Source organism: Agromyces laixinhei (assembly GCF_006337065.1).
In the GTDB taxonomy this organism is placed as follows: domain Bacteria; phylum Actinomycetota; class Actinomycetes; order Actinomycetales; family Microbacteriaceae; genus Agromyces; species Agromyces laixinhei.
Window position 1 is genome coordinate 2,666,680 of the sequence record NZ_CP040872.1, and the last position, 55,928, is coordinate 2,722,607.

A 55,928-nucleotide genomic window follows, 5' to 3' on the forward strand; every position below is an offset into this window, starting at 1 on the left:
GACCTCGCCTCGCTGCAGCATCTGGTGCAGCTCGAACGCGGTGTGATCATGCAGCGACGTCATGACTTCGAGCCTACGGCGGCGCGTGTTCCGACGCCGCTATCGTTGGGCCATGCTGCTCGGAACATCCATCACGAGGCATCCGCTCGCCTGGGGCGGCGCCTGGGCGGCGCTCTTCGGCGCCGGCATCGTCGTCGCGGCCTTCCTCGACTGGCCCACCTGGGCGTGGTCGCTGCTCGTCGCGGCCCTCGTCGGGCCGAGCCTCGTCGCGACGATCGTCGTGTTGCGAGCGACGCCGCGCGACCACCTCGCGCACCGCACCTCGGTGTTCGGTCACTTCTTCTCGCGGTACCTCGCGCTCGTCGCGGCGTTCATCGCGTGGTCGGGATCGGTCGTGCTGGGCGCTGCGATCTCCACGTCGATCCAGCTCGCTGCCGAGGGCAACGAAGAGGAACTGACCGGCATCGGCTTCGAGGTGCTCGCTGCCCTCACCCCCGTCGCCGTGACGGTGCTCTGGGCCGCGCTCATCGTGCGTTGCTCATGGTTCCTCGCACGATTGCGCGGCTGGAGCGAAGCCCCCGCCACGAGCGAGGTGCCCGATGCGATGTTCTCGGCCCGCCCGCGGCTGCGACGGATCGTGATCGGCCTCGCGCACCCCGGCCTCCTCCTCGCCACGGGGCTCGCCTCCGCGCTGCTCGCAGTGCTGGCCGCAGAGGTCGAGCTCGCCGTCGTCTGAGCCCGAGGCATCCGCTCGCCTACTTCAGCGACCGCTGCATGAGCACGGTGCCGAGCCAGCGATCGAACTTGAAGCCGACCCTGCCCATGCGTCCGATCTCGACGAAACCGAACTTCTCATGCAGCGCGATCGAGGCCTCGGCCCCCTGATCGGCGATGACCGCGATCATCTCCTTGAGGCCCGCCGCCTTCGACCGCTCGATGAGTTCGGTGAGCAGCACGCGGCCGAGCCCCTTGCCGGAGGCCGCGGGCCCGAGGTAGATCGAGTTCTCGACCGTGAACCGGTAGGCGCGCTTCTGCTTCCACGGCGACACGAGCGCGTAGCCGAGCAGCTGACCTCTCGGTGACTCGGCGACGATGAACGGCATGCCGAGGCGGTCGAGGTAGGCGAACTTCGTCCTCCACTCGCGAAGCGTCATGGCGTCTTCGTCGAAGGTGACGGTGGAGTTGGCCACGTAGTGGTTGTAGATCTCGCGCACCGCCGGCAGATCGGTCGCGCGGGCGTCTCGAATCGCGTACTCGAACGGGGTCTCGGCCGGCACGGCCTTCCGCAGGTGCCGGGGCAGCACACGGCGCTCCTGGTATTCCTCTTCGAGCATGCGGCCAAGGGTACCCGCGGCATGTTGCCGCCCGGTTACGCGGGCGGCGCCGGGCCGGTCACGCCGGCAGATCCCACTCGACCGGCGCCGCGCCCTGTGACTCGAGCAGGGCGTTCGCGCGGCTGAAGGGCCTCGACCCGAAGAACCCCCGCGACGCGGAGAGCGGGCTCGGGTGCGCCGATTCGATGACCGGCACGTCGCCGAACAGCGGCCGCAGACGCTGCGCGTCGCGCCCCCAGAGTATCGCCACGAGGGGTGTGTCGCGCGCGACGAGCGTGCGGATCGCGTGGTCGGTGACCTGTTCCCAGCCCCGGCCGCGGTGCGAGCCCGATGCACCGGGCCCGACCGTCAGCACACGGTTCAGCAGCATGACCCCGTTCCTGCTCCACGGCGTGAGGTCGCCGTGGGGCAGGGCAGGCGCGCCGAGGTCGTCGACGAGCTCGCGCGAGATGTTGGCGAGGCTCCGCGGCAGCGGGCGCACATGCCGGTCGACCGCGAACGCGAGGCCGATCGGATGCCCCGGCGTGGGGTACGGGTCCTGACCGACGACGAGCACGCGCACCTCGGCGAGCGGCGCCCGGAACGCGCGCAGCACGTGCTCGCGGGCCGGAAGGTACCCCCGCCCGGCGGCGATCTCGGCCTGAAGGAATCCGTCGAGCTCGGCGAGGTCGGAGGTGACCGCGGCGAGCGACCCGGCCCAGCCGGCATCGAGGCGCCCGGCTGCCACGAGCTCGTCGAGCTCGTGGAGCGGGATCGGCCGCGGCACTCAGACGCCGATCGTGGAGACCAGCACGCCGCCCTCGGTCGGCAGGACTCGCCAGACGCTGCCCGTGCCCACGGCGCTGAGACGGCCGTCGCCGACGATCAACGCCGTGCGTTCGTCGATGCCGAGACCGCCGCTGATGAGCCCGGATTCGACGGCGGCGACCAGTCGGGAGAGCATGCCGCGCTGAGCGACGTGCACCTCGATGGCGACGTCGACCAAGCCGATCCCGGACTCGATCTCGAGCTCCTGCCCCGGCTCCGCCGATCCGTCGGCCGCCGGCTCCTCCGGTGCCACGAGCACGCCGCCGATGCGCGAACCGCTCCCGAGCGAGCCCTCCGCCGCGACCATCGCGCCGGCCGAGACGCCGAGGTAGGGCACCCCATCGGCGACCTGTCGGCGCAGCTCGCCGAACAGCGGTTCGAGTCCGGCACGCACCTCTTCGACGAAGCCGCCACCGACGGCGATGCCGTCGACGTCGGCGATCGCGCTGAGCGCGACCGGCTGACCGGGCCGCCCTGCGGTCGCGTGCACGTCGATCCCATCGCCGTCGACCGCCGTCAGGAGGCCTGCGAGTTCCGCGGCCTTCTCGTGCGCCTCGGGGTGCAACGAGATCACGGCGATGCGCGGCCGGGCTCGGCCGGCTGCGTTGCCCCGAGCGGCGGCCTCGGCGACGAACGGCGCGTACAACGCGAGGTCCTCTGCGGTGGCCGCCCGGCCGCCCAAGAGGTGCACGCTCATGCTGCGCCCTCTGCGACCTCGACGGGCGGCAGCGCCGACCAGGGGAAGACGATCCAGTCATCGGTGCGGCGGTAGTCGAAGTCGGGCGCGAGCACGGTGTGCGATTTCGTGTAGAGCGTCGCGGTGCGCACCTCGGCGCCTTCGTCGGTGAGCAGGGCGAGCACCTTCGCGAGGGTGCGTCCCGAGTCGGAGACGTCGTCGACGAGCAGCACTCGCTTGCCGGCGAGCGCGGGCGCATCGAGCATCGGCGGATGCAGCACGGGCTCGGGCAGCCGCTCGTCGATGCCCGTATAGAACTCGACGTTGATCGAGCCGCACGCCTTGGTGCCGAGGGCGTACGCGATCGCGCCGGCGATCAGCAGTCCGCCACGGGCGATGGCGATCACGACGTCGGGCTGGAAGCCAGACCGGAGCACGTCGCTCGCGAGCGAGCGCGCCGCCTCACCGAACTCATCCCAGGTGAGGATCTCGCGGCGGATCCCGTCGGCGCCTCCCGCGGCGTCGTTCGCATCGAAGGTCATGCTCCGAGGGTAGCGCCGTGCGCCGTAGCCGTGCAGGCCGGGGCAACCCGACTCACACCGTGCCGTCGGCGGGCGGGCCCTCATCATGACCGCGTCGCGCCGAGCCGATGCGCTCGTTGATGAGCGAGATGATCGTCGCCGAGGCGGTGCCGACGATCGCGATGCCGCCGGCCATGAGCAGCACGGCGTAGATCCGCCCGGGAATCGTGATCGGGTAGGTATCGCCGTACCCGACGGTCGCGATGGTCACGATCGCCCACCAGATGGCCTCGCCGAAGCTCGTGATGGTGGCGCCGGGAGCGTCGCGCTCGGCCGCGAGCGTCGCGAGCGCGACGAAGTAGACGAACACGATCGAGTAGCTGAGCGCGAAGACGATGATGTTCGTGCGCACCGCAGCGCCCGTGCGGCGGCGCAGGTAGGGCACCTGCCGGAGGAGCTCGAGCACACGCAGCGCCCGGAACAGCGGAATCAGCGCCGAGAGCACATCCACCGGGTGGTGCCAGACGAACGACCATCGCCCGCCGGTCGGTGTCAGCACGATGCGCACGAGCACGTCGACGATGAAGACCGCCCACGCGGCCACGAGCGTCACGACGAGCGTCGACCACAGCGGCCCCGACGTTGCCGGCATGAGAATCACCACGGAGTACGCGACGATGAAGAGCACGCCGAGCACCACGAGCGGTGTCGCGGTGACGCGTTCCCAGCGTGTTCGCGCCGGCGACGCCGCCACGTCGGCCACGGTCATTCCCCGCCTTCGCGCACCGAGAGCGTGCCCTTGGCGAGTCGGTACGGGGCGGCCTGCGCGACGGGCTTCACGACGATCAGGTCGAGGTCGACGTGCCGCGGCTTCAACACGGCGTCGGCGATGACCCCCGCGATGTCGTCGGCGACGAGCGGTTCGGGCACGTCATCGTAGACGGCGTCGGCCCTCGCTCGGTCGCCGCCGAAGCGCACGAGCGCGAACTCGTCGGTCTTCACGAGGCCCGGCGCGACCTCGATGACCCGCAGCGGTTCGCCGTTGAGCTCGAGCCGCAACACCTCGGTGAGCGCGTGCGCGGCGAACTTGGCGGCGTTGTATCCGCCGCCGCCGACATAGGCGGTGTGCCCCGCGATCGACGTGACGTTCACGATGTCGGCGACGCCGCGATCGACCGCGCCGCGGCGCAGGAGCGGCAGCAGCGCGCTCGTCACGCGCTTGAGGGCGAGCACGTTGACCTCGAACATCCATGCCCAGTCGTCGATGTCGGACGCCTCGACCGAGTCGAGCCCCTTCGCGCCGCCGGCGTTGTTCACGAGCGCGTGCACGGGGCCGGTCGCCTCGAGGTGGTCGCGGAGCCGATCGATGTCGGCCTGCTTCGTGAGGTCGGCGACGACGACGGATGCCCCGGTCTCCGCGGCGAGCGCCCGAAGCCGCTCCTCGCGGCGGGCGACACCGACGACGCTCCATCCGGCCGCGCGGAATGCTCGTACCGTCGCCTCGCCGATGCCGGAACTCGCTCCTGTCACGACCACACGCAACTCGCTCATGCGCCCATTCTGCCGTGATCGGCGCCGGTCGTGCGGTTGAATGGAGTGATGCATTCGCAGCCTCCGCCGACTCAGGCCAAGCGCAGGCGAGTCCCCATGTGGGACAACGCCCGGTGGATCGCGATCACCCTCGTCGTCGTCGGCCACGGCATCCTCCCGCTCATCGGCGAAGACAACGTGGCCTACAGCGTCTACCTGTTCATCTACTCGTTCCACGTGGCCGTCTTCGTGACGGTCAGCGGGTACTTCGCGAAGTCCGGTCCGCCCAACGCCCGTGCGCTCCGGCAGATCCTCACCGACATCGTCTTCCCCTTCTTCATCTTCGAGACGATCTGGACGATCATCCGCTGGGTGCTCGGTGCCGAGTTCGCACTCGACTTCACGACGGCATCGTGGACCCTCTGGTTCCTCATCGCCCTCGCGGTCTGGCGCATCGTGCTGCCCTACCTCGTGCTCCTGCGCTACCCGCTGCTCATCTCGATCGCGATCTCGATCGGCGCCGGTTACACCGAGACGATCGACTCGACGCTCGCCCTGACGCGCACGCTCGGCATGCTCCCGTTCTTCGTGTTCGGGTGGAAGCTGCGGCAGTTGCAGTTGACCGGCCGCTGGCTCGAGCTCGGCACGGCGGCGACCTGGCGCTGGCGAGCCGGCGCGATCGTGCTGTTCTGCGCGGCGCTCGTGATCATGCCCGCCGCGATCGAGACCTGGCGCGATCTGAAGCTCCGCCGCTTCATGCTCTACGACGAGTCGTATCAGGCGATCGGCTACGACGAGCCGTGGTCGGGTGTCATCCGGCTGGGGCTCATGCTCATCGCGATGGCCCTCACCGTCGCCTTCCTCGTCGTCATGCCGCGCGGCGCCCACTGGTTCACACCGTTCGGCACCGCGACGATGTACATCTACCTGCTGCACACCTTCGTGCTCTTCCCGTTCCGCGAGAGCGGTCTGCTCGCCGGCTACCAGCCGTTCTGGGTGCTTCCCGCGATGATCGTCTTCTGCATCGCGATCTCGATCGTGCTCTCGCTGAAGTCCGTACGACGGGTGTTCCGGCCCCTCGTCCAGCCCCGGGCGCGGTGGCTGTTCCGGCCCGAACCGTCGACGGCGACCGGCACGCTCGTGCTGCCGCCCGACGGCGAACTGAAGTAGCCCGCGAGCGGATGCCTCGCGCGTGACGCCGTGTTGCGGCATCCGTTGCCCGGCCCCGCCTGCCCGCCTAGCCTTGCTCGAAAGCTGCGGCGAACCCGCCCGAGCCGTTCCTGAGGAGACATCCATGACCGAGACCGCCGACTGGCGCTTCGAGACCAAGCAGGTGCACTCGGGGGCCGCCCCCGACCCGGTGACCAACGCCCGCGCCACGCCGATCTACCAGACCACGTCGTATGTGTTCAACAGCTCCGAACACGCGCAGAACCTGTTCGCGCTCGCGGAGTTCGGCAACATCTACACCCGCATCCAGAACCCGACGCAGGCCGTCGTCGAAGAGCGGGTCGCCGCGCTCGAGGGCGGCACCGGTGCGCTGCTCGTGGCCTCCGGCCAGTCCGCGTCGACCTTCGCGGTGCTGAACATCGCACAGGCCGGCGATCACATCGTCTCGTCGTCATCGATCTACGGCGGCACGTACAACCTCTTCAAGTACACGCTCGCCAAGCTCGGCATCGAGGCGACCTTCGTCGAGAATCAGGACGACGCCGAGGAATGGCGTCGAGCCGTGCGCCCGAACACGAAGCTCTTCTTCGCCGAGACGATCGGCAACCCGAAGATCAACGTGCTCGACATCGGCCTCGTCTCGGGCCTCGCCCACGACGCGGGCGTGCCGCTCATCGTCGACAACACGATCGCGACCCCGTACCTGATCCGGCCGTTCGAGCACGGCGCCGACATCGTGCTGCACTCGGCGACGAAGTTCCTCGGCGGGCACGGCACGACCATCGGCGGCGTCATCGTCGACGGCGGCACGTTCGAGTGGTCGAAGAACGTCGAGAAGTTCCCGGGCCTGACCGAGCCCGACCCGTCGTACCACGGCGCGAGCTACACGGCCGCGGTCGGCGACGGCCTCGCCTACATCATCAAGGCACGTGTGCAACTGCTGCGCGACCTCGGCGCGGCGATCGCACCGAACAGCGCCTGGCTGCTGCTGCAGGGCATCGAGACGCTGTCGCTCCGCATCGAGCGACACGTGGCGAACGCCCAGGAGATCGCGGAGTGGCTCGACAACCACCCCGACGTCGCGAGCGTCAACTACTCGGGCCTCCCGTCGAGCCCGTGGTACGCGGCGGCCAACACCTACGCGCCCAATGGCGTCGGCGCCGTGCTCTCCTTCGAGCTGAAGGGCGGCGTCGACGCCGGCCGTGCGCTCGTCGACAACCTCTCGCTGTTCAGCCACCTCGCCAACATCGGCGACGTGCGCTCGCTCGTCATCCACCCGGCCTCGACGACCCATTCGCAACTGACCCCTGAGCAGCAACTCACGAGCGGCGTCACGCCTGGCCTCGTGCGCCTGTCGGTCGGCATCGAGAGCGTCGACGACCTGAAGGCCGACCTCGAGGCGGGCTTCGCCGCCGCACGTGTCGCCACCGAGGCCGCGCGCGTCTGAACCCACGCTGAACACCCGAATTGCCCGATTCTCCGCAGAGTCGGGCAATTCGGCGTTTCGCCTCATCCGTTGACGCTCCGGCCTCGCCACGCACCTGCGTAACAAACGACGGCGGACTCCGAGACTCCGGGAGAATCGAAGCATGGACTGGCAGACGACGGCCGACGCGGTGCCCGCGAGCATCGTCACCGAGGCGCGCGTCGCGTCGCTGGCCGGCCGCGCCCCCGCGACGGGCGCCTGGCGCGACGGCGATGCGGTCGGCGACCGCCGATTCGCAGACATCGGCGAGGTGCCCCTCGAATCGGGCCGGGTGCTTCCCGCCGCACGCATCGCCTACGAGCAGTGGGGCACGCTCTCCCCCGCGCGCGACAACGCGATCCTCGTGCTGCACGCACTCACCGGCGACAGCCACGTGACCGGTCCGGCGGGCAGGGCCCATCCGAGCTCGGGCTGGTGGCCAGGCATCGTCGGCCCCGGACTCGCGATCGACACCGATCGTTGGTTCGTCGTCGCCCCGAACGTGCTCGGCGGGTGCCAGGGCTCCACCGGGCCCGCTTCGCTCGCGCCAGACCGTGCGGAGTGGGGCATCCGGTTCCCCTTCCTCACCATCCGCGATCAGGTGCGCGCGCAGATCGCCTTCGCGCGCGAACTCGGCATCGAGCGCTTCGCCGCGGTCGTCGGCGGCTCGATGGGTGCCATGCACGTGCTCGAGTGGGCGATCATGGCCCCCGGCGCGGTGGAGCGCATCGCAGTGCTCGCAGCCCCTGCGACGACATCCGCAGATCAGATCGCCCTGAACTCGGTGCAGATCGAGGCGATCCGCACCGACCCGGCATTCCGCGGCGGCGAATACTACGACGCGCCCGACGGCGACGGTCCGACGCGCGGTCTCGCCCTCGCGCGGCGCATGGCGATGCTGAACTATCGCACTGCCGACGAGCTCAACCAGCGATTCGCCCGCAGTTGGCAATCCGACCTCGACCCGCTCGGCGGCGATGGTCGTTTCGCCGTCGAGTCCTATCTCGACTTCCACGGCAACAAGTTCACGCGCCGCTTCGACGCGAACAGCTACATCGTGCTCACGCAGGCGATGAACTCGCACGACATCGGCCGGGGTCGCGGCGGCACCGCGGCGGCGCTCGCGCTCGTCGAGGCTCGCAGCCTCGTGCTCGGCATCGACAGCGATCGCTACTTCCCGCTCGGCGGGCAGGAGATGATCGCGGCCGGTCTTCGCGGCAGCGTGCACGGCTCCTCCCCCGTCGTCGTCTCCTCCGAGTACGGCCACGACGCCTTCCTCATCGAAGACGAGGCGATCGCCGCCGCGATCGGCGAACTGCTCACCGCATGACGCGTCGCAGTTCTCCCGCGAAACGGCCCGATTCCGCTACCCTTCGAGAGTGACGGCGCGGGAATCCGCAGGCGCCGATCACGCCGAGGCGGTGTCATGAAGCGCATCCAGAAGGAACGCGACCGGTTGCTCCGGAAGCTCACGAGGGTCTCAGGGCTCAGCGGCGCGATCGGCGCATTCGTCTGCCTCCTCGTGCCCGGTGCCTCGACGGGCGTCGAACTCGCACTCGCCGCAGTGCTGAGCGCGGGTGCCGGCGTCTGCATCATGCTGCACACGGCGCGGGGTGCACTCCTGCCGGCTCTGGGTGCCGTCGCATGCGCGATCGCCCTCGTGAGCGTGCTGGGCGCGGCTCCGGTGCTCGACCCGGTCGCTGTGGCCGCGATGGCCGTCACCGCGGCGATGACGGCATCTTCGGTCGCGATCACGCTCATCGTGCGGGCCGACGGACCGTACCTCGTGCTCGCCCTGGCCGCGGCGACGCTCATCGCCGTGGGAGTCGTCGCGGCGACCGGGCACTCGATGGAGGCCGTGGCCGTCGGCACGCTCATGGGCTGGGCGGCGAATGCCTCGATCGGCATCTGGCTCGACCGATCGATCGCGACGGCTTCCGAGCGCATCGGCGAGGTCGGCCGCGCGCACGAGGCGGAGCGATTGGCGAGCGAACTCGAATCGCAGCAACGTCAGGACGCACGAGTACTGCACGACACCGTGCTCGCCACGCTCAGTCTTCTCGCACACTCGGGCGTCGGCGTCGGCGCCAGCGCGCTTCGCCAGCAGGCGGGCGACGATGCGCGCCTCCTCAGGCAGCTCCGGTTGGGCGCGCCGCTCGACCGCGGGTCGACCACCGTGTTCTCTCCCGAGTCCGATGACGAAAGCCTGAGCATGACCTTCGAGTCGGTGCGTCAGCGGTTCGCGCGCATGGGCCTCGACGTGAACTGGCATGGCACCGGCCGGCTCGCGCTCCCGCGCGACACCCTCGACGCGCTCCTCGGCGCCGTCGGCGAATGCCTCGAGAACGTGCGCCGGCATGCCGGCGTCACCGAGGCCGACGTCACCGTGAGCGACGACGACCGAACGGTACGCGCGATGGTCACCGACGCCGGCACGGGCTTCGAACCCGGCACCGTCGACGGCGCCCGCCTCGGATATGCGGAGTCGGTCGTCGGCCGGCTGCAGATGGTCGGCGGCCGCGCCAGGATCTTCTCCTCGCCCGGCTCGGGCACGACCGTGATGCTCGAGGTGCCGAAACCGTGAGCGAACCGCAGATCGCGACGACGACCGTCGGACGGGCGTTCCGCCGGCCGTCCCGCTCGGCACGAGCTGCGGGCGATGTGCGCGACAGCCACGGCGGTCGGCGCCTGGCCACCGGCATCACGATCGCCGCCGCACTCGTCATCATCGGGCACCTCGCGCATGCGGTGATGATCGCGCCGGTCTTCCCTCCCGGCCCGGGACCATGGCCGGCGTGGCTCGCGATCGTCGGCGTCGTCGGCGTCGGGGTGATCTCCCGGTTGGTGTCACGCCTCACCCCGCTGCCCGACGTGCTGTACGTGGTGCTCCTCTGCGCGCTCATCGTGCCCGTGTGGCTCGACATCTCCGCGACGATGGGGCTGCTGCACCTCGGCGTCACGCCGACCGCTGCGGCCGCGACCGGCGCGGTGCTGATGCCGGTGGCGGCGATCCGGGGCACTCGCGTTCCGCTGGTGGTCTCGTGCGCGATCGGCGCCGTGATCGCCGTCTCGGCGCTGTTCCAGATCTCGACGGCAGGGCACTACACCGTGACGGGGCTCGCGGTCGCGGCATCCGCCGTTCTGCCGACGGTCGTCGCCGTGATCGCGATCAACGGGTTCCGGCGACTCGTCCGGCGCGAACTCGACCTCTCACTCGTGCAGAGCACCGTCACGACGCCGCGCACTGCGGTGGGGATGCGCGCCTCCGAGGAGCTCGCGCAACTCGACTTCGACGCTGAGTCGCTGCTCGACGACGTCGGTTCGGGGCGCGTCGCACTGCCGCTGCCCCCTGAGACCGCCGAACGGGCCGGCGGGCTCGCCGCCCGGCTCCGGGTGCGTCTCATCGAGGGGCGCAACGACACCTGGCTCCGGCACGCGGTGACCGAGTCGGCCTATCTCAGCAATCGGGTCACCGTCGACGACCCGGGAGGCCTCGCGGGGCTGCTCGATCATGACCAGCGCGACGGGCTGCTGCTGGCGCTGTGGTTTCTCATCGGCGAGCCGTCGAAGGGCGCCGCGGTGCTCGCCGCCCAGGTCACCTGCCGCGAACCCGAGGATACCGCCGACCCGAAATCGCCCGATGTACTGCTCTCGATCGACGTCTCAGGTGTCGTTCGACGACGCGTCGCGGCGGCAACGTGGGATGCAGTCGATACAGTCGGTACGTACACTGTCGTTGCGGGAGCCGAATCCTTCCGGATCGACATCGAATGTCGAGCCGACCCGAGCGTCTCGACAGGCGCCACGGCCGTCCGAAGGGCGACTCGACCGAGGGGGACCCGATGACTGAGACTGCTCCGCCGATCCGTCTGGCGATCGTCGACGATCATCGCATGCTCCTCGGTGCGCTCTCGGAGTGGATCCGCACGGCCGCGCCCGACATCGACCTGCTCGCGGCGGTGCCCTCCTGGTCCGAGCTCCTCGCCCACCCCGAGTTCCCCGTCGACGTCGTGCTCCTCGACCTCGACCTCCGCGACAACATCCCCATCTCGCTGAAGCTGTCGATGCTGAAGTCGGCCGGTGTGCAGACCATGCTCATGAGCACGTACTCCGAGCCCGCGGTCGTGCGCGAAGCGCTCGGTTCGGGTGCGCTCGGCTACCTCGTGAAGTCCGAACCGGTCGAGACGATCATCGAGGCGATCCGCGCCGCTCGCCTCGGCGAGTCCTACCTCACGCCCGAACTCGAGCTCGCGCTGACCGACGAGGGCACGGCCCCGAAGCTCTCGGCGCAGGAGCGCCGGGTGATGGCGCTCTACGGTGCCGGCCAGCCGGTCAAGGCCGTGGCCTTCCAGCTCGGCATCTCCGAAGAGACGGCGAAGAGCTACCTCAAGCGCATCCGCGAGAAGTACCGCACGTCGGGCTACGACGTCGGCACGAAGGTCGCACTGCGCAAACGCGCGATCCTCGACGGCATCCTGCTCCAGTCCGACTGAGTCGGAGTGCCGCGCTCGTCAACGCGCACGAGCGCCCGTCACGACTCGACGGCGGCGAATGCGCCGGTCTTGTGCGGCACCGGTATCCCGCGGCGAACGCGCGAGCGGTCGAGGGCGAACGACCCCACGGCGAGCATCGCTCCGGCGACCGTCAGCATGAGCCCGATCCAGACGGGCGCGATGTAGCCGAGGCCGCCCGCGATCGCGAGGCCGCCGAGCAGGGCGCCGAGGCTGTTGCCGATGTTCAGTGCCGAGTGGTTCAGCGCCGCGGCGATCGACTGGCTGTCTCGTGCGACATCCATGAGGCGAGCCTGAATCGTCGGTGAGAGGGCGGAGGATGCCCCGCCGACGAGCATGACACCGACGAACAGGCCGACCGGGTGCGTCGCGGTGAACCCGAGCAGCACGAGGGCGCCGGCGAGCACGGCGAAGAAGAGGTACATCGAACGGCGCACGCTCCAGTCGGCGAGGCGCCCGCCCACGAAATTGCCGATGGTCATGCCCACGCCGATGGCGATGAGCACGACCGGCACGAGTACCTCGGGAAGCCCGGTCACGTCGGTTGCGAGCGGAGCGACGTAGCTGTAGACCGCGAAGAGCCCGCCGAAGCCGATCGCGCCGATGCCGAGGGCGAACCAGACCTGGGCTCGGGTGAACGCCTGCAGTTCGCGCCGCATCGTCGCACCCGGGTCGCCGGCCTGCCAGGGCACGGCGGTGAGCACGGCGACGAAGGTGAGGGCGAAGATCGCCGCAACGGCGAGGTAGGCGATGCGCCACCCGGCGAGCTGGCCCAGCCACGTGATCGCCGGTACGCCGACGACGTTCGCGATCGTGAGACCCGAGAGCACGAGCGCCACTCCTCGTGCGCGCTTGCCCGGTCCCATGAGGCTCGCCGCGACGAGGGACGCGATGCCGAAGTACGCGCCGTGCGGCAGCGCCGAGACGAAGCGCGCGATGAGCACGAGTTCGAACGTCGGCAGCACGGCGGAGGCGATCGTGCCGAGCGTGAACGCGGTCACCAGGGCGAGCAGCAGTCGCTTCCGCGGCCAGCGGGCCGCAGCAGCTGCGATCGTGGGCGCGCCCACGACGACGCCGAGGGCGTAGGCCGAGATGATCCACCCCGCACTCGCGTTCGCTGCGGCCGTCGACTCCGCGGCGAGTTCGGGCAGCAGGTCGAGAGCGATGTCGGGCAGCAGCCCCATCGCAACGAACTCGGTCGCGCCGATGCCGAAGCCGCCGAGGGCGAGCGCGAGCAGCGCGAAACGGATGCGGGCCGGCGACAGTGTCGTCGGCCCGTCGACGGGGTGGGTCATCCGTTGATTCTGCCACAGAATCGAAACGATTCGATCCTGCGCGCGTTCGCGACTCAGGCGTCGGGGCCGGCGCCCGCGTCCGCGTTCGCGTTCGCGTTCGCGTTCGCGTCGAGCCTGTCGATCGCACTCCCGAGTCGCTCGAGCTTGCCGTCGAGCTCACCCGAATACCCCGGGCGGATGTCGGCCTTCAGCACGAGCGACACCCTCGAGCCGTACTCGCCGACGGCCTCGGTGGCGCGGCGCACGACGTCGAAGACCTCGTTCCACTCACCCTCGATCGTCGTGAACATCGCGTCGGTGCGGTTCGGCAGGCCCGACTCTCGCACGATGCGCACCGCCGCGGCGACCGCGTCGTGCACCGACCCGTCGCTTCTGCCCGTGCCGCTCGGCGCGACTGAGAATGCCACCAGCATGTTCGGTCTCCTTCAGCTCTCGTCAGAGACCATTGTGTCGCGCGCCACTTCCCCGCGCACACCGCCGACGCGGGCCGGGGCATCGCGAGGTGCCGACCCGCGTCGTGCGCCGGCCCGCCACAGCGCGCCGACACCCCAGACGAGGAGCGCCGCGAGCAGCAGCGACTTGACCGTGAGCAGCAGGACGAAGGCCGGATCGGCGATCAGGAGCCATCCGTACCAGTAGGGGTAGATGACGTGCGTGAAGAGCGCGACCGCCGCGGCCATGAACGCCGGAACCATGAAGCGGGCGGGGCGGAAGACGAGCCCGAGCACGATCGGGGCGGCGAGCCACGTGACGAACTGCGGCGAACCGACCTTGTTCGCGAGCATGAGCACGACGACGAGGCTCACCGCGAGCGGCGGCAGCAGCAGTCCGAAGGCGGCACCGCGACGCGCGGCACGGATGCCGATGAGCACGACGGCGAGCACCCCGAGCGCCATGAACGGCGTGGTCAGTGCCGCCGCGGCATCCGCCCCCGGGCCGTCGATCTGGAACGTCAGGATCTGGCGGTCGTAGACGATCTCGACCGACTCGGAACCGGCCACGATCTGCCAGAGCCAGGCGACCGCGAGCGGCGCCTCGATCTGCAGCCCCCGCCCGGCCTGCTCGGCGATGAAGCCGACGGCGTTCGACCCGGCGCCGGCGATGAGGCTCACGCCGACGATGCCGGCGCTGAGCGACAGCGCCACGGTGAGCACCTCGAGCCGCCGGCGCGCCGCGATCACGAGCGCGGCGACGAGGGCGGCGGGCCAGACCTTGATCCAGGCACCGACCGTGAGCAGCACCGTGGCCACCCGCGGCCGGCCGGCCGCCCAGAGCAGTCCCGTGATCGCGAACGGCACCGTGATCGCGTCGATGCGGCCGAAGGCGATCGGGCCCAGCACGGCGAGGAAGCCGAGCCACCACCAGGCCGCGATCCGTCGCGGGCGCGAGAGCCTCGCGCGGCCGATGAGCACGCTGAACGCGATGCCGTTCAGCACCGTGACGATCGCGAGCCAGGTCTGCGCGTAGAACGCCGCCCCGAATGCGAGCGCCGCCGTCATCGGGGCGAACGCGAGGATCGGATAGACCCAGGGCGCATCGATGCCCATGCGCACCCAGCCGCTGGAGGCGTTCTCGGCCCACACCCGGTACACTGCCGTCACGTCGCCGAGCGGGTAGCCGGGGCCGGCGAGGTTCAGCCAGATGATCACGGCGTGCACGAGGGCGAAGCCCGCCCAGAGTGCGGCGCGCGAGCCGAGCAGTGAGCGGATGCCGCGCGCGGATGCCTCGCGCCCGACCCCGTCCGTCATGGCGAAGAGCCTAGCCGAGCGTGACGTGCCGCCACGCGCCCGATCAGCGCGACAGCAGCGCTCCGACCACCCGCGGCACCTGCTCGGCGACGTCGAGCGCCGTGACCGGGCCGCCGCCGACCGCGGCGGTCGCGAGTCGTGCTGCCTCGCCGTGCATCCACGCCGCGGTCGCCGCGAGCGAGGTGAGCACCTCGGCGTTGGCCCCGATCTGCTGGTGATGGGTGGCGACGAGCGCCCCGAGGATGCCGCCGAGCACGTCACCGGTGCCGGCGGAGGCCAGCCAGTGCGTCGGTGCGGTGATCGTGTACCGGTCGCCGTCGGGGTCGCAGACGTGTGTGACGGCACCCTTCAGGAGTACGGCGACCCCGAGTTCCCTGGCAGCCCTGAACGCCCACTCCGCGGGAGCATCGCGCACCTGCGCGATGCTCGTCTCGATCTCGCGTGAGGCGAGCAGCACGGCCAGCTCCCTCGCGTGCGGGGTGATCACGGTCGGCGCCGTGTGCGTACCGACGAGATCGAGCGCCCCGGCGTCGAGCACGACCGGAAGCCGGGAGGCGAGCGCCCCCTGCAGGTCGCCGAGCAGCATGAACGAGCGCCGCCCGGTGTCGATGCCGGAGCCGATGAACCACGCCTGCACTCGGCCCGGCGAGGTCACGGTTTCGGGGCGGCGCGCGAGCACGGCGGTGCGCACCGCGCGCGGCCCCGTGTAGCGCACCATGCCGAGGCCGGCCCGGTGCGCGGCCTCGACCGCGAGCACCGCGGCACCCGGGTAGTCGGGCGAGCCCGCGACGATGCCGAGCACGCCGCGGGAGTACTTGTCGTCGTCCGAGGCCGGGGCCGCGATCCACTCGGCCGCATCGGCGGCGGTCCATTCCTGCCACGGCGTCGTCATGCTCCAACGATAGGTTGAGGAGGATGACTTCGACATCTCCCGCACCGATCAGTCTCGCTCCCCGCGTCGTCGTGTTCGACTACGGGGAAGTCATCTCACGCGAACCGAGTGGCGCCGACCGTGCCGCGCTCGTCGAGCGGGCGGGTGCGTCTTCGAACCCCGAGCCGTTCTGGGCGGCGTACTGGGTCCACCGCCAGGGCCTCGATCGCGGAACGACCTCGATCGCGGAGTACTGGGCGGCCGTCGCCGACGACCTCGGCGCGAAATGGACGCCGATCGACGTGCACGAGCTCTGGGCGATCGATCACCGCGGATGGCTCTCGGTCGACCCCGGAACCCTCGGCGTGCCGCACGCCCTTGTCGCGGGCGGCACCCGGCTCGCACTCCTCTCGAACGCCGGCGCGGACTTCTCGGGCTGGCTGCGACACGGCTCGTTCGCACCGCTCTTCGACCGCGTGTTCGTGAGCGGTGAGCTCGAACTGGTCAAGCCCGACGCCGCGATCTACGAGCACGTCATCGATGAGCTCGGCATCGCGGCATCCGACTTCGTCTTCGTCGACAACAGGGCCGAGAATGTCGAGGGCGCGCTGGCAGTCGGCGGCGAGGGGCATGTGTTCACGGATGCCGCGGCGCTCGAGTCCTGGCTTCGCGATCTCGCCTGAGCCTGGTGTTCGAGCCGGAGCCGGGCCTCGGCGCCGGGCCCGAGTCAGGCCCCTGAACAGGCGCCCGGCGACCGGGATCAGCTGCGCTGCCCGAGCGCGATGATGTTGCCCTCGCTGTCGTCGAACCAGGCGGTGCGCATGCCTCCTTCGTCGATGACGCCGTTCTCGGTCTTCACCCCGGGCAGGTCGTACTCGTTGAATGTGACGCCCCGATCACGCAGCGTCGCCATGTCGCGATCGAGGTCGTCGGTGTCGATGCCGAGCGCCGTGTTCTGCGCCGTGCCCGCGAACTGCGTCTCGTAGACGAGCACCGGGGTCGGGCCGAGGCGGAGCATCACGCCGCCGGGCGAGTCATCGACCGGGTCGATGTCGAAGACGGTCTTCCACCAGCGCTTGGCGCGCTCGAGGTCTGAGGCCGGCAGCACGGCATAGACTTGAGCAGACTCGAACATGATAGAACCTCATCTCTCGGGTCGTGCCGAGTCTACGCCCGGCTCAGCCCCGCCGCGTCGCGTCCTGCACCTCGCCGACGAGTTCCTCGATGATGTCCTCGAGGAAGATGACCCCGGTCGTGGCACCCTGCTCGTCGAACGCCCGTGCGACGTGGGTGCCGAGCCGTCGCATCGTCGACAGCGCATCCTCGAGATCGGTGCCGGCGTAGATCGACACGAGCCGCCGAATCCGCTTCGCGGGGATCGGATCGTCGAACTCGTCCTCATCGAGGTCGATGACGTCTTTCAGGTGCACGTAGCCGTCGGGCTCGCCCGCCTGATCGAGGATCGGATACCGCGAGAACCCGCGACGGGCGACGGCTCGCTCGACATCGGCCGGCGTCACCTCGGCCGGCAGGCTCACGAGCGCGTCGAGCGGCACCGCGACATCCTGCACCCGCTTCGTGGTGAACTCGAACGCCGCAGTGAGCGTGCCGCTCGCGTCGGCGAGCACGCCCTCACGACGCGACTGGTCGACGATCGTCTGCACCTCTTCGAGCGTGAAGGTGGAGGCCGCCTCGTTCTTCGGCTCGACGCCGAAGAGTCGGAGCACCCCGTTCGCCGTCGCGTTCAGCGCGACGATGATCGGCCGGAAGATGCGGGCGACGATCACGAGCGGCGGCGCGAGCAGCAGCACCGCCCGGTCGGGCACCGAGAACGAGAGGTTCTTCGGCACCATCTCACCGAACACGACGTGCAGGTACGACACGAGCACGAGGGTGATGATGAACGCGACCGTCGACACCGCCTCGGCCGACCAACCGGTGAAGTGCAGCGGCACCTCCAGCAGATGGTGGATCGCCGGTTCGGAGACGTTCAGGATCAGCAGCGAGCAGACCGTGATGCCGAGTTGGCTCGTCGCCAGCATCAGGGTCGCGTGCTCCATCGCCCAGAGTGCCGTCTTCGCGCTTCGCCTGCCCTGCTCGGCGAGCGGCTCGATCTGCGAGCGCCGCGCCGAGATGACCGCGAACTCCGCGCCGACGAAGAAGGCATTGACGACGAGCAGCACGATCAGCCATGCGATGCCGGCCCAGTCGCTCATCGCGCTCCCCCATCCGATTCGTCGGGGCTCGGCAACGGGTTCGGCACGAACCGCACGCGGTCGATGCGCCGCCCGTCGAGCCGTTGCACGACGAGCGTGCCGTCGTCGATGAGCACTTCGTCGCCGACGAGGGGCAGTCGCCCGAGCTCGGCCATGACGAATCCGGCCACGGTCTCGTAGTCTCCGTTCTCGGGTACGCGGATGCCGGTGCGCTCGAGCAGCTCGTCGGGTCGCAGTATTCCGGGGAAGCTCACGTGGTCGCCGCGGCGCACGATGCCCGCACGACTGCGGTCGTGCTCGTCGGAGACCTCGCCGACGAGTTCCTCCACGAGGTCCTCGAGCGTCGTGACGCCGGCCGTGCCGCCGTACTCGTCGACGACGACGGCCATCTGGTACCCGCGCCCGCGCAGTTCGCCGAGCAGGGTGTCGAGCTTCATGGTCTCGGGCACCCGCAGCGCGGCGGACTGCAGCGCAGACGCGGGCACCTCGCCGCGCTTCTCGCGCGGAACGGCCACCGCTTGCTTGACGTGCACGAGGCCCACGACGTCGTCGAGATTGTCGTCGTACACGGGGAACCTGGAGTACCCGGTGGTGCGGGCGAGTTCGAGCACTGCCTCTGCGGGCTCCTGCCGCTGCACCGCGGCGACCGCGGGGCGGGGGGTCATGACGTCGGACGCATCGTGGTCGGCGAACCGCAGTGTGCGACCGAGCAGCGTCGCGGTGTCCTTCTCGAGCAGGCCGGCACTCGCGGAGCGGCGCACGAGCGACGAGAGTTCTTCGGCCGAGCGCGCCCCCGACAGCTCTTCTTTCGGCTCGATGCCGAATGCGCGCAGCATGCCGTTCGCGCTGCCGTTCAGCAACGAGATCGCGGGCCGGAACACCCAGGTGAACGCCGTCTGGAACGGGATGACGAGCACGGCGGTCTGCCGCGGCAGAGCGAGCGCGAAGTTCTTCGGCACGAGTTCGCCGATCACCATCGACAGCAACGTGGCGACCACGATCGCGGTGATCGTGCCGACGGGCGACACGAACGATTCGGGCACCCCGACGGCGGTCAGGGGGCCCGCCAGGAGCGAGGAGATCGCCGGCTCCATCGTGTATCCGGTGAGCAGCGTGGTCAGCGTGATGCCGAGCTGCGCGCTCGACAGGTGCGTCGAGGTGATCTTCAGCGCCGAGATCGTGAGGCCCAGCCTCGTCTCGCCGCGCGCACGCCGAGCTTCGAGGTCGGCTCGATCGAGATTGACGAGCGCGAACTCGCTGGCGACGAACAAGCCCGTGCCGATCGTGAGGAGGAGTCCGATGCCGAGGAGTATCCACTCAGACATCTCCGCCTCCGCGAGCAGTCACGAGCGGGGGTCTATGACCGGGGGAAGCGGCAGAGGGGGGTTCATCCATTGTCGCTTCATCATATCCGCACGATCCGCACGAACCCGCGTGATCACGCGAACTTCGCGATCACCAACTGACCGGAAGCGCCTTGCCCTCTTCGTACCCGGCGGCCGACTGGATGCCGACGAGCGCGCGGTCGCGGAACTCCTCGAGGGTGCGGGCGCCGGCGTAGGTGAACGAGCTGCGCACACCAGAGGTGATCATGTCGAGCAGGTCCTCGATCGAGGGCCGCAACGGGTCGAGCGAGATCGTCGATGACGAGATCCCTTCGGCGAAGAGTTCCTTGCGGGCGAGTTCATAGGGCGAGAGACGGTCGAAGCGCTCGCGCACGGCTTTCGTCGAGGCCATGCCCCAGCTCTCCTTGAAGAGGCGACCGGATGCATCGCGCCGCAGCAGGCCCGGCGCCTCGATGGTGCCCGCGAACCACGACCCGATCATGACGGAGGCGGCGCCGGCCGCGAGCGCGAGCGCGACGTCGCGGGGGTAGCGCACCCCGCCGTCGGCCCAGACGGCCGCGCCGAGCTCGCGTGCCGCTGCAGCGGTCTCGAGCACTGCCGAGAACTGGGGCCGCCCGACCGCGGTCATCATGCGAGTGGTGCACATGGCCCCGGGCCCGACGCCGACCTTCAGCACGTCGGCGCCCGCCTCGACGAGATCTTCGACGGCGTCGGCGGTCACGACGTTGCCTGCGACGATCGGGATGCCGAGCCCGAGGTCTCGAACGACCCCGACGGCGCGGAGCATTCCCTCCTGGTGCCCGTGCGCCGTGTCGATCACGAGCATGTCGACCCCGGCAGCGGCGAGCGCCGTGGCCTTCGCCGCGACATCCCCGTTGATGCCGACCGCTGCGGCGACACGAAGGCGGCCCTGTGCATCGACGTTCGGCTCGTAGAACGTGCCCCGCAGCGCGCTCCGGCGACTGAGCGTGCCCACCACCCGCCCGTGCTCGAGCACGGGCGCGAACTCGAGTCCGGCCTCGACCATGAGGTCGAACGCCCGGCGCGGCGTCGAGACGTCGTCGGCGTCGAGCGAGGCGAGCCCGCCGTGCACGAGATCGCCGAGCCTGGCGTCGGGCAGGGCGGTCGCAAGCCGGTCGGCGGGGATGCAGCCGACGTACCCGCCGCGCGAGTCGTGCAGCACGATGCCGTGACCGGCGACCGGCGGCAGCACTTCGAGCGCATCGGCCGCGGTGGCATCCGGGCTGAACTCATGGGGGGTGTCGAAGCGCGGCGACTGCCGCTTGACCGAGCGGATCGCCTCGTCGAGATCCTGCAGGTGCAGGTCCTGCGGCAACACGCCGAGCCCGCCGCGGCGGGCGAGCACGGTCGCGAGGCGAGGGCCGGTGATCGAGTTCATGTTCGCCGACACGATCGGAATCGTGGCACCGGATCCGTCGTCGGGCGCGAGCGAGACGTCGAGCCTGCTGGTGACGCCGGACCGGCTCGGCACGAGGAACACGTCGGAGTAGGTGAGGTCATGGCTGGGCGTCGTCCGGTAGAACTCCATGCCCGCCACGCTACCGCCGCGCCGTGGTGGGCGCTCGGTGCTCCGGGCGCGTTCTCGGGGGATTAGGCTTGAAGGCGGTGATCGCCCTGCCCGCGCAGCGGCATCGCCGACACTGCAGGTTATTCCAGCATCAACGGAGAGAGTGGGCGAAAGGCTGTGTCGAGCCAATTGACCGGATCGGGTTCCGACGAGACGACGTCGGGCGAATACGGAGCCAACGAGTGGCTCGTCGACGAGATGTACGAGAAGTTCGTCGTCGATCCGCAATCGGTCGACAAGACGTGGTGGCCGGTGCTCGAGCATTACCGCCAGGTGAAGACCGAGGGTGCCGCCGGGCCCGCCGCCACCGCAGAGCAGGCCACTGCAGCAGAGCCCGCCGCCGCAGCAGAGCCGGCGTCGCCGGTGACGGCTCCGATACCGGTCATGGGCCAGACCCCGGCCGCGCGCACGACGTCGGTGGCCCCTCGCACGCAGCCGGTGCCGGCCGATGTGCCGGTCACGAGCCCGCAGCCGGTCGTCGTCGACGGCGACACGCTGAAGAAAGACGAGATCGTCACCCTCAAGGGCATGCCGAAGGCGCTCGCCACCAACATGGACGCCTCGCTCACCGTGCCGACCGCGACGAGCGTCCGCACGATCCCCGCGAAGCTCATCATCGACAACCGCATCGTGATCAACAATCACCTTCGGCGCTCCCGCGGCGGCAAGATCTCGTTCACGCATCTCATCGGGTGGGCGCTCATCCAGGCGCTCAAGGAGTTCCCGAGCCAGAACGTCTACTACTCGGAGCCCGACGGCAAGCCCAGCCTCGTGAAGCCCGCGCACGTCGGCCTCGGCATCGCGATCGACATTCCGAAGCCCGACGGCACGCGTGCCCTGCTCGTCCCCGCGATCAAGCGCGCCGAGACGATGACCTTCAACGAGTACCTCGCGGCTTACGAAGACCTCGTGCAGCGTGCCCGCCAGAACAAGCTCAAGGCCGACGACTTCGCCGGCGCCACGATCTCGCTCACGAACCCGGGCGGCATCGGCACCGAGCACTCCGTGCCGCGTCTCATGAAGGGCCAGGGCTGCATCATCGGCGCCGGCGCCCTCGAGTACCCGGCCGAGTTCCAGGGCTCCTCCGAGAGGACCCTCGCGAACCTCGCGATCGGCAAGACCATCACCCTGACCTCGACCTACGATCACCGCGTCATCCAGGGCGCAGGGTCGGGCGAGTTCCTCAAGAAGGTGCACGAACTCCTGATCGGCCAGCGAGGCTTCTACGAGAACCTGTTCGCCGAGCTCCGTCTGCCCTACGAGCCGATCCGGTGGGCGCCCGACATCTCGGTCGACATCGCGAGCGCCATCGACAAGACCGCTCGCGTGCAAGAACTCATCAACGCGTTCCGCGTGCGCGGCCACCTGATGGCCGACATCGACCCGCTCGAGTACGTGCAGCGTTCGCACCCCGACCTCGATATCGCGAGCCACGGCCTGACCTTCTGGGATCTCGATCGCGAGTTCGTCACGGGCGGGTTCGGAGACAAGCGCACCGCCCAGCTCCGCGACATCCTCGGCGTGCTGCGCGACTCGTACTGCCGCACCATCGGCATCGAGTACATGCACATCCAAGACCCGGTGCAGCGCAAGTGGATCCAGAACGAGGTCGAGCGCTCCTATGAGAAGCCGACCCACGACGAGCAGCTGCGCATCCTCGGCAAGCTCAACGAGGCCGAGGCGTTCGAGACCTTCCTCCAGACGAAGTACGTCGGCCAGAAGCGCTTCAGCCTCGAGGGCGGCGAGTCCGTCATCCCGTTGCTCGACGAGATCCTGCAGGGCGCCGCCAGGGAGGGCCTCGACGAGGTCGCCATCGGCATGGCGCACCGTGGCCGGCTCAACGTGCTCACGAACATCGCGGGCAAGACCTACGGCCAGGTGTTCCGCGAGTTCGAGGGCACCCAGCAGTCCAAGGGCTTCTCGGGCTCGGGCGACGTCAAGTACCACCTCGGCACCCGGGGCACCTTCACCGCGAGCGACGGACACCAGATCCCCGTCTCGCTCGCGGCGAACCCCTCTCACCTCGAAGCCGTCGACGGCGTGCTCGAGGGCATCGTTCGCGCGAAGCAGGACCGGAAGCCGATCGGAACGTTCTCGACGGTGCCGATCCTCGTGCACGGCGATGCGGCGATGGCCGGCCAGGGCGTCGTGCTCGAGACGATGCAGATGTCCCAGCTCCGCGGCTACCGCACCGGCGGCACGATCCACGTCGTCGTCAACAACCAGGTCGGGTTCACGACGGTGCCGGGCGACGCCCGCTCGTCGATCTACGCGACGGATGTCGCGAAGACCATCCAGGCGCCGATCTTCCACGTGAACGGCGACGACCCCGAGGCCGCCGTGCGGGTCGCCGAACTCGCGTTCCGCTACCGCCAGGAGTTCAAGCGCGACGTCGTCATCGACCTCGTCTGCTTCCGTCGTCGCGGCCACAACGAGGGCGACGACCCCTCGATGACGCAGCCGCTCATGTACAACCTGATCGAGGCCAAGCGCTCGGTGCGAAAGCTCTACACCGAAGCGCTCGTCGGTCGCGGCGACATCACCGAAGAGGAGTACGAAGAGGCGCACCGCGACTTCCAGGACCGCCTGGAGCGCGCCTTCGCCGAGACGCACGCCGCGCAGACCGGGGCCATCCCGATCCTCGGCGCGACCGACATCGTGGCGCAACCTGAGCCGGTCTCCGGCGAACTCGAGACCACCGGGGTCTCGACCGAGGTCGTGCACGCCGTCGGCGATGCCTTCAACAACAAGCCCGCGGGCTTCACCGTGCACCCGAAGATCCAGCAGCTCCTGACGAAGCGCCTCGACATGAGCCGCAACGGCAAGATCGACTGGAGCTTCGGCGAATTGCTCGCGCTCGGTTCGCTGCTCCTCGAGGGCACCCCGGTGCGCCTCGCCGGCCAGGATTCGCGCCGCGGCACCTTCGTGCAGCGCCATGCCGTGCTGCACGACCGGGTGAACGGTCAGGAGTGGCTGCCGCTGCAGAACCTCTCCGAGAACCAGGCTCGTTTCTGGATCTACGACTCGCTGCTCTCCGAGTACGCCGCGGTGGGCTTCGAGTACGGGTACTCCGTCGAACGGGCCGACGCCCTCGTCATGTGGGAGGCGCAGTTCGGCGATTTCGCGAACGGCGCGCAGACGATCATCGACGAGTTCATCTCCTCGGCCGAGCAGAAGTGGGGCCAGCGCTCTTCGGTCGTGCTGCTGCTGCCGCACGGATACGAAGGCCAGGGCCCCGACCACTCGAGCGCCCGCATCGAACGGTATCTCCAGCTCTGCGCCGAGAACAACATGACCGTCGCGCGCCCCTCGACGCCCGCGTCGTACTTCCACCTCCTGCGTCGCCAGGCCTACGCACGCCCGCGCAAGCCGCTGGTCGTGTTCACCCCCAAGGCGATGCTGCGCCTCCGCGGCGCCACGAGCGAGGTCTCCGACTTCACGCACGGCAGGTTCGAACCGGTCATCGACGATGCCCGCATCAGCGACAAGGCCGCTGTCAAGCGCATCGTGTTCGTCTCGGGCAAGATCTACTACGACCTGATCACCGAACTCGAGAAGCAGCAGAACACCGAGGTCGCGGTCATCCGCCTCGAGCAGCTCTACCCGCTGCCGGCCACCGAGTTGAAGGACGTGGCCGAGACCTACCCGAACGCCGAACTCGTCTGGGCTCAGGACGAGCCCGAGAACCAGGGTGCCTGGCCGTACTTCATCATCGAGACGAACAAGCTCGGCAAGCGCCCGGTACGCGTCCTGGCCCGTACGGCAGCGGCCTCCCCCGCCACCGGTTCCGCGAAGCGTCACGCGGCCGAGCAGGCCGAGCTCGTGCGCAGCGCGACCACGCTCTGAGACCCCCGACGAAGCGAGCGGATGCCACGGGGCATCCGCTCGCTTCAGTCGTTCACGCGGCTCGGTCCGGCTCCGCCTCCGCAGCGCGCGCGAGGCGGCTCGGCCACCAGATGGCGCGACCGACGTCGTAGGCGAGGGCCGGAACCAGGAGCGTGCGCACGAGGAACGTGTCGAGCAGCACCCCGAATGCGACGATGAACGAGATCTGCGCCAGGAACAGGATCGGCAGCACCCCGAGCGCCGCGAAGGTCGCGGCGAGCACGAGCCCTGCAGAGGTGATCACGCCGCCGGTCAGCCGCAGCCCTCGGATGATCCCGGCTCGCGTGCCGAAGCGCAGCGACTCCTCACGCACCCGTGTCATCAGGAAGATGTTGTAGTCGACGCCGAGGGCCACGAGGAAGACGAACCCGAAGAGCGGCACCGACGGATCGGCACCGGGGAAGTGGAAGACATGCTCGAACACGAGAGCCGAGACGCCGAGCGCCGCAGTGAACGAGAGCACCACGCTGGCGATGAGGATGAGCGGCGCGACGATGGATCGCAGCAGCAGCATGAGGATCACGAGGATCGCGGCGAGCACGAGCGGAATCACGAGTGTGCGGTCGGCGATCGCCGCGGCGTTCGTGTCGAGGGCGACTGCCGTCGACCCGCCGACGAGCACCTCGGTGCCGACCTCGTCGAGGTTCGTGCGGAGCTGCTCGACGGTCGCCTCGGCTCCGAGCGAGTCCGACGGATCGGTGAGTGTGACCTGCAACAGCACGTCACCGTCGACCACCGTCGGGGCCGGGGCTGGCGTTCCGGGTGGTCCGAGGGCACGGATGCCCTCACCCGTCATCGGGGCGGTGCCTGCGGGTGAGTCCGCGCTCACCACGGCGACCGAGTCGACGCCGGCCGTGTCGAGTGCGACGTCGGCCATCTGCTGCATCTCGCCCTCCGGGCCGATGACGATCGCCGGAGTGCCCGACCCCGCCGGGAAGTGCTCGCCGAGGATCACCTGACCGTCTCGGGCCTGCGACTCGCCGAGCACGAACTCGCTCGACGCGACCCCGTCGGCATCGAGTTGCGCGAGGCCGAGCGACATGGCGCCGAGCGCCAGCACCGACACGACCCACACGGTACGGGGTCGCTGCGAGACCACCCGTCCGATGCCCGCCCAGATGCCGCGTCCCGGCAGGTCGGCCTCGTCCGGCGCCGAGGCGTCGATGACGCCTGCTGCGTGGCGGGCGTGCACCTCGGTTGCGTCGCCGGCGCGGCCGACCCGCCTCGGCCAGAATGCGGCGCGCCCCGCCCAGAGGAGCAGTGCGGGCAGCAGAGTGAGTGCGGCGAGCATGGCGAAGACGATGCCGATCGCGGCGACCGGCCCGAGCACCTTGTTGGAGGTGAGCTCACTCGCGAGCAGGATCAGGAGGCCGACGACGACCGTGCCACCCGAGGCGACGATGGGCTCCCACGAGCCCCTGAGCGCCGCCCAGGTCGCCTCCCACTTGCGCTCGTGGTGCACGAGCGCCTCTCGATAGCGGGAGATGTAGAGCAGTGCGTAGTCGGTGGCCGCCCCGATCACGAGGATGAAGAGGATTCCCTGCGTCTGCCCCGACAGCAGCAGGATGTCGGCGCGCGCGAGCGTCACGACCGTGAACACCGAGGCGCAGAGCGCGGTGAGACTCGTGAAGAGCACGATGAACGGCAGGAGCGGCGAGCGATAGACGACGATGAGGATGAGGAACACGGCGGCGAGCGCGACGGCGAGCAGCAGCCCGTCGATGCCGCTGAACGCTGCGGTGAGGTCGGCCGTGAACCCCGCAGGGCCGGTGACCGCGGCGGTCGTGCCGTCGAGGGTCTGTTCACCGAGTATCGTGCGCACCTCCGCGACGATCTCGGCCGGCTTCTCGCCGCCCTCGACCTGCTGGATCGGCAGGATCAACTGCACCGCTTGTCCGTCGTCGGACGGCAGCACGGGCGACGCGCCCTCGGCATCGACGCCGTCGATGTCGATCAGCTCCTGCCTGAGGTCGTCGATCGCCGCGAGCCGGCGATCATCGAGCTGCTCGTCGCTCGCGATCACGACGATCGCCGGAATCTCGTCGGAGTCGCGGAAGCCCTCCTGCAGCTCGTTGACCTCGGTGGCCTCTGCCGACGCGGGCAGGAACTGCGCCTGATCGTTCGTCGTGACGTCGCTCAGGGAACCGAACGCCGCGCCGCCCGCGCCGAACAACCCGAACCAGATCAGGATGAGGGCGGCGGGAATCGTGACGCGAAGCCAGCTCGGTATGCGCTGCTTCGCTGTTCGTTCGGAGTCGCCGATCACGCCGTCGACGTTACGGCCAGACCGTCATCGTCCGCATCGGACGAACGGTTGAGGGGCGCATGCGCTGCCCTCGCGCGTCAGGCGACGGTGTGCGTCGATTGGTACAGCCGGATCTGGGAGAGCACCTGTACCCGCAGCTGCTCGGGCGCGCTCTCACGGCACGCACGCTGAACGACCTCGGTGATCGCCACGCCGACGCGCAGTTCGGCCTGGCAGTCGGCACAGCCGGCGACGTGGTCGCGGATGTCCGAGGCATCCGGCCCGCGCAGCTCGTTGTGCAGGTACTCCTCGAGTTCGGCTCTCGCCTTGTCGCAGCCGCAGTCGCTCACTTCTGTCTCCTCGCGGGTTGGGATGCCTGTTCGGCCGCGGCGAATCCCTGCTCGCGGGCGTACTCGGCGAGGGACTCGCGCAGCAGGCGCCTGCCACGGTGCAGGCGGCTCATCACGGTCCCGATGGGGGTGTTCATCATGTCGGCGATCTCCTGGTAGGAGAAGCCCTCGACGTCGGCGAAGTAGACGGCGAGCCGGAAGTCCTCCGGCAGCGCCTGCAGCGCGTCTTTCACGGCGCTGTCGGGCAAGTGGTCGATCGCCTCGACCTCGGCCGAACGGCTCGATCGTGCCGTCGTCGACTCGGCACCGCCGAGCTGCCAGTCCTCGAGGTCGTCGATCGTGCCCTGATAGGGCTCACGCTGCTTCTTGCGGTAGCTGTTGATGAAGGTGTTCGTGAGGATGCGGTACAACCACGCCTTCAGGTTCGTGCCCTGCGTGAACTGACCGAACGCCGCGAACGCCTTCACGAAGGTCTCCTGCACCAGGTCTTGGGCGTCGGCGGGATTCTTCGTCATGCGAAGGGCGGCCGCGTAGAGCTGGTCGATGAAGGGCAGTGCCTGTTCTTCGAACAGTTCGCCGAGTGGCCGCGCGGCTTCCTCGGCGTCGGAAGTGTCGGGGGCGTTCGGTGTCGCATCGGTCTGATCGGCAGTCATCACCGGCCATCTTAGATCGTCGACCCCTGAGACTGCGGGGCGTTCGAGCACTCCGAACGACATGCGCAACACCGACTCCTTCCGCGTCGCCTGACGCTACTGTTGATAACCGATGCAGATTTCGAAGTATTCCGCGCCCGAGTTCGATCCGTACGGCGATGCCAGGCAGACCGAGACGGATGACGGGTGGCGCGCGCCGGTCGCCGCGGCGCCGCTCTCCGCGGTGCTTGCCATCCCCGGGTCGAAGTCGCTCACCAATCGCGAGCTCGTGCTCGCGGCGCTGGCCGACGGCCCGTCCACACTGCATGCGCCGCTCTGGTCTCGAGACAGCGAATTGATGATCGAGGGCCTGCGCGCCCTCGGCACCCGGTTCGAGCGAGTGCCCGGCCACGGCGGATTCGGCGACGATCTCCGGGTGACACCCGCAGATGAGCTGCTCGGCTCCACGACGATCGACTGCGGTCTCGCGGGCACCGTGATGCGCTTCCTTCCGCCGGTCGCCGCGCTCGCTCTCGGCCCCACGATGTTCGACGGCGACGAGCATGCCCGGCAGCGCCCGATGTCCGGGGTGATCCAGGGCCTGCAGGCGCTCGGTGTCGACCTCGACGACGACCGTCGCGGTACCCTTCCGTTCACCGTGCACGGCACCGGTGCAGTCGGCGGTGGCGAGCTCGTGATCGACGCCTCGGCCTCGAGCCAGTTCGTCTCGGCACTGTTGTTGTCCGCTCCGCGATTCGAACGCGGCCTCGACCTCCGCCACGCGGGCGAACGGGTGCCGAGCATGCCCCACATCGAGATGACCGTCGAGAACCTCCGGGCACGCGGTGTCGAGGTCGAGAGTCCGGAGCCCGGGCGCTGGATCGTCGCGCCTGGCCCCATTCGCGCGATCGACGTCGACATCGAGCCCGATCTCTCCAACGCCGCGCCGTTCCTCGTCGCAGCGCTCGTCGCGGGCGGCTCCGTCACCATCACCGGGTGGCCGGCGGAGACCACGCAGGTCGGCGCGCAGCTCGCAAAGATCCTGCCGCTCTTCGGCGCTCGGGTCGAGGTCGAAGGCGGCCGGCTCACCGTGCACGCCCCCGAGGGCCGTGACGGCCGCGGCATCCGCGGTGTCGATCTCGACCTTTCAGAGGCCGGTGAACTCGCGCCGAATCTCGTGGCGCTCGCGGCGCTCGCCGACGAGCCGTCCACGATCACCGGCATCGGCCACATTCGCCACCACGAGACCGACCGCCTCGCCGCGCTCACCGCCGAGATCAACGGCCTCGGCGGCACGGTCACCGAACTCGACGACGGGCTGCGCATCGAGCCCGCGCCGCTCCACGGCGGACCGTGGCGCGCCTACGCCGACCACCGCATGGCCACGAGCGGCGCGATCATCGGTCTCGCGGTGCCCGACGTCATCGTCGACGACATCGCCACGACGGGCAAGACCCTCCCCCAGTTCACCGGCCTCTGGGAGCAGATGCTGGCATGACGTGGTGGAGCGCCGCATGACCTGGTGGAGCGACGACGTCGAAGACGACGAGCCCGAGTTCGACGAGTCCGATGTGCGCGTGCGACCGAGCCGCCGCGGCAGCCGCCCTCGAACCAAGCAGCGCCCCGAGCACGCCGACGCCGTCGTCGGCATGGTGATCGGCGTCGACCGCGGCCGCTACAGCGTGCTGCTCGACGAGAACGGACCCCACGAGCGCGTCATCTCGGCGGCGCGAGCGAGTGAGTTGCGCCGCAAGTCGGTCGTCACGGGCGATCGCGTCGACCTCGTCGGCGACACCACTGGCGACCCCGGCACCCTCTCGCGCATCGTGCGGATCGGTGAGCGCACGACGCTGCTGCGCCGCAGCGCCGACGACACCGACGAGGTCGAACGCGTCATCGTCGCCAATGCCGACCAGATGCTCATCGTCGTCGCCGCTGCCAATCCCGAACCGCGCCTGCGCCTGCTCGACCGCTACCTCGTCGCGGCGTTCGACGCCGGCATCAAGCCGCTGCTCGTCATCACGAAGACCGATCTCGCCGACCCCGCCGAGTTCCTGCGCAACTTCGCCGGCCTCGAGCTGCCGGTGTTCCTGAGCGGTGAAGGGCAGATGCCGCTGGGCGAGATCGCACAGGCACTCGTCGGCCACCGCACCGTCTTCGTCGGTCACTCCGGCGTCGGCAAGTCGACCCTCGTGAACGCGCTCGTGCCGAGCGCCGGGCGGGCGACGGGGCACGTCAACCTCGTGACCGGCCGGGGTCGCCACACCTCGTCGTCGACGGTGTGGCTGCGCTTCGCTCCAGAGACCGAGACGGCAAGCGGCTGGGTCATCGACACCCCCGGCGTGCGGTCGTTCGGCCTCGGCCACATCGATCGTGCGAACATCCTGCGGGCCTTCACCGATCTCGATCGCGTCGCCGAACGCTGCCCCCGCGGGTGCACGCACCTGCCCGACGCCCCCGACTGCGCGATCGTCGAAGCCGTCGAGGCCGGTGAACTCGGCGAGACCGGCCCTGCCAGGCTCGAGTCTCTGCAGCGCCTCCTCACGACCTTCGCCGGCACCACCACCCCCTGACCCTCCCTCCCCTCCACTTTTCTCAGGAACGCCACCCGCAAACACACCACTTCTCAGGAGAATCGACCGAAATTTGCCCTCTCGGCCCGAGAAACTCCTGAGAAGGGAATCCACGGTCGAGGTGCCTACCATGGGGTATGACCGACGCACGACTCGCCCCCGGCGACCCCGCACCTGATTTCACCCTGCGCGACCAGAACGGCGACCCGGTCACGCTCTCGGCCCTGCGCGGTACGAAGGTGGTGCTCTACTTCTATCCCGAGGCGATGACGCCGGGCTGCACGACCGAGGCGTGCGACTTCCGCGACAACCTGAACTCGTTCGCAAGCGCCGGCATCCGCGTGCTCGGCGTCTCGAAGGACGACGTCGCGAAGCTCTCCGCCTTCGCCGAGCGCGACCGGCTCACGTACTCGCTGCTCTCCGACACCGACCTCGCCGTGCAGCAGGCGTACGGCGTGTGGGGCGAGAAGTCGCTCTACGGAAAGATCGTCGTCGGGTCGATCAGGTCGACGTTCGTGATCGACGAGTCAGGGCTCGTCGAGCGCGCCTTCTACAACGTGAAGGCCACCGGCCACGTGGCGCGACTGCGACGAGAGCTCGGCCTCGAGAGCTGAGTCGAGTGCGGCGGCCGGCCGCACCTGTCAGGCGGCGCCCTCATCCTCGGTGCGCGCGTAGGCGAGCCGGACGGGCCTCCAGAGCAGCAGGCCGATCACCGTGATCGCCGGCACCAGCAGCACCCAGCCGACATCCGGGCGGGCGAACAGGCCCTGGAACGCGCCGACGGCGACGGACAACTGCAGGATCTGCCAGACGATGGCCGCGGCACGCGACCACGGTGCTCGTCGCAGGGATCCGAACGCCACCGCGACGACCCAGGCCGCGCCGAGCACGACGAGCACGAGCAGGGCGATCGCCGTCGCGAACGACGACGGGGCCAGCACGAAGAGGTCGGCGAGGAGCCAGATCACGAGGGCGACCATCGCTGCGGCCTCCAGGAAGAGCAGCAGGCTCACCACGACGAGCGCTGCACCGGCACCCGGTTCACGGCCGGAAACGCCGGGCTCCGGCGCATCTCTGGCATCGAGGGGGGCGTCGTCACGCCGATTCACAGGGTTGTCCCATACAAGGCTATTGATTCGAACTCTCCGCTATGCGACCATTTATGAGGCCGAATTGATGCTCACAGGGACGTGAGCCGATCAGTCACTGATCCTACTTCCCGAGATTCGGCTTTCCCCCTGCAGCAGCCGGATTCCGGCAATCGCAATCGTGCGTGTCTGCAATCGAAGTACACCCCGCAAGGAGCATCTCTATGGATTGGCGCGACAAGGCCGCCTGCCTCACCGCAGACCCGGAACTCTTCTTCCCGGTCGGCAACACCGGCCCCGCCGTCGACCAGATCGAGAAGGCCAAGACCGTCTGCGGTCGCTGCACCGTCACCGAGATCTGCCTGCAGTACGCCCTCGAGAGCGGGCAGGATTCGGGCGTCTGGGGCGGCCTCAGCGAAGACGAGCGCCGCGCCCTGAAGCGCCGCGCCGCCCGCGCCCGCCGCGCTTCCTAGCCGGAGGCGGCCTCGCTCGCGGCAACGACTCGTTCGAGCTCCGGAATGAGCGCCGCGAACGCCCGCGCCCGGTGACTGTGCATGTTCTTGACCTCGGGCGCGAGCTCGGCCGACGAGACCTCGAAGCCATCGGGCACGAAGATCGGATCGTACCCGAACCCGTGCACCCCCGATTCAGCAAGGGCGATGCGCCCGGGCCACAGCCCGACGGCCGCATACTCGTGCGGACCACCGGCCGCCTCGGGCACCACGAGCGCGATGGCGCAGTGGAAATGCCCGGTGCGATTCGGGTCGCGGATGTCGCTGAGCTGTGCCAGGAGCAGGTCGAGGTTCGCCTTCGCGCCCATGCCCGGCCCTGCCCAGCGCGCCGAGAAGATGCCAGGCGAACCGCCCATGACGTCGACCGCGATGCCGGAGTCGTCTGCGAGGGCGATGCGGCCGGTGTGTGCGGCCGCGGCGCGCGCCTTGATGAACGCGTTCGCCTCGAACGAGGTGCCGTCTTCGACGGGCTCTGGCCCGTCGTAGGCGAGCACCGTGACGCCAGGCATCCGCTCGCCCAGGATCTTCTGGAACTCGTCGACCTTGTGCTGGTTGTGGGTCGCGAGCACGATCTCGAGGCTCATCGGCGTCACTCCCCCGCTGCGGCGATGGCCTCGGCGAGCACGCGCTGTTGTACGCGCGTGAGTTCGGCGGTGCCGGCGAGCGCGAGGTCGAGCAGCGAGTCGAGCTCGCGGCGGTCGAACGGGGCGCCTTCAGCCGTGCCCTGCACCTCGACGAACAGGCCACGGCCGGTCGCGACGACGTTCATGTCGGTCTCGGCGCGCACGTCTTCGACGTAGGCGAGGTCGAGCATCGGCGAGCCGTCGATGATGCCGACCGACACGGCCGAGACCGTGTCGATGAGCGGCTGAGCGCGCTGGCCCACGAACTTCTTGTCGCGAGCCCACTCGATCGCGTCGGCGAGTGCCACGTACGCGCCCGTGATCGCGGCGGTGCGGGTGCCGCCGTCGGCCTGCAGCACGTCGCAGTCGATCTGGATCGTGTTCTCGCCGAGCCCCTTGGTGTCGACGACCGCGCGCAGGCTCCGGCCGATGAGACGGCTGATCTCATGGGTGCGCCCGCCGATGCGACCCTTGACCGCCTCGCGGTCGTTGCGCGTGTTCGTGGCGCGCGGCAGCATCGAGTACTCGGCCGTGACCCAGCCCTTGCCCTTGCCGTTCATCCAGCGGGGCACGCCGTTCGTGAACGACGCCGTGCAGAGCACCTTGGTCTTGCCGAACGAGATGAGCGCGCTGCCTTCGGCATGCTCGCTCCATCCGCGCTCGATGGTCACCTCGCGCAACTGCGCGGCGGTACGCCCGTCGGCGCGGATGATGGTGGTGGGCTCGGATGTCTCGGTCATGCGTTCTCCTGTCGAAGCCGTACGTAGTCGGGGATGGTGACGGCGCCGGTCTGCACGAGCTCGACGCTCGGGATCTCGGGGCCGATGAGCCGGTGGGCGAGGTCGAGGAACGCGCTCGTCGAGCGGCCGGTCGCCTCGTAGCGATAGCTCGGCGGCGTCGCGGCGCGTCGCTCGGCGCCGGCGCCGACGAGCACCCGGTAGACGTCGTTCGCCGTCTCGACGTCACTCGAGACGAGTGAGACCTCCTCGCCCATGACGTAGGAGATCGCGCCCTTCAGGAAGGGGTAGTGCGTGCAGCCGAGCACGAGGGTGTCGATGCGGGCCTGCTTCAGCGGCGCCAGGTACTCCTCGGTGATTGCGAGCAACTCGTCGCCCGTGGTGACGCCCGCCTCGACGAACTCGACGAAGCGCGGGCACGCCCGAGTGAAGAGGTCGAGGTGCGGCGCGGCGGCGAAGGCGTCGTCGTAGGCGCGAGACGCGATCGTGCCTGCGGTGCCGATCACGCCGACTCGGCCCGTCTTCGTCGCCGCGACGGCCCGGCGCACGGCCGGCTGGATCACCTCGACGACGGGTAGGTCGTAACGCTCGCGCGCGTCGCGCAGCATCGCGGCCGAGGCCGTGTTGCAGGCGATCACGAGCATCTTCACGCCCTGTGCCACGAGATCGTCGAGCACCGCGAGCGCATAGCCCCGAACGTCGGCGATCTTCTTCGGCCCGTAGGGCGAGTGCTCGAGGTCGCCGATGTAGAGGATCGATTCATTGGGCAGTTGGTCTTTCACGGCCCGGGCGACGGTGAGCCCGCCGACCCCGGAGTCGAAGATTCCGATCGGTGCATCCGTCACGACATGCAAGCGTAGCGCTCCCCCCTGATCGGGGCCTCCTCGGTAGGCTGGGCGGGTGACCGGCTCAGCTGCGCTCTTCACCGATCGATACGAACTGACGATGGTCGACGCCGCATTGCTCGACGGCACCGCCCACCGCGAGAGCCTCTTCGAGGCGTTCGCGCGACGTCTGCCCGACGGGCGGCGGTACGGCGTTGTCGCCGGTACCGGGCGCCTGCTCGAACTGATCCGGCGCTTCCGCTTCGAAGAGGCCGAACTCGAATGGCTGCGCGAGCACGAGGTCGTGCGGCCGGCAACGCTCGACTGGCTCGCCGACTACCGGTTCACCGGTGACATCTGGGGCTACCGCGAAGGCGAGGCGTACTTCCCCGGCTCGCCGCTGCTGACGATCCAGGCCACGTTCGCCGAAGCCGTCATGCTCGAAACCCTCGTGCTCTCGACACTCAACTACGATTCCTCGGTCGCCGGTGCCGCCGCGCGCATGATCTCGGTCGCCCTCGGCCGACCGATCGCCGAGATGGGCTCCCGCCGCACGAGCGAGGGGTCGGCGATCGCCGCGGCACGCGCCGCCTACATCGCGGGATTCGACGCCACTTCGAATCTCGAGGCCGGGCGTACCTGGGGCATCCCCACGATGGGAACGGCCGCGCATGCCTTCACGCTGCTGCACGACACCGAAGAGGGAGCGTTCCGTGCGCAGGTGGAGGCCTTCGGGCCGAAGACGACACTGCTCGTCGACACCTACGACATCACGAAGGGCGTCGAGCTCGCCGTGAAGGTCGCCGGGCCCGAACTCGGCGCGGTTCGCATCGACTCCGGTGACCTGCCGACCGTCGTCGCGGCCGTGCGCGAACAACTCGACGGCCTCGGTGCCGTCGACACCCGCATCACCGTCACGAGCGACCTCGACGAGTTCACCATCGCCGGGCTCTCAGGCGCGCCGGTCGACGCCTACGGGGTCGGCACCGCCGTCGTCACCGGCTCGGGGTTTCCGGCCGCCGGCATGGTGTTCAAGCTCGTCGCCCGTCGCGACGACGCCGGTGAGTGGGTGCCGGTCGCGAAGGCATCCACACAGAAAGCGAGCGTCGGCGGGCGAAAGAACGCCGCCCGGCGCCTCGACTCGACCCTCACGGCTCGCGAGGAGCTGGTGTTCGTCGGCGACGGCCCCGACGGCGAGGCCGAGTTCGAAGCCGGAAGCCGGTTGCGACCGCTGATGGTCGAGCTGATGTCGAACGGCGAAGCCGACCCGGCCTTCCTCGGCCACGCCGGCACCGAGGCCGCACGCACGCACCGCGCTACCGTCATGCAGGAGCTGCCCATCGAGGCGTTCCGGCTCGGCCGCGGCGAGCCGGTGATCCCGACGACGTACCGGTGAGGTACGAGGAGCAGTCAGCGCCGGAGGAGTTGCGCCCCTTCGTCACCAGGATGTGGTTCCTCGAGGCCCCACGCGAGCGGCGCTACGAGAAGATCCTTCCGCTCCCTTTCGCACATGCGATCGTGAACCTGTCGTCCCCGTACCGGCTGATCGACCCCCGTGGAAACGCCTCGGTCGTCGACGAGGCGTTCGTCTCCGGCATCCAATCCGAGTTCCTGCTGATCGAGAACCCGACGTTGATCCGGCACGTGGGGGTCGAGTTCACACCCGACGGCCTCCGCGCGTTCAGTTCGACGCCGCCGTCGGAAGTCGCCGGCCGGATACTGTCGGCGAGTGACGTCTTCGGGGACATTGCGGATCTCATCGCCCGCGTGCGCGCCGAGCCCGCTCCCGATGCCGCGTTGCCGGCGCTCGAGTCGTTCCTCCGTGCGGCGCGGCGCCCCGATATCGGGGCAGACAGGCTCGTCTCGACGATACTCGCGGCGATGCAGAAGCATCCCGACGCGAGAATCGGTGACCTGGCCGCCCACGCCGGTGTCTCGCACAAGACCGTGATCACGCACTTCCGCGCGGCCTGCGGCATCGCACCGAAACACTTCGCCGAAGTGCTCCGGTTCCACCGATTCATCGTCGGCCTCCCGCTCGGTGATGACCTTCCGAGTTGGGCGGATCTCGCCGCCGTGTCGCCGTACTACGACCAACCGCACGTCATCAGGGCCTTCCGCCGCTTCAGCGGGTACACGCCGGCCGAGTACCTGCGACGAGTGGCCGAGTTCGGCCCGGATGCCGCGAGCTTCGTGCCGCTCGAAGACGTGCCGGGCCCACCCGGCTGAGACATCGTGGTGAAATTCGTACAATCTCCGGTCGGGCCGCGGCAGTTAACATCGCGCCACGAGGAACGGAGTGACTCATGGCGATCGACATCAACTGGTGGGGCGTGCTGCTCGCGGCACTCTCGGGATTCGTCATCGGGGGCGTCTGGTATTCGCTGCTCTTCGCGAAGCCGTGGCAGCGCGCAGCCGGCGTCGCCGACGAGGCCTTGCAGCACAGGGCACTGCTGGCATTCGCAGGCACCTTCGTGCTGTCACTCGTGATCGCTGCAGCGCTCGCTGCGTTCATCGGGCGCAATGGGGTCGGCTTCGGCGCGGCCGCAGGGGCGGTCGCCGGCATCGGGTGGGTCGCCGCCGCATTCGGAGTGAATGCGCTGTTCGAGCGACGCGGCCTCGCGTGGTTCGCGATCAACGGTGGCTACAACGCCGTGACCTTCACTGCGATGGGTGCCATCGTCGGAGCATTTCAGACCGGATGACCTGGCTCAAGCGGACCGGCCACAGCGCCGGAGATCTGCTACTCCGCCTTCATCTTCTCGTAGATCGCCTTGCAGGCCGGGCAGACCGGGAACTTCTCGGGGTCGCGACCCGGGGTCCACTTCTTGCCGCACAGCGCCTTCACCGGTTTGCCGGTGAGGGCCGACTGCAGGATCTTGTCTTTCTTCACGTAGTGCGAGAACCGCTCGTGGTCGCCGGGCTCGATGGCCTCTTCGTTCAGAAGCTTCTCGAGCTCGCGGTCGAGTACGTCGGTGCCGCCGCCGGGCGAACCGGGCTCGGCGATGCTCACGCGAACGGAGGAGATCATGGGTTCGATTCTACGCGCGGATCGCGGCACCGAGCATCTCGGGGCCTCGGCGGTCGAACACCCTGCCTCCCGCCATCACCCCGATCACGAGCACGAGAAGGCCGAGGCCGATGCCCGAGGCGAAGGATGCCGCATGCCACGCCGGGTCGACGAAGATGCCGAGCCCGGCGAACACCACGGCCGGCAACGCGATGAGCAGCGAACCCAGCATCGTGACGGACTGCACGAGTGCCGTGATCGTGCCCGTGGCCTGTGGCTGCTGGAACGGGCTGTCGCCGGGCTTGACGGCCGGGTAGGGGAACCGCGCCGAGGTGATCGAGCCCACGCCCAGCCCGGCGAGCAGGAGCGCCGTGCTCACCCCGAGGATCGACGGCAGCAACCGCCAGTCATTCAGCACGAAGACCGTGACCGCGCTGCCGAGACCGATGACGAGCACGCCGGCGACGAGCACCGGGACGAGGCGCCCGACGCGGTCGGAGACCCCGCGAACACCGGAGACGACGTGGAGCCAGATGGCCGTCGAGTCGTAGGCCGTGTCGTTGTGGAGACTCCACCCGAGGAAGAGGCACATGAGCGGCACCGGGATGAGCCAGAGGTACTCCGTCGGTACGCCGGCGAGGTTGAGCGGCACCATGACGATGATCGGCACGATCGGCACGATGACGAGCGAGATCCAGTAGCGTGCGTCGCGGAACCAATAGGTGAAGCTGCGTGCGGCGACGACGCCGGCGGCGCTCTGCGGCAGCCGGTCGAACCAGCCGAGACCGCGATAGCTCTTGGCGGAGGCCTCACGGCCCGGAGTCACGAGCATCTTCGCGACGAGCGCCTGCCAGCCGAACCAGATGACCACGAGCGTTGCAGCGGCGATGAGCAGCTTCAGGATGGCGGGTACCCATTGCCCGTTCGCGGCGTCACCGGGGATTGCGAAGACGGCACCGAGCGGAGTCCACGAGAGCGCGCCGGCGAGCGACTCCATGACCTGCACTCCGGAACCGGCCCAGTCGACCGAGACGAGCACGACGATGAACGGCGAGGCCATGATGACGAGGAGCAGGCCGAGCACCCCGCTGAGCTCACGGGCGCGCCGGGTGGCGAGCAGCAACGAGGCGATCCCGGTCGCCACACGGGCGAGCAGCAGGCACGTGGCGAACGCCATCGCCGCGGCGATGAGTGCGAGCAGCGCCTCTCCCACGCCACGCGACCAGGTGACGACCGTGCCGAGCAGCACGATGCCGAGCACCAGTGCCGGAATGCCGACGGTCGCCGCGACCGCAAGCCCGATGGCGAGCGAACGGTCGGGCAGCCCGAAGAGTGCGAACCGCCGGGGATCCATGGTGTCGTCGACGCCGAAGATCAGCGGCACGATGATGAAGCCGAGCACGGTGAGCGCCCCGGCCAGGACGAAACCGTCGCGGATGAGCGCGACGTCATCGACGAAGCGCAGGCCCACGAGGAAGGCGACCAGCAGAGCAGCCATCCCCAGTCCGTACACGAGCCCGATGACGATGCCGACGACCTGCCAGGGGCTTCGCCGGAAGATGTTGCCGAGCAGTCGCAGTTTCAGTCGGAGAAACTGTGCAACCATTCCATGCCTTCCGCAGCCTTGCGTCCGCCGGCGAGTTCGACGAATCGGTCTTCGAGCGTCTGTCCGGCGCGTACCTCGTCGAGCGTGCCCGCCGCGAGCACGCGCCCCGCCACGATGATGGCCGCCGAGTCGCAGACGCGTTCGATGAGGTCCATACCGTGGCTGGAGAGCATGACCGTGCCGCCCCCGGCCACGTAGCGTTCGAGGATCTCGGTGAGGTTCGCGGCCGACACGGGGTCGACGGATTCGAACGGCTCGTCGAGCACGAGGAGCCGCGGCGAGTGGATCATCGCGCACGCGAGCGCGACCTTCTTCGTCATTCCGGCCGAGTAGTCGGCGACGAGGCGGTCGACGGCGTCATCGAGGCCGAACGCGGTGATCAGGTCGGCGCTGCGCTCGCGCACCGTGCGACTGTCGAGGCCGCGGAGCACGCCCGAGTAGTGCAGCAGCTGCGCGCCGGTGAGCCGGTCGAATACCCGCAGTCGGTCAGGCAGAACTCCCGTGGCGCGCTTGGCCGCCTGCGGGTTCGCCCAGGCGTCGATGCCGTGGATGCGCACGACTCCCGCATCGGGGCGGAGCAGGCCCGTCACCATCGAGAGCGTCGTCGTCTTTCCCGCCCCGTTCGGGCCGACGATGCCGAAGAACGAGCCGGCGCGCACGTCGAGGCTGATGCCGTCGACGGCCGTGTTCTCGCCGAACTTCTTCACGAGCCCGTCGATCGCGAGCACCGTCGGCGCCTGTGCCGCCGGCGCTGGGCGAGCCGGGCGCAACGAGCGCTTCTTCCGTGCCGTCTGCTGCTTGGTCGGGCGGATCACCGCGACGGCCTGCGCCGCGCTTCCGGATGCCTCAGCGAGCTCGACCTCCGTCTCGACGGGCGCCTCGGCAGCAACGGGCGTGTCGTCGGCAACGGGGGTGGTTTCGGCAGGAGCGGCCGCTTCGGGTTCGGCCGCGGCGATCGCCGCAGCGCCCACGGCTGCGGCGGCGGCCGGGCGCTTCGGAGTGCGTTCGACGGTCTCCTCGTCGATCTCGGAACGGATCGTCGGTGTCACGGTCAGCGGCGTCTCGGGCACCGCCGTCGCCGGCACCTGCGCTTCCGGAACCGTCGCCGCTGGAACCGTCGGCTCGGATACGGCCGCGGCGGAGGTGGCAGGCGCCTTGCGCGTGGTGCGCTCGGCGGCCGTCGTCTCTTTGGTGAGGGCCGCCGCGACACGCTGCGTCTGACGTTTCGTGGCTGCTGTGGCGGCAGCGGCCGTGCGACCGCCCGACGTGCCTGCGGCGCTCTTCGCCGCCGACGCGCGAGGCGTCCTCGTGGCCTTGGCGGTTTCACCGCGCGAGGCTGCCGCCTTCGCCGATGCGGTACGCGATGCGGCAGTGCGCTTCGAGGCAGACGGGCTCACGTTCGTCTCGCCGTCGGCAGCGGACTCCGCGGCGGACGTCTTGGCGGCGGCGGTCTTCTTCGCCGCGGCCGTCTTCTTCGCCGCAGCCGTCTTCTTCGCCGCAGCCGTCTTCGCAGCGGTCGGCTTCGCAGCCGTCTTCTTCGCCGCAGCGGTCTTCGCACCGGCCGGAGTCTTCGCGGCATCAGTCTTCGCAGCCGGAGCCTTCGAGGCGGGAGTCTTCGCGGTCTCGGTGTTCGATGCGGTCTTCCGCGCAGGTCGCACCGGCGCCGCGGCCGCCGGACGCTCCGACCGGGATTCCGTCGATTCGGACGCCCCCACGTCGGTGCCTTCGGCAGTCTCGTCGTCGTGTTCGGAGCGCGAAACGGAAGTCACCCAGATAACCTATCAATCAGCACCGCCGAAGCGAGATTCGGCACGGGAAGATCTCGCCAGAGGCTGGGTAACACCTGAGCGTCCTATCACGATCGCACTACGACCTCGCCCCCCGGATGGTGGACAGGGCGCACCCCGGATATCCTGAGATCCGGCATAACGGCGTGTCCATATGTGAACTTCCGGATGAAATCGGGGCGAACCTTCGGCGACGAGGGTGACTCGCGATGCGTCCGGCCCACCGAAGGAGATGCAGTGACCCAGATCGTGATTCTCGCGGCCGGCATGGGGAGCCGGCTCGGGCGATCCCTCCCCAAGCCCCTCACCGAACTCAGCGACGGCCGCACCATCATGGGCCAGCAGTTCGACAACATCGAGCACTCGTTCGGCGGCAACGCCAACGTGACCATCGTCGTCGGTTACAAGCTCGAGCACATCATCGAGGCGTTCCCGCAGGCATCGTTCGTCTACAACGAGGAGTACGACCAGACGAACACCTCGAAGAGCCTCATGCGCGCCCTCTCGGCATCACGCCCCGGCGGGGTGCTCTGGATGAACGGCGACGTCGTCTTCGATCCGAGCATCCTCGACCGCGCGCTGCCCTACATCGCACGCGACCAGTCCTTCGTGACCGTCAACACCTCGAAGGTGTCCGACGAAGAGGTGAAGTACACGACGAGCGCCGAGGGCTACATCAAGCAGCTCTCCAAGACCGTCAGGGGCGGCCTCGGCGAGGCCGTCGGCATCAACTACATCTCGAGCCGCGACAAGGCCACGTTCCTCGCGCAGCTGCGGCGCGTCGGCGACCAGGACTACTTCGAGCGCGGCCTCGAGCTCGCGATCGAGCAGAACGGCATCCTCGTCGAGCCGATGGACATCTCCGACCTCTACGCGGTCGAGATCGACTTCGCCGAAGACCTGGAGCGCGCGAACCACTTCGTGTGACCTGCAACACAGCGCACAGCAGAACAGCACTGAAGAAGAGCGGATGCCCCGGGGCATCCGCTCTTCTCGGTCTCTCGGTGCGCTCAGCCCCCGGTCGTGAGGGTGCGCGCGACGCCGGCACGGGCGAGCGACGCAGCGATCACACGGCCGAGCCAGGTGAAGACGATGGGGCTGAGCGTGAAGAGGCCGAGGTAGAGCGCCCAGAACCAGGGCGCGTAGTGCTCCGGGCCGAGGGCGATGAAGGTGCCGGCGGCGAGCAGCAGGCCTGCGGCCCCAGCTGCGACGTAGTAGAGCCAGGGCGACCAGTTCTTGTATCGGGTGATGAAGAAGGGAAGCTCCAGCAGCGCACCGACGAGCAGGCCCGTGCCGAGGAACCGCAGGATCCACTGCGGGGCGAACGCCGCGCCCACGAGGCCCGCGATGAATCCGGTGAGGATGCCGACACCGGGGCGCTTCAGCAGGGCGAGTGCCACGGCGCTCGGCAGGAAGTGCGAGCCGATCGTGATGCCGTACAGCATCGGGGCGATTCCGGCGATGAGCCCGGCGACGTACCCCGCCCCGGCGGCGAACAGACCACCGCCGACGCCGATCGCGGCGCAGCTCAGGATGATGCGGGTACTGGTGCGGTGCACGAGGTTCCTTCCGACTGGGCTCGGCACTTGCCACCCGTCTGTAGACAAATCTACCCCGGCCCGGCATCTACGATGAGAGCGTGATGAGCACGGTATCGAACACGTACGGTGATGCCCATCCGCTGCGGCGGACGCCGTGGGCGCGGTACCGGCATTCGCTCTGGCTGCTCACGACGCGCGACTTGAAGGTGCGATACTCGACCTCCGCCCTCGGCTACGTGTGGTCGGTGCTCGACCCGCTCGTGATGGCGGGAATCTACTGGTTCGTCTTCACCCAGGTGTTCCAGCGACCGGTTGGCACCGACCCCTACATCGTCTTCCTGCTGACGGCGCTGCTCCCGTGGATGTGGTTCACCGGCGCGGTCTCCGACTCGACGCGCGCGTTCCTGAAGGACGCGAAACTCGTGCGCTCGACGATGATCCCCCGCACGATCTGGGTCAACCGCATCGTGCTGTCGAAGGGCCTCGAGTTCTTACTCGCATTGCCGGTGCTCGCACTGTTCGTCGTGGTGTTCCACGAGCAGGTCCAGTTGCACTGGGAGCTCGCACTGTTCCCGCTCGCGATCGTGCTGCAGGCCGTGCTCACCGCCGGCGTCGCCCTCATCGTGGCACCGCTCGTGGTCTTCTTCCGCGACCTCGAGCGGGCCGTGAAACTCGCCCTGCGATTCCTGTTCTACGCCTCCCCCATCATCTACGGCGTGACCGACCTGCCGTCGGAACTGCACTTCTGGGCCGCCTTCAACCCGCTTTCGGGTATCTTCGGCATCTACCGGGCCGGATTCTTCCCCGACGAACTCGACTGGTTCAACGTCGTGGTCTCCGCGGTGATGTCGCTCGTCATCCTCGTGGTCGGCCTGTGGGTGTTCCGCTCGTCTGAGCGCCAGATGCTGAAGGAGATCTGACTTGGATGCATCGACCGCCGTCTCGACGCCCGCCTTCGCCATTCGCACCACCCGGCTCGGCATCTGCTTCCGGCGCAACCGCCGTGGCCGTCGCTCGTTCAAGGACCTGCTCGCCGGACGTCGTCGTCGAACCCGCCCCGGGGAGTTCTGGGCGTTGCGCGACGTCTCGATCGAGGTGAGCCCGGGCGAGGCGATCGGCGTGGTCGGACGCAACGGCCAGGGCAAGTCGACGCTGCTGAAACTCGTCGCCGGCGTCATGATCGCCGACGAGGGAACGGTCGAGGTGGCCGGCGGCGTCGCGCCGCTCATCGAGATCACCGGCGGCTTCGTCGACGACCTCACCGTGCGCGACAACGTCTACCTGACCGCCGGTCTGCACGGCATGACGAACGCGCAGATCGACGCGAAGTTCGACGAGATCATCGACTTCGCCGACATCGGCGATTTTCTCGACACCCCCTACAAGCACCTTTCGAGCGGCATGAAGGTGCGCATCGCGTTCGCCGTGATCTCCCAGCTCGAGGAACCCATCATGCTCGTCGACGAGGTGCTCGCCGTGGGCGACAAGGCGTTCCGCGAGAAGTGCTATCGCCGCATCGACGAACTGCTCGCCGGCGGCCGCACCCTGTTCTTCGTCTCGCACAACGAGCGCGACCTGCGGCGCTTCTGCACTCGGGGGCTCTATCTCGACAAGGGATCCCTGGTGTTCGACGGACCGATCGACGAGGTGCTCGCCCGGTACAACGCGGAGCACGGGGTCGGGTAACCGGTCGGGGCGGTCCCGCCCAGTTCGCTCGCGTATCATCGCCACATGCCCGACCGCGTGTACAAGATCACCTCGATGGGCTCGGATGCCGCGCGCGAGCAGACCGGCTCGGCCGAAGGCTCGCAATCCGGCGAACCCCGGGCCCACGGGGTCGAGCGTGCGATCGATCGGGCGCTCGCGATCCAGCGTCCGATCGTCGTGGCGCATCTGCGTGGCATCCGTCGCCGATCGCCCGGAGCGACGCCCGACCAACTCGTCCGCATCCTCGAACGCCGCTACCTCGCGGCCGTCACGACGGGCGGCGCAGCAGTCGGCGCCACCGCCGTGATCCCCGGGGTCGGCACGGGCGTGACACTCGCGTTGTCAGGCGTCGAAACCGCGGGGTTCCTCGAAGCGACGGCGCTCTTCGCCCAGTCGGTCGCAGAGGTGCACGGCATCCCCGTCGACAATCCCGAGCGGGCGCGAGCGCTCGTCATGACGCTCATGCTCGGCCGGGAAGGCAGCGACCTCGTTCGCCAGTTCGCAGGCCAGGCCTCCGGCACCGGCATCGCCCGCGATGCGTACTGGGGTGAGCTCATCACGAACAGCATCCCGAAGGCCGTCATGGGCACGGTCGTCGATCGGCTGCGCAGCATCTTCATCAAGCAGTTCGCGGTGCGCGGCGGCGCCGGCATCATCGGCAAGGCGATCCCGTTCGGCATCGGTGCCGCGATCGGCGGCATCGGCAACCACGTACTCGGCCGCCGCGTACTCACCCAGTCGCGCCTCGCCTTCGGCCAGGCTCCCGCGCTGTTGCCGCCCGAGCTCGAACCGGGTGGCAGCGACACCGTGATCCGAGCAACGGGCATACGGATGTCGCGTGCCGCGTCTGCGGTCGGCCGCGCCGCCCGTGCCCCGTTCGCTCGGGCCATCGGCCGCCGCGGCGGCGACAACGGTACCGACGCCGCCACCGACCTCGCCGACGCCGACACCGACCTCACCGGGGACACGGACGGCGGCGATACGCTGGACAGGCAGTAGATTCGCTATATTCAGAATATGCTGAATCTGGATCGGCGCCTCGCCCGCCCCGGAGCGACACTTCGCTTCACCGTGCTCGACGGCGACGAGCGGCCGGTCGTGCTCGTTCACGGTGCCGGCGTCGACCACACCATGTTCGCCGCACAGGCGACCGCGCTGCACGGGGCCGGCCACACCGTCGTGACGTTCGATCAGCGCGGGCACGGCGTCTCCGAACTCGACCCGGGCACCCGCTTCACGGCGCCGGCCGCGCTCGACGACCTCGCCGCGCTCCTCGACCACCTCGCCCTCGAGCAGCCCGCCCTCGTGGGGCACTCGCTCGGCGGAAACGTCACTCAGGCGCTCGTGCGTCGCGATCACGGCCGAGCGGGAGCGCTCATCGTGCTCGATTCGGCCTGGAACACCGGTCCGCTCACCCGCGGTGAACGCGTCGCACTGCGCTTGGCAGCCCCGGCATTGTCGCTCGTCCCCGGGTCTCGGCTGCCGGGCATGCTTGCTCGCGCCTCTGCCGTCACGCCTGCGGCGATCGCGGCGACCGAAGCGGTGTTCGCACGAATGCCGAAGCGTGTGTTCCTCGATGTCTGGCGCGCCACCGTCGCCTTCGTCGATCCGGATCCCGACTACCGGGTGCCCATTCACCTCGGACTCATCCGCGGCGGGCTCGATCGAACGGGCAACATCGCGACCGCGATGCCGGAATGGGCGAAGGCGGAGGGCGTCGAAGAACACGTGATCGCGGGCTCCGGCCATCTGGTGACCCTCGACGCTCCCGAGGCGACGAACGCGGCCGTCCTCGATGTGCTGGCATCGGTGCCTCGTGGCTGAGCACGAAGAACTCGAGCACGACGCACAGGCCGAGTTCGTCGAGGCGGTCGGCGACGCTCTCGCGGGCTGGCGGCTGTCTCGCGCGACCGGCAGGGTCTACGGATTCCTCCTGCTGCGGGCAGAGCCGTCAACGCTCGACGCGATCGGCAACGGGCTGGGCCTCAGCACCGGCGGTGCCAGCACGGCCGTACGCGAGCTCGTGTCGTGGGGGCTCGCCAGAACGATCCCGCAGCCCGGAAGCCGGCGCATCCGCGTCGAGGCCGTCGGCGGATTCGAGCAGCTGCTCGCCGCGAGTCACGAGCGATCCCGCACGTTCATCCGCACCTTGCGCACCGGGGCGATGCTCACCGACGATGAGCGAGCGCACGAACGCCTCCGAGCGGTGACCGAGCTCTTCGAGGGCTACGTCGACGCGGGCGATGAGATGCTCCGGCGTCATCGCGGCCTCGACCGCGACTGAGGCTACGCCTCGATCTCCTCGTCGCCGTTGTCGTCACGGTCGTCTCTGCCGGCACGCACATCACGCTCGTCGATCTCGCCGTCGGCCGCATGCAGGGCGGCGAACCGCTCCCACTCGTCCATGAGGTGGTCGACGGCGGCATGGAAGCGCGCGGTCGTGACCCCGGGGGTCGTGTCGCCGAAGTAGCGCTCGACCCACACGGCGAGCCGTTCGAGCGCCGCAGCGTCGTGCGCCACGTCGTCGACCCGGTCGACCATCTCCGCGGCATCCGTCGCCTCGAGCCATTCGCAGGCCTGCAGGTAACCCGACGTGTCGATCTCGGCCTCCGGATTCGCCGGTCGCGTGATGAGCAGCGGCTTTCCTGCTGCCAGACGGTCGTAGACCATCGCCGAGATGTCGACGATCGCCACGTCGGCGGCCGCAAGCTGCCAGCCGAGCATCGGCCCATCGTCGTAGACGTGCCCCGCCGTCGGGTCGGCGGAGTTGGCCGCCTGGATGGCCGCGATGATCGCGCGGTTCGCGACGCCGTACTCGTGGTCGACGACGCCCGAGCGGGGGTGCGGTCGGTAGATGACGCGGTGACGACCGGTCGCGAGCAGCCCGGTGACGAGTCGCACGCCGTGCGTCGCGATCGACCCGTAGGCCGCAGCCCCGCGGTCGCCCTCCCACGTGGGCGCGTACAGCACGACCTCGCGTTCGTCGGGCGTGTACGGCAGGGACGCGCCGTCGAGGTAGTGATCGGCCTGGGGGCGTCCGATCGGAATCGCCCGCTTGTCGAAGTCGTAGTCCCAGAGCACCTTCTCGAGCCGGGCCCGGGCCGCGTCACCCGCGATCAGCGAGTAGTCGTACGCCTTGAACTGGTTGGTCGTCATGTACATCTTGTCGGACTCGCCGTGATTGATGAACACGTGCCACCGACGCCCGTACCGCATCATCTGGAAGTTCTTGGCGTTCTGGTTCACGTAGAAGATCACATGCAGGTCGTGGTCGGCGATGACCTGTTCGAGGTCGGCGACGCGGCGTACGTAGGCGACCGGCAGCGGTGATTCCTCGAGCAGCGTGAGCGCCGCACCCGAGGCACGACTCAAGACGAGCACCGGGTAGCGCTCGGCGAGCTCGGCGAGCGGGGCGTACCACTGCCGCAGCTGGTAGAGGTTGACCTTGCCGTCGGCGAAGTAGACGCCGATGCGGAAGCGGTGCTGCGGCAGCGGCTCCTGTTCGGCGAGCTTCACGCCGAGCGAACGCTGCGCACGTCTGGACCACATGATGTCCTTGGCCAGCTTCACGGCGCGCCGGGCGTCTTTCCTCAATCCCACCGTCCAAGGGTAGCGAGGTCGGGCTGAGCGGATGCCGCGTAGCGGGCGATGCACCTGCACCGGTGTCGATCGTTCCCGCGTCAGACCAGCGGCGGGCGACCTGCGAGGGTCATGCGCCAGATCGTGCGCCAGCGCATCGGCCGCCGACGCCCCGGGTGCTCTCGCCACCCTGCGCGCCAGCCACCGAACCACGCCTTCAACGCCGCCGGCTGGCGCGCCCAGCGGAGCACCTGGATCGCAGTCCACGAGCCGACGTAGATCGGCACGAGCACGGCGGGCAGGTTGCGGCGCGCGAGCCAGACGCGGTTCCGCGCATTCAGGCGGTAGTAGTACGCATGGCGGGCCGGGTCGATGACCGGATGCCCCGCCTCGAGGTCGCCCGCGTACCACGCGACGTGCCCGGTCTCCCAGACCCGCCATGCCAGCTCGATGCCCTCGTGCGCGTAGAAGAACGGGTCGGCCCACCCCCCGGTCGCGTCGAATACCGCGCGAGGCATGAGCACGGCGCCCTCCCAGCACGAGAAGACGTTGCTCGAGTGGCCCGGGTCGCCCTTGCGGATCCGCGGGATCCAGCGGCGCGGTGAGACCTCGCCCGTCGGGTCGACGACCCTGGGCTGGAGCAGGCCGATCTCCGGCCGATCGGCGAGCATGCGGCATCCATCGGCCAGAAAGGTCTCACTCGGAAGGAACGCGTCGTCGTCGAGGAAGAAGATCGCCTCGCCCGTCACGAGCGGCACACCGCGGTTGCGGCCGGCCGGGATGCCGAGGTTCTCGGGCAGGTGCAACGTCGTCACGCCGTCGGGCAGGGCCGGAGTCGCGGTCGCCGGGTCCCAGCCGTTGCCGACGCAGACGACGTCGACGTCGACGCCCTGCTGGTCGAGGATGCTGCGGAGGCCTCGGGCCAGGTCGTCGGGCCGTTTTCCCATGGTGAGCACGACGACCCCGACGCGCGGCCGGACGCCTGCTGCCGAGTGGGCCGCCTCAGGATCGGACACGTCGGGAGGCCATGATCGCGACGAAGTGCCCGAACACGGAGAGCAGGGCGAGCGGCAGCAGTACCGAGAGCACCATGCGGTCGATGAGGGGCTGACCGCCGATGACCCCGAGGAGGGCCGCCGCGAACGCGATGAGGGTGAGTTCGACGGAGTGGTAGAGGCGGTGGAACGGCAGGAACCTGGCCGCCTTGCGGAGCTTCGCGACGAGCCCGCCGCGAGGAGCCGTCTCGCCGTGCGTGTCGGCGAGCTTGGTGAGGCCGGCGTTGGCCCGGGCGACGTGCACCATGTCGTTGAGCGCCTTGTTGAGCACGATCACGAGTGCGAGGAGTGCGCCGATCGTGGTCCACATGAAGTCGGCCGGGAACTCGAGCGGGTAGGCGGCTGCGCGGATGCCGAGCGCGAGCGGAATGAGCGCTTCGGTCGTGTAGTGGCCGACCTTGTCGAGGAAGACGCCGGCGGGCGACGAGGTGCGCCGCCAACGGGCGACCTCGCCGTCGCAACAGTCGACGAGCATCTGCAGTTGACCGAGCACGACCGCGAGCAGCGCCCCCCAGATGCCCGGGATCAGCAGTGCTGCGGCCGTCGACCAGCCGACGAGGATCATGAGGCCGGTCACGCCGTTGGCCGAGATCCGGGTCTTGAGCAGCATCCATGTGAGGTAGGGCGAGATCCGGCGCAGGTAGAGCGACGCCGTCCAGTGCTCGGCGTTGCGACGACCGCGCACCTCGGGCGGCTGGGTCACCTCGCGCAGCTCGGCGATGCTCGTGGGTCTGGCGAAGATCGGACCGGTCTGTGACATCCGCATCACCTTCCCGTGTGCCTGGCGATATTGCTCGTCAGCGAGAGGTACCCGAGCACGAACCCGACTCCCCACGAAACGTGTATGCAGGGCAACACTACGAGAAACCATGCGGCAGTGGCTGCGCCGCGCCCGCGTGCCGAGACGAGTGTCGCCGCGAGCACGAAGAACACGTACACGACGGGCACGATGAAGCCGATGAGCAGCCACGGCGTCGCCCCGAGCGCCGCCTGCACGATGCCGCCGAGACCGAGCAGCAGCCCGAGCACGACGCCCAACACCATGACGGGCGGAACGAAATAGCGGATGCCGTTCGCCGACGGGAACCTGCGTGCGAGTTCACCGCGCCAGAGACCGGTGGAGAACATCTGCCGTGCGAGTCGATCGAAGGAGGAACGCGGCCGGTAGAGCACCGCGAGCCGCGGGGTGAACCAGACGACGCCGCCCGTCTCACGCAGGCGCCGGTTGAGTTCCCAGTCTTGGCCGCGCTTGATCGTCTCGTCGAAGAGCCCGACGCGGATGAGCGCATCACGGCGGAACACCCCGAGGTACACGGTGTCGGCGGGGCCGGCTGTGCCGCCGACGTGGAACGCCGAGCCGCCGAGCCCGACCTTCGTCGTATAGGCCAGAGCGACGGCGCGCTCGAACGGCGTCTCGCCGCGCGCGTCCATGATGCCGCCGACATTGTCGGCACCCGTGCTCTCGAGCTCCTCGACCGCGATGCGCGCGTAGTCGGGGGGCAGCATCGAGTGGGAGTCGACGCGCACGACGACGGGATATCGCGCGGCACGAATGCCGATGTTGAGCCCCGCAGGCGTCGATCCGACCTCGTTCTCGAGCACGCGCACGCGGTCGTCGCGCGTCGCGAGGTCGGCGACGAGTTCGTTCGTGCCGTCGATGGACGGGCCGAGGGCGATGAGCACCTCGACGGGCCCGGTGTAGTCCTGGGCGAGGATCGATTCCACGGCCGCTCGAACGTGCGAGGCGTCGTTCAGCACCGGCATGACGTAGGAGACGCCGAGGAGCGATGTCGGCATCGCTGCCGGGTGGTTCTCGGGCATGTTCCTCACTCGTCGCTCGGGTCGATCGAGCCTAGCAGTCGCGACTTCATGCGCCCGATGCGCCGCCGATGGACGCGAACGCGGGTCCGGATCCTCTCGGACCCGGACCCGCGGCTCGGTCGGTCGGTCGGTCGGTCGACGATCAGCCCTCGAATGTGCCGAGGGTCACGGTGACCGTCTGCGACGAGCCGTCGCGCGTGAAGGTCAGCTCGGCCTCCGCACCGCCCGGGAGGGCGCGCACCTGAGCGGTGAGGTCGGTCTGGTCGGTGATCGGCACGCCGTTGAACTCGGTGACGACATCGCCCGCTTGGAGGCCCGCGGCCGCGGCGGCGCCGCCCGCCGGCACCTCGGCGATCAACGCGCCGACGGTGTCGCTCGAGCCTTCGGCCTCGGCCGAGGTGACCGTGGCTCCGAGGAGGCCGTGCGTGGCCTTCCCGTTCTCGATGATCTCGTCGGCGATGCGCCCCGCGAGGTTCGAGGGCACGGCGAAGCCCACGCCGATGTTGCCGGCCGTCTCGCCCTGCGCTGCTCCGCCCGTTGAGAGGATGGCGACGTTGACGCCGATGAGCTTGCCCTCGGAGTCGACCAACGCACCACCGGAGTTGCCGGGGTTGATTGCGGCATCCGTCTGGATGACCGGGAGGGACACCTGGCCGGCCGACGCACTCGGCTGCTCGGGCGCGCTGCCGTCGGGGCTCGGCAGGTCGAAGAAGAAGTCGAACGGACTGCCCGAGTCTTCACCGCCCTGGTCGCCCTGTTCGCCGCCGTCGCTCTGCGAGTCGTCGGGGGTCGCGGGTGCGGCAGAGGAGGCGACGTCGATCGAGCGGTTGAGCGCACTCACGATGCCGTTGGTGACCGTGCCGGCAAGGCCCAGCGGAGCACCGATCGCAATCGCCGAATCGCCGACGTTGAGCTCGTCGGAGTCGGCGAACTCGAGGGGGGTCAGGCCCGAGGCATCCACGAGCTTGATGACCGCGAGGTCGGAGAGCGGGTCGGTGCCCACGAGCTCGGCCGTGTAGAGGTGGCCGTCGTTCGTCTTGACCTGGATGGTCGGCTCGCCGGTCGCGCCGTCGAGGGTGACGACGTGCGTGTTCGTCAGCACGTAGCCGTCATCGGAGAGGATGATGCCCGACCCGGTGCCGCCGGACTGGCCGCCCGACACCGAGATCGTGACGACGCTCGGGCTCGCCTTCGCCGCGACGGCGGTGATCTGGTTGACCGACTCGGAGTCGTTGACGACGATGTTCTGCGCGGAGCTCGCGTTGCCGCTCGTCGGCGTGCCGCCGTCGTTCGTGAGCAGCGCGTTGATGCCGGCGCCCGACGCACCGCCGATGAGGGCAGCGGCCACGATGGCCGCGGCGACGCCGAGTCCGACACGGCGTGGCTTCTGCTCCGCGGGTGCTGCTGCGCTGTCGGCCGGGGGGCCGTCGATCGGCGCGGTCGGCTGGGTCTGGTGCTGGGCCTGGCCGTTTGCCTGGGCGTCGGGTGCCGGCCGGCCGCCGAAGGCCGGCGGTACCTCACCCGGCCGCGCGGCCGGGGCAGCGGATGCCGCGGCAACGGGCTGCGCCGGCTGCTTCGCGTACTGGGGGGCCGAGTAGGGCTGGGGCTGCTGCCCGGGCTCGTAGACCATTCCGTTCGCGACGGGAGCAGCGGGAGCGGCGGGTGGGGCCGGAGCGGCGGGAGCGGCCGGCGCGGCCGGCGTTTCGGCTGCGGCGACCTCGGGCGCGGCGGGAGCCGCGGCACTCGCCGGCCCGGCTTCATCGGCAGGGGTGTCGCTCTGCGCTGCGGGCCGGCCGGCTGCGGCGAAAGTCTCAGGGGTGACAGGCGCAGCGCTCTCGGCGGCCGCAGGCGTCGGCGTGACGTCGTCCTCGCGGGGCTCCCCCGCGGCTCCGTTCGTGGTGTCGGTCATGGTGTGCTCCTTCCAAGCGTTGCCAGCATCCCGGGGCAAGCTGTGTGCCCGATCGGCGGAGTCTATGACTCTGCTATCTCCGAGCCGGGATTCCTCCGAATGCGGCCGGGGAGCAGAGCTGCCTGCGTCAGCGTAGCGGCACAACCCTCGCGTACGGTGAGAGCGTGAGCGACTTCATCCCAGCGCCGGGCCTCGCCCCCTGGCAGCGCACCGCGGCCGGTGCCGGCCTCCTCGCACCCGACGGCACGATCGCCGCGACGATCTTCGCCGAGATGAGTGCGCTGGCCGCTCAGACGGGTGCGATCAACCTCGGCCAGGGATTTCCCGATGAAGACGGCCCCGCCGAGGTGCTCGAGGCGGCCCGCCGTGCGATCGCCGACGGGGTCAACCAGTATCCGCCGGGCACCGGCATGCCCGTGCTCCGCGAGGCGATCGCCGCCCACCAGCGTCGGTGGTACGGCATCGAAGTCGATGCGGCATCCGAAGTGCTCGTGACCGCAGGTGCGACCGAGGCGCTCGCTGCGACGCTCCTCGCCTTCGTCGACGCCGGCGACGAGGTCGTGACGTTCGAGCCGTACTACGACGCATACGCCGCGATCGCCGCCCGGGCGGGCGGCGTGCATCGGACGGTGCCGCTGCACTGGTCTCGTGAGCCGGGATCCGGCTGGCGACCCGACCACGACGAGCTGCGCGAGGCCGTCACCGATCGCACACGCGTGATCCTCGTGAACTCGCCGCACAACCCCACCGGTGCCGTCTTCGACGTCGAGACGCTCTCGCTCGTCGTCGAACTCGCCGAGCGACACGATGCGCTGATCGTCACGGACGAGGTCTACGAACACCTCACCTTCGGTGTCGTGCACACGCCGATCGCCGCGCTGCCCGGCGCCCGCTCACGCACGATCTCGATCTCCTCCGCGGGCAAGACGTTCTCGACCACGGGCTGGAAGATCGGCTGGATCATCGCACCCGCACCGCTCGTGACCGCCGTGCTGGCGGTGAAGCAGTACCTGACCTACGTCAACGGCGCACCGTTCCAGCCCGCGATCGCGACCGGGCTCGGCCTGCCGGATCGGTTCTTCGCGGATGCCGCGGCCACCCTCGAGGCGCGGCGCGACCTGCTCGCCGCGGGGCTCACGGCAGCGGGCCTCGCGATCACACTGCCCGACTCGGGATACTTCATCGTCGCGGATGCCTCTCCCCTCGGGTACGCCGACGGCGCGGCGCTCTGCCGTGAACTCCCGGGCCGCGTCGGCGTCGTCGGCGTGCCGGTCACCGCGTTCGTGCACCCCGATCGTCAGGGCTCGTACTCGAGCCTCGTGCGGTTCGCCTTCTGCAAGCGGCACGAGGTGCTCGAGGAGGCGGTCTCCAGGATCGCCGGGCTCAGCGCGGGGTGACGTCGAAGCGGCGCAGCGCGAGCGCCGGGTTCACCCGTCGCACGGTCTCGATCCGCTCCTTCGAGATCCAGGCGACCGCGACATCCGTCGCCTCACCGATCGTGACCACCTCGACACCCATGGGGTCGACGATCATGCTGTTGCCCGCGCCGACGGGCGGCGCATGGTCTGCCGCCGCGACATAGACCGTGTTCTCGAGCGCCCGCGCGGTCGTGAGCACGCGCCAGTGCGCCTCTTTCAACGGACCGCGCACCCACTCGGCGGGCATGCAGACGACATCGGCGCCGGCATCGACGATGCGCCGCGTGACCTCGGGGAATCTCGCGTCGTAACAGGTCTGCAGCCCGAATCGGATGCCGCCGGCCTCGAAGGTCTCGGGAGGCTCGATCGCTCCCGGGGCGACCCAGGCCGACTCCTGCTGCCCGAAGGCGTCGTAGAGATGCAGCTTGCGATAACGGGCGACGACGCCCGCGCCGGGCGCGATCGCGACGACGGTGTTGGCGACGCGTCGCGCTCCGGCTGCATCACCGGGCCGGTCGAGACGTTCGATCATGCCGGCCACGAGATGCACGCCGAGCCGGTCGGCGAGCGCGGCGAGGTGCGTCGTGAATGCGCCGCCGATGGGCTCGGCCGCGGTGAGCCAGTCTTCGCCGGGTTCTGGCGTGAAATAGCTCGAGTACTCGGGAAAGACGACGAGTCGGGCGCCGCGAGCGACCGCGAGATCCGCCAGACGCGTGATCTCGCCGCGATTGCCGACGGCATCGTCGCTCGGTGCGAACTGCGCGACCGCGACGCCGTAGCCCTCGGCCATGCTCTGCATACGCTGCATCCGCTCAGCCTAACCGGGATGCGCTGCGCGGCGAGGCCGCAGGCACTGGACATTCCCCCTTGGTCCCGGTGCCTGCGGCAGTCTCGAACTCGGCGTCGGCTACCCGTTGCCCTCGGCGAGCTCCCGGCCGTGGGCGGTGATCGCGTAGATGACGAGGATGTCGATGCCGATGACGATGAGCGACCACCACGGCTGCGCCGGGATGAGGAGCAGCTGACCGAGCGCGCTCAGCGCCACGAGGATGACGGCGACGACCCTCGCCCACGATGCACCCGAGAGCAGGGCGACACCCGTGAGCACGAGCAGCAGTCCGATCACGAGGTTCCACCACCCCCAGCCCGTGACGTCGAACAGCAGGAGCCCCGCTTCGGTGACCGCGTAGTACGTGTTGGAACCGAGCAGCGCGACGAAGCCCTGTAGCGCGCTGAACGCCCCGTTCAGAATGAGGATGATGGCCGCGAAGCCGATCCATCCGATCCATCCCGTCTGTATTCGTGCAGTGCTCATGATCGTGATGCCCTCCTGTTCGGCGCCGCCGACGAGCTGTCGGCCGGCGATTCGGTTCATCTGCCGTCAGCGTGGCCGGATTCGCCGCACCCGGCATCATTCAGATCGCATGATTGCCGTCAGCGTCGCGGGCGAGCGCGGTCTGCGGCATCCGGCGGCTGAGTACTCTCTCGACACGCCCGATCGGGGGCGTTGTCGAGCGCGCCGCCGGTCAATAGGCTTCGACCGTGAGCGGTGATGCCCTGTCGTCGGAGACGCCCGAAGTCGAGCTCGATCAACAACTGCTCGACGCGAAGCTCTCGGCCCCGGAGCCGCCGGCCCGAGGCCATGTCAGCCGAGCCGTGCAGATCGATGCGGCTCGCGCGAGCGGAAACCGATTCGTCGCGATCATGGCACCCGCCGGATACGGCAAGTCGAGCCTGCTCGCCGAGTGGATGCTCCGGGAGACGCGCCCCGTGGCCTGGGTCTCGCTCGACCGGTACGACGACGACCCGTCGACGCTGTTGATGCTGCTCGCTGCGGCATTCGCAGGGATCGAGCCTGAAGCGGCCCAACTGCCGAATGCGGTGGCGGGTCATGGCGTCGCGGTGCTCGGCCGCGGGGCGCCGCTGCTCGCGGCCGCGCTTCGTCGTG

57 protein-coding genes (2 of these 57 only partly in view) are annotated in these 55,928 nt (G+C 69.4%); 24 read left to right on the forward strand and 33 right to left on the reverse strand.

Annotated elements, in window-relative coordinates:
• On the reverse strand, positions 1-63 hold the start of the coding sequence (locus tag FHG54_RS12620; protein ID WP_139417584.1) for an amidase. The gene continues 1,362 nt to the left of window position 1, outside the view; only the first 63 of its 1,425 coding nucleotides appear in the window; it begins with the start codon at positions 61-63; its stop codon lies off the left edge, out of view.
• A gap of 49 nt (positions 64-112) precedes the next feature.
• Here FHG54_RS12620 and FHG54_RS12625 point away from each other — a divergent pair, with 49 nt between their 5' ends.
• Positions 113-736 (forward strand): hypothetical protein, encoded by a 624-nt coding sequence (locus FHG54_RS12625; protein ID WP_139417585.1) that lies wholly within the window; start codon positions 113-115, stop codon positions 734-736.
• A gap of 19 nt (positions 737-755) precedes the next feature.
• Here FHG54_RS12625 and FHG54_RS12630 read toward each other — a convergent pair whose 3' ends face one another.
• Genes FHG54_RS12630 through FHG54_RS12655 form a run of 6 tightly spaced genes read right to left on the reverse strand, consistent with a single transcriptional unit; the run spans position 756 to position 4,889 of the window.
• Positions 756-1,334 (reverse strand): GNAT family N-acetyltransferase, encoded by a 579-nt coding sequence (locus tag FHG54_RS12630; RefSeq protein ID WP_168197174.1) that lies wholly within the window; start codon positions 1,332-1,334, stop codon positions 756-758.
• A gap of 58 nt (positions 1,335-1,392) precedes the next feature.
• Positions 1,393-2,100: a uracil-DNA glycosylase gene (locus tag FHG54_RS12635; RefSeq protein WP_233437765.1), complete on the reverse strand. Its 708-nt coding sequence runs from the start codon at positions 2,098-2,100 to the stop codon at positions 1,393-1,395.
• Positions 2,101-2,838: a Type 1 glutamine amidotransferase-like domain-containing protein gene (locus FHG54_RS12640; RefSeq protein WP_139417586.1), complete on the reverse strand. Its 738-nt coding sequence runs from the start codon at positions 2,836-2,838 to the stop codon at positions 2,101-2,103.
• On the reverse strand, positions 2,835-3,359 hold the full coding sequence (locus FHG54_RS12645; protein WP_139417587.1) for a phosphoribosyltransferase: 525 nt from the start codon (positions 3,357-3,359) through the stop codon (positions 2,835-2,837). Before FHG54_RS12645 ends, FHG54_RS12640 begins: the two co-directional genes overlap by 4 nt.
• Positions 3,360-3,411: 52 nt before the next feature.
• On the reverse strand, positions 3,412-4,107 hold the full coding sequence (locus FHG54_RS12650) for a potassium channel family protein (protein ID WP_139417588.1): 696 nt from the start codon (positions 4,105-4,107) through the stop codon (positions 3,412-3,414).
• Positions 4,104-4,889: an SDR family NAD(P)-dependent oxidoreductase gene (locus FHG54_RS12655; protein WP_210415430.1), complete on the reverse strand. Its 786-nt coding sequence runs from the start codon at positions 4,887-4,889 to the stop codon at positions 4,104-4,106. Before FHG54_RS12655 ends, FHG54_RS12650 begins: the two co-directional genes overlap by 4 nt.
• Positions 4,890-4,985: 96 nt before the next feature.
• On the opposite strand from FHG54_RS12655, the gene FHG54_RS12660 reads away from it, so the two are divergent.
• From FHG54_RS12660 to FHG54_RS12685, 6 genes are all read left to right on the forward strand, one after another.
• The gene (locus tag FHG54_RS12660) at positions 4,986-6,038 is read left to right on the forward strand and encodes an acyltransferase family protein (RefSeq protein WP_168197175.1); all 1,053 of its coding nucleotides are present in this window, start codon (positions 4,986-4,988) and stop codon (positions 6,036-6,038) included.
• 124 nt (positions 6,039-6,162) lie between these two features.
• Positions 6,163-7,485 (forward strand): bifunctional o-acetylhomoserine/o-acetylserine sulfhydrylase, encoded by a 1,323-nt coding sequence (locus tag FHG54_RS12665; protein ID WP_139417590.1) that lies wholly within the window; start codon positions 6,163-6,165, stop codon positions 7,483-7,485.
• A 142-nt stretch (positions 7,486-7,627) separates the two neighbouring features.
• Entirely contained in the window at positions 7,628-8,833 is a 1,206-nt protein-coding gene (metX, locus tag FHG54_RS12670) for a homoserine O-acetyltransferase MetX (protein WP_139417591.1), read from the forward strand.
• A 96-nt stretch (positions 8,834-8,929) separates the two neighbouring features.
• Positions 8,930-10,087 carry a sensor histidine kinase gene (locus tag FHG54_RS12675; RefSeq protein WP_139417592.1) on the forward strand — a complete coding sequence of 386 codons (1,158 nt, stop codon included), beginning with the start codon at positions 8,930-8,932 and terminating at the stop codon, positions 10,085-10,087.
• On the forward strand, positions 10,084-11,349 hold the full coding sequence (locus FHG54_RS12680) for a hypothetical protein (protein ID WP_139417593.1): 1,266 nt from the start codon (positions 10,084-10,086) through the stop codon (positions 11,347-11,349). The genes FHG54_RS12675 and FHG54_RS12680 overlap by 4 nt, the downstream gene beginning before the upstream one ends.
• Positions 11,346-11,996: a response regulator transcription factor gene (locus FHG54_RS12685; RefSeq protein ID WP_139417594.1), complete on the forward strand. Its 651-nt coding sequence runs from the start codon at positions 11,346-11,348 to the stop codon at positions 11,994-11,996. Before FHG54_RS12680 ends, FHG54_RS12685 begins: the two co-directional genes overlap by 4 nt.
• Before the next feature lie 38 nt (positions 11,997-12,034).
• Here FHG54_RS12685 and FHG54_RS12690 read toward each other — a convergent pair whose 3' ends face one another.
• From FHG54_RS12690 to FHG54_RS12705, 4 genes are read right to left on the reverse strand one after another with little or no spacing between them, the layout of a single operon-like run.
• Positions 12,035-13,309, reverse strand: a complete 1,275-nt coding sequence (locus FHG54_RS12690) for an MFS transporter (protein ID WP_139417595.1) — start codon at positions 13,307-13,309, stop codon at positions 12,035-12,037.
• 53 nt (positions 13,310-13,362) lie between these two features.
• Positions 13,363-13,722, reverse strand: coding sequence for a thiamine-binding protein (locus FHG54_RS12695; protein ID WP_139417596.1), 360 nt, complete (start codon positions 13,720-13,722; stop codon positions 13,363-13,365).
• A gap of 12 nt (positions 13,723-13,734) precedes the next feature.
• Positions 13,735-15,057: a glycosyltransferase 87 family protein gene (locus FHG54_RS12700; RefSeq protein WP_139417597.1), complete on the reverse strand. Its 1,323-nt coding sequence runs from the start codon at positions 15,055-15,057 to the stop codon at positions 13,735-13,737.
• 43 nt (positions 15,058-15,100) lie between these two features.
• A complete protein-coding gene (locus FHG54_RS12705; protein ID WP_139417598.1) occupies positions 15,101-15,949 on the reverse strand; it encodes an ADP-dependent NAD(P)H-hydrate dehydratase in 849 nt (282 codons plus the stop codon).
• Between the two features lie 23 nt (positions 15,950-15,972).
• On the opposite strand from FHG54_RS12705, the gene FHG54_RS12710 reads away from it, so the two are divergent.
• The gene (locus FHG54_RS12710) at positions 15,973-16,611 is read left to right on the forward strand and encodes an HAD family hydrolase (RefSeq protein ID WP_139417599.1); all 639 of its coding nucleotides are present in this window, start codon (positions 15,973-15,975) and stop codon (positions 16,609-16,611) included.
• Positions 16,612-16,688: 77 nt separating this feature from the next.
• Here the strand turns inward: FHG54_RS12710 and FHG54_RS12715 are convergent, their stop codons facing one another.
• From FHG54_RS12715 to guaB1, 4 genes are all read right to left on the reverse strand, one after another.
• Positions 16,689-17,063, reverse strand: a complete 375-nt coding sequence (locus tag FHG54_RS12715; protein ID WP_139417600.1) for a VOC family protein — start codon at positions 17,061-17,063, stop codon at positions 16,689-16,691.
• Between the two features lie 43 nt (positions 17,064-17,106).
• Positions 17,107-18,144 (reverse strand): hemolysin family protein, encoded by a 1,038-nt coding sequence (locus tag FHG54_RS12720; RefSeq protein WP_139417601.1) that lies wholly within the window; start codon positions 18,142-18,144, stop codon positions 17,107-17,109.
• On the reverse strand, positions 18,141-19,469 hold the full coding sequence (locus FHG54_RS12725) for a hemolysin family protein (RefSeq protein ID WP_139417602.1): 1,329 nt from the start codon (positions 19,467-19,469) through the stop codon (positions 18,141-18,143). Before FHG54_RS12725 ends, FHG54_RS12720 begins: the two co-directional genes overlap by 4 nt.
• A 130-nt stretch (positions 19,470-19,599) precedes the next feature.
• On the reverse strand, positions 19,600-21,039 hold the full coding sequence (gene guaB1 / locus FHG54_RS12730; protein WP_139417603.1) for a GMP reductase: 1,440 nt from the start codon (positions 21,037-21,039) through the stop codon (positions 19,600-19,602).
• Positions 21,040-21,195: 156 nt separating this feature from the next.
• Here guaB1 and FHG54_RS12735 point away from each other — a divergent pair, with 156 nt between their 5' ends.
• Positions 21,196-24,924, forward strand: a complete 3,729-nt coding sequence (locus tag FHG54_RS12735; protein ID WP_139417604.1) for a multifunctional oxoglutarate decarboxylase/oxoglutarate dehydrogenase thiamine pyrophosphate-binding subunit/dihydrolipoyllysine-residue succinyltransferase subunit — start codon at positions 21,196-21,198, stop codon at positions 24,922-24,924.
• Positions 24,925-24,976: 52 nt separating this feature from the next.
• Here the strand turns inward: FHG54_RS12735 and FHG54_RS12740 are convergent, their stop codons facing one another.
• The 3 genes from FHG54_RS12740 to FHG54_RS12750 all read right to left on the reverse strand — a co-directional run bounded on the left by FHG54_RS12740 (position 24,977) and on the right by FHG54_RS12750 (position 28,211).
• Positions 24,977-27,229: an MMPL family transporter gene (locus FHG54_RS12740; RefSeq protein ID WP_139417605.1), complete on the reverse strand. Its 2,253-nt coding sequence runs from the start codon at positions 27,227-27,229 to the stop codon at positions 24,977-24,979.
• Positions 27,230-27,306: 77 nt separating this feature from the next.
• Positions 27,307-27,558, reverse strand: coding sequence for a zf-HC2 domain-containing protein (locus FHG54_RS12745; RefSeq protein WP_139417606.1), 252 nt, complete (start codon positions 27,556-27,558; stop codon positions 27,307-27,309).
• Positions 27,555-28,211 carry a sigma-70 family RNA polymerase sigma factor gene (locus FHG54_RS12750; protein ID WP_139417607.1) on the reverse strand — a complete coding sequence of 219 codons (657 nt, stop codon included), beginning with the start codon at positions 28,209-28,211 and terminating at the stop codon, positions 27,555-27,557. The genes FHG54_RS12745 and FHG54_RS12750 overlap by 4 nt, the downstream gene beginning before the upstream one ends.
• A 112-nt stretch (positions 28,212-28,323) precedes the next feature.
• Here FHG54_RS12750 and aroA point away from each other — a divergent pair, with 112 nt between their 5' ends.
• From aroA to bcp, 3 genes are all read left to right on the forward strand, one after another.
• Positions 28,324-29,688, forward strand: coding sequence for a 3-phosphoshikimate 1-carboxyvinyltransferase (gene aroA, locus FHG54_RS12755; RefSeq protein ID WP_139417608.1), 1,365 nt, complete (start codon positions 28,324-28,326; stop codon positions 29,686-29,688).
• Between the two features lie 16 nt (positions 29,689-29,704).
• Positions 29,705-30,763 carry a ribosome small subunit-dependent GTPase A gene (rsgA, locus tag FHG54_RS12760; protein ID WP_139417609.1) on the forward strand — a complete coding sequence of 353 codons (1,059 nt, stop codon included), beginning with the start codon at positions 29,705-29,707 and terminating at the stop codon, positions 30,761-30,763.
• 137 nt (positions 30,764-30,900) lie between these two features.
• Entirely contained in the window at positions 30,901-31,377 is a 477-nt protein-coding gene (gene bcp, locus FHG54_RS12765) for a thioredoxin-dependent thiol peroxidase (RefSeq protein ID WP_139417610.1), read from the forward strand.
• A 27-nt stretch (positions 31,378-31,404) separates the two neighbouring features.
• Here bcp and FHG54_RS12770 read toward each other — a convergent pair whose 3' ends face one another.
• Positions 31,405-31,872 (reverse strand): hypothetical protein, encoded by a 468-nt coding sequence (locus FHG54_RS12770; protein WP_232333744.1) that lies wholly within the window; start codon positions 31,870-31,872, stop codon positions 31,405-31,407.
• A 203-nt stretch (positions 31,873-32,075) separates the two neighbouring features.
• On the opposite strand from FHG54_RS12770, the gene FHG54_RS12775 reads away from it, so the two are divergent.
• Positions 32,076-32,324 carry a WhiB family transcriptional regulator gene (locus tag FHG54_RS12775; protein ID WP_139417611.1) on the forward strand — a complete coding sequence of 83 codons (249 nt, stop codon included), beginning with the start codon at positions 32,076-32,078 and terminating at the stop codon, positions 32,322-32,324.
• Here FHG54_RS12775 and FHG54_RS12780 read toward each other — a convergent pair.
• From FHG54_RS12780 to murI, 3 genes are read right to left on the reverse strand one after another with little or no spacing between them, the layout of a single operon-like run.
• Positions 32,321-32,947: a non-canonical purine NTP pyrophosphatase gene (locus tag FHG54_RS12780; protein WP_139417612.1), complete on the reverse strand. Its 627-nt coding sequence runs from the start codon at positions 32,945-32,947 to the stop codon at positions 32,321-32,323. The two genes, FHG54_RS12775 and FHG54_RS12780, sit on opposite strands and share 4 nt — an antisense overlap.
• Positions 32,948-32,952: 5 nt before the next feature.
• Complete coding sequence (gene rph, locus FHG54_RS12785) at positions 32,953-33,726, reverse strand: ribonuclease PH (protein ID WP_139417613.1); 774 nt, start codon at positions 33,724-33,726, stop codon at positions 32,953-32,955.
• A complete protein-coding gene (murI, locus tag FHG54_RS12790; protein WP_139417614.1) occupies positions 33,723-34,568 on the reverse strand; it encodes a glutamate racemase in 846 nt (281 codons plus the stop codon). The genes rph and murI overlap by 4 nt, the downstream gene beginning before the upstream one ends.
• A gap of 55 nt (positions 34,569-34,623) precedes the next feature.
• Here murI and FHG54_RS12795 point away from each other — a divergent pair, with 55 nt between their 5' ends.
• From FHG54_RS12795 to FHG54_RS12805, 3 genes are all read left to right on the forward strand, one after another.
• Positions 34,624-35,943 carry a nicotinate phosphoribosyltransferase gene (locus tag FHG54_RS12795; protein WP_139417615.1) on the forward strand — a complete coding sequence of 440 codons (1,320 nt, stop codon included), beginning with the start codon at positions 34,624-34,626 and terminating at the stop codon, positions 35,941-35,943.
• Complete coding sequence (locus tag FHG54_RS12800; RefSeq protein ID WP_139417616.1) at positions 35,940-36,776, forward strand: helix-turn-helix domain-containing protein; 837 nt, start codon at positions 35,940-35,942, stop codon at positions 36,774-36,776. Before FHG54_RS12795 ends, FHG54_RS12800 begins: the two co-directional genes overlap by 4 nt.
• 77 nt (positions 36,777-36,853) lie before the next feature.
• Entirely contained in the window at positions 36,854-37,252 is a 399-nt protein-coding gene (locus tag FHG54_RS12805) for a DUF1761 domain-containing protein (RefSeq protein WP_139417617.1), read from the forward strand.
• A gap of 38 nt (positions 37,253-37,290) precedes the next feature.
• Here the strand turns inward: FHG54_RS12805 and FHG54_RS12810 are convergent, their stop codons facing one another.
• From FHG54_RS12810 to FHG54_RS12820, 3 genes are read right to left on the reverse strand one after another with little or no spacing between them, the layout of a single operon-like run.
• Positions 37,291-37,578, reverse strand: coding sequence for a DUF3039 domain-containing protein (locus FHG54_RS12810; protein ID WP_139417618.1), 288 nt, complete (start codon positions 37,576-37,578; stop codon positions 37,291-37,293).
• Between the two features lie 10 nt (positions 37,579-37,588).
• Complete coding sequence (locus FHG54_RS12815; RefSeq protein WP_139417619.1) at positions 37,589-39,163, reverse strand: hypothetical protein; 1,575 nt, start codon at positions 39,161-39,163, stop codon at positions 37,589-37,591.
• A complete protein-coding gene (locus tag FHG54_RS12820; protein ID WP_232331462.1) occupies positions 39,139-39,933 on the reverse strand; it encodes an ABC transporter ATP-binding protein in 795 nt (264 codons plus the stop codon). Before FHG54_RS12820 ends, FHG54_RS12815 begins: the two co-directional genes overlap by 25 nt.
• A 1,284-nt stretch (positions 39,934-41,217) precedes the next feature.
• Between FHG54_RS12820 and FHG54_RS12830 the strand changes: the two genes are divergently transcribed.
• On the forward strand, positions 41,218-41,877 hold the full coding sequence (locus FHG54_RS12830) for a phosphocholine cytidylyltransferase family protein (protein ID WP_232331463.1): 660 nt from the start codon (positions 41,218-41,220) through the stop codon (positions 41,875-41,877).
• Between the two features lie 83 nt (positions 41,878-41,960).
• Here the strand turns inward: FHG54_RS12830 and FHG54_RS12835 are convergent, their stop codons facing one another.
• The gene (locus tag FHG54_RS12835; protein WP_168197176.1) at positions 41,961-42,509 is read right to left on the reverse strand and encodes an ECF transporter S component; all 549 of its coding nucleotides are present in this window, start codon (positions 42,507-42,509) and stop codon (positions 41,961-41,963) included.
• Positions 42,510-42,592: 83 nt separating this feature from the next.
• Here FHG54_RS12835 and FHG54_RS12840 point away from each other — a divergent pair, with 83 nt between their 5' ends.
• The 5 genes from FHG54_RS12840 to FHG54_RS12860 are packed head-to-tail and all read left to right on the forward strand — an operon-like array spanning position 42,593 to position 46,482.
• Positions 42,593-43,411: an ABC transporter permease gene (locus FHG54_RS12840; RefSeq protein ID WP_139417623.1), complete on the forward strand. Its 819-nt coding sequence runs from the start codon at positions 42,593-42,595 to the stop codon at positions 43,409-43,411.
• Between the two features lies 1 nt (position 43,412).
• Positions 43,413-44,177 (forward strand): ABC transporter ATP-binding protein, encoded by a 765-nt coding sequence (locus FHG54_RS12845; RefSeq protein WP_233437766.1) that lies wholly within the window; start codon positions 43,413-43,415, stop codon positions 44,175-44,177.
• Positions 44,178-44,222: 45 nt separating this feature from the next.
• Positions 44,223-45,197, forward strand: coding sequence for a hypothetical protein (locus FHG54_RS12850; protein WP_139417624.1), 975 nt, complete (start codon positions 44,223-44,225; stop codon positions 45,195-45,197).
• Positions 45,198-45,215: 18 nt separating this feature from the next.
• Positions 45,216-46,022, forward strand: coding sequence for an alpha/beta fold hydrolase (locus tag FHG54_RS12855; protein ID WP_139417625.1), 807 nt, complete (start codon positions 45,216-45,218; stop codon positions 46,020-46,022).
• Positions 46,015-46,482, forward strand: a complete 468-nt coding sequence (locus tag FHG54_RS12860) for a GbsR/MarR family transcriptional regulator (RefSeq protein WP_139417626.1) — start codon at positions 46,015-46,017, stop codon at positions 46,480-46,482. The genes FHG54_RS12855 and FHG54_RS12860 overlap by 8 nt, the downstream gene beginning before the upstream one ends.
• A gap of 2 nt (positions 46,483-46,484) precedes the next feature.
• On the opposite strand, the gene FHG54_RS12865 is transcribed toward FHG54_RS12860, so the two are convergent.
• The 5 genes from FHG54_RS12865 to FHG54_RS12885 all read right to left on the reverse strand — a co-directional run bounded on the left by FHG54_RS12865 (position 46,485) and on the right by FHG54_RS12885 (position 52,562).
• The gene (locus tag FHG54_RS12865) at positions 46,485-47,798 is read right to left on the reverse strand and encodes a hypothetical protein (protein WP_139417627.1); all 1,314 of its coding nucleotides are present in this window, start codon (positions 47,796-47,798) and stop codon (positions 46,485-46,487) included.
• An 80-nt stretch (positions 47,799-47,878) separates the two neighbouring features.
• Entirely contained in the window at positions 47,879-48,724 is an 846-nt protein-coding gene (locus tag FHG54_RS12870; protein ID WP_139418452.1) for a glycosyltransferase family 2 protein, read from the reverse strand.
• Between the two features lie 55 nt (positions 48,725-48,779).
• On the reverse strand, positions 48,780-49,592 hold the full coding sequence (locus FHG54_RS12875) for a CDP-alcohol phosphatidyltransferase family protein (RefSeq protein ID WP_233437767.1): 813 nt from the start codon (positions 49,590-49,592) through the stop codon (positions 48,780-48,782).
• Positions 49,593-49,597: 5 nt separating this feature from the next.
• A complete protein-coding gene (locus FHG54_RS12880) occupies positions 49,598-50,653 on the reverse strand; it encodes a glycosyltransferase family 2 protein (protein ID WP_139417629.1) in 1,056 nt (351 codons plus the stop codon).
• 142 nt (positions 50,654-50,795) lie between these two features.
• A complete protein-coding gene (locus FHG54_RS12885; protein ID WP_139417630.1) occupies positions 50,796-52,562 on the reverse strand; it encodes a S1C family serine protease in 1,767 nt (588 codons plus the stop codon).
• 164 nt (positions 52,563-52,726) lie between these two features.
• Between FHG54_RS12885 and FHG54_RS12890 the strand changes: the two genes are divergently transcribed.
• Positions 52,727-53,959: a pyridoxal phosphate-dependent aminotransferase gene (locus tag FHG54_RS12890; protein ID WP_233437768.1), complete on the forward strand. Its 1,233-nt coding sequence runs from the start codon at positions 52,727-52,729 to the stop codon at positions 53,957-53,959.
• Here the strand turns inward: FHG54_RS12890 and FHG54_RS12895 are convergent.
• Both FHG54_RS12895 and FHG54_RS12900 read right to left on the reverse strand, forming a co-directional pair.
• Positions 53,946-54,788, reverse strand: coding sequence for a carbon-nitrogen hydrolase family protein (locus FHG54_RS12895; RefSeq protein ID WP_233437769.1), 843 nt, complete (start codon positions 54,786-54,788; stop codon positions 53,946-53,948). The genes FHG54_RS12890 and FHG54_RS12895 overlap by 14 nt on opposite strands.
• Positions 54,789-54,887: 99 nt before the next feature.
• On the reverse strand, positions 54,888-55,355 hold the full coding sequence (locus FHG54_RS12900) for a DUF7144 family membrane protein (protein WP_233437770.1): 468 nt from the start codon (positions 55,353-55,355) through the stop codon (positions 54,888-54,890).
• A 167-nt stretch (positions 55,356-55,522) separates the two neighbouring features.
• Here FHG54_RS12900 and FHG54_RS12905 point away from each other — a divergent pair, with 167 nt between their 5' ends.
• Positions 55,523-55,928: the start of a winged helix-turn-helix domain-containing protein gene (locus tag FHG54_RS12905; protein ID WP_233437771.1), read on the forward strand. The gene runs 1,853 nt beyond the window's last position; only the first 406 of its 2,259 coding nucleotides appear in the window; the start codon lies at positions 55,523-55,525; the stop codon falls past the right edge of the window.

Bases quoted from the DNA above. Each gene is read 5' to 3' on its own strand.
- FHG54_RS12900 (WP_233437770.1), bottom strand. From the start codon at position 55,355: ATGAACCGAATCGCCGGCCGACAGCTCGTCGGCGGCGCCGAACAGGAG.
- FHG54_RS12650 (WP_139417588.1), bottom strand. From the start codon at position 4,107: ATGACCGTGGCCGACGTGGCGGCGTCGCCGGCGCGAACACGCTGGGAA.
- FHG54_RS12810 (WP_139417618.1), bottom strand. From the start codon at position 37,578: ATGATCTCCTCCGTTCGCGTGAGCATCGCCGAGCCCGGTTCGCCCGGC.
- FHG54_RS12885 (WP_139417630.1), bottom strand. From the start codon at position 52,562: ATGACCGACACCACGAACGGAGCCGCGGGGGAGCCCCGCGAGGACGAC.
- guaB1 (WP_139417603.1), bottom strand. From the start codon at position 21,039: ATGGAGTTCTACCGGACGACGCCCAGCCATGACCTCACCTACTCCGAC.
- FHG54_RS12660 (WP_168197175.1), top strand. From the start codon at position 4,986: ATGTGGGACAACGCCCGGTGGATCGCGATCACCCTCGTCGTCGTCGGC.
- FHG54_RS12705 (WP_139417598.1), bottom strand. From the start codon at position 15,949: ATGACGACGCCGTGGCAGGAATGGACCGCCGCCGATGCGGCCGAGTGG.
- FHG54_RS12690 (WP_139417595.1), bottom strand. From the start codon at position 13,309: ATGACCCACCCCGTCGACGGGCCGACGACACTGTCGCCGGCCCGCATC.
- FHG54_RS12750 (WP_139417607.1), bottom strand. From the start codon at position 28,211: ATGACTGCCGATCAGACCGATGCGACACCGAACGCCCCCGACACTTCC.
- aroA (WP_139417608.1), top strand. From the start codon at position 28,324: ATGCAGATTTCGAAGTATTCCGCGCCCGAGTTCGATCCGTACGGCGAT.
- FHG54_RS12675 (WP_139417592.1), top strand. From the start codon at position 8,930: ATGAAGCGCATCCAGAAGGAACGCGACCGGTTGCTCCGGAAGCTCACG.
- rph (WP_139417613.1), bottom strand. From the start codon at position 33,726: ATGACCGAGACATCCGAGCCCACCACCATCATCCGCGCCGACGGGCGT.
- FHG54_RS12830 (WP_232331463.1), top strand. From the start codon at position 41,218: ATGGGGAGCCGGCTCGGGCGATCCCTCCCCAAGCCCCTCACCGAACTC.
- FHG54_RS12805 (WP_139417617.1), top strand. From the start codon at position 36,854: ATGGCGATCGACATCAACTGGTGGGGCGTGCTGCTCGCGGCACTCTCG.
- FHG54_RS12630 (WP_168197174.1), bottom strand. From the start codon at position 1,334: ATGCTCGAAGAGGAATACCAGGAGCGCCGTGTGCTGCCCCGGCACCTG.
- FHG54_RS12625 (WP_139417585.1), top strand. From the start codon at position 113: ATGCTGCTCGGAACATCCATCACGAGGCATCCGCTCGCCTGGGGCGGC.
- FHG54_RS12720 (WP_139417601.1), bottom strand. From the start codon at position 18,144: ATGAGCGACTGGGCCGGCATCGCATGGCTGATCGTGCTGCTCGTCGTC.
- FHG54_RS12850 (WP_139417624.1), top strand. From the start codon at position 44,223: ATGCCCGACCGCGTGTACAAGATCACCTCGATGGGCTCGGATGCCGCG.
- metX (WP_139417591.1), top strand. From the start codon at position 7,628: ATGGACTGGCAGACGACGGCCGACGCGGTGCCCGCGAGCATCGTCACC.
- FHG54_RS12815 (WP_139417619.1), bottom strand. From the start codon at position 39,163: ATGGTTGCACAGTTTCTCCGACTGAAACTGCGACTGCTCGGCAACATC.
- FHG54_RS12665 (WP_139417590.1), top strand. From the start codon at position 6,163: ATGACCGAGACCGCCGACTGGCGCTTCGAGACCAAGCAGGTGCACTCG.
- FHG54_RS12645 (WP_139417587.1), bottom strand. From the start codon at position 3,359: ATGACCTTCGATGCGAACGACGCCGCGGGAGGCGCCGACGGGATCCGC.
- FHG54_RS12875 (WP_233437767.1), bottom strand. From the start codon at position 49,592: ATGTCACAGACCGGTCCGATCTTCGCCAGACCCACGAGCATCGCCGAG.
- FHG54_RS12725 (WP_139417602.1), bottom strand. From the start codon at position 19,469: ATGTCTGAGTGGATACTCCTCGGCATCGGACTCCTCCTCACGATCGGC.
- FHG54_RS12855 (WP_139417625.1), top strand. From the start codon at position 45,216: ATGCTGAATCTGGATCGGCGCCTCGCCCGCCCCGGAGCGACACTTCGC.
- FHG54_RS12710 (WP_139417599.1), top strand. From the start codon at position 15,973: ATGACTTCGACATCTCCCGCACCGATCAGTCTCGCTCCCCGCGTCGTC.
- FHG54_RS12700 (WP_139417597.1), bottom strand. From the start codon at position 15,057: ATGACGGACGGGGTCGGGCGCGAGGCATCCGCGCGCGGCATCCGCTCA.
- FHG54_RS12655 (WP_210415430.1), bottom strand. From the start codon at position 4,889: ATGAGCGAGTTGCGTGTGGTCGTGACAGGAGCGAGTTCCGGCATCGGC.
- FHG54_RS12780 (WP_139417612.1), bottom strand. From the start codon at position 32,947: ATGAGCCTCGAGATCGTGCTCGCGACCCACAACCAGCACAAGGTCGAC.
- FHG54_RS12775 (WP_139417611.1), top strand. From the start codon at position 32,076: ATGGATTGGCGCGACAAGGCCGCCTGCCTCACCGCAGACCCGGAACTC.
- FHG54_RS12695 (WP_139417596.1), bottom strand. From the start codon at position 13,722: ATGCTGGTGGCATTCTCAGTCGCGCCGAGCGGCACGGGCAGAAGCGAC.
- FHG54_RS12640 (WP_139417586.1), bottom strand. From the start codon at position 2,838: ATGAGCGTGCACCTCTTGGGCGGCCGGGCGGCCACCGCAGAGGACCTC.
- FHG54_RS12840 (WP_139417623.1), top strand. From the start codon at position 42,593: ATGAGCACGGTATCGAACACGTACGGTGATGCCCATCCGCTGCGGCGG.
- FHG54_RS12880 (WP_139417629.1), bottom strand. From the start codon at position 50,653: ATGCCCGAGAACCACCCGGCAGCGATGCCGACATCGCTCCTCGGCGTC.
- FHG54_RS12715 (WP_139417600.1), bottom strand. From the start codon at position 17,063: ATGTTCGAGTCTGCTCAAGTCTATGCCGTGCTGCCGGCCTCAGACCTC.
- bcp (WP_139417610.1), top strand. From the start codon at position 30,901: ATGACCGACGCACGACTCGCCCCCGGCGACCCCGCACCTGATTTCACC.
- FHG54_RS12895 (WP_233437769.1), bottom strand. From the start codon at position 54,788: ATGCAGCGTATGCAGAGCATGGCCGAGGGCTACGGCGTCGCGGTCGCG.
- FHG54_RS12685 (WP_139417594.1), top strand. From the start codon at position 11,346: ATGACTGAGACTGCTCCGCCGATCCGTCTGGCGATCGTCGACGATCAT.
- rsgA (WP_139417609.1), top strand. From the start codon at position 29,705: ATGACCTGGTGGAGCGACGACGTCGAAGACGACGAGCCCGAGTTCGAC.
- FHG54_RS12870 (WP_139418452.1), bottom strand. From the start codon at position 48,724: ATGGGAAAACGGCCCGACGACCTGGCCCGAGGCCTCCGCAGCATCCTC.